This window comes from Rhizobium sp. 01T437, assembly GCF_056398505.1.
Map to the genome: position 1 here is coordinate 1 of NZ_JBFTPM010000004.1, position 56800 is coordinate 56800.

The 56800-nt window shown below is 60.4% G+C and carries 53 protein-coding genes and 1 tRNA gene (1 of these 54 cut by a window edge); 29 read left to right on the forward strand and 25 right to left on the reverse strand.

From position 1 onward, the window contains the following. The first annotated feature begins 445 nt into the window (after positions 1–445). From AC1DM5_RS08615 to AC1DM5_RS08695, 17 genes are all read left to right on the forward strand, one after another. Complete coding sequence (locus AC1DM5_RS08615) at positions 446–784, forward strand: hypothetical protein (protein WP_007815384.1); 339 nt, start codon at positions 446–448, stop codon at positions 782–784. 135 nt (positions 785–919) lie between these two features. Further along, positions 920–1126 (forward strand): hypothetical protein, encoded by a 207-nt coding sequence (locus tag AC1DM5_RS08620; protein ID WP_183829869.1) that lies wholly within the window; start codon positions 920–922, stop codon positions 1124–1126. A gap of 164 nt (positions 1127–1290) precedes the next feature. Next, positions 1291–2097 (forward strand): pseudouridine synthase, encoded by an 807-nt coding sequence (locus AC1DM5_RS08625; RefSeq protein WP_477818388.1) that lies wholly within the window; start codon positions 1291–1293, stop codon positions 2095–2097. 11 nt (positions 2098–2108) lie between these two features. Next, on the forward strand, positions 2109–2792 hold the full coding sequence (locus tag AC1DM5_RS08630) for a phosphoribosyltransferase (protein WP_477818400.1): 684 nt from the start codon (positions 2109–2111) through the stop codon (positions 2790–2792). Positions 2793–2900: 108 nt separating this feature from the next. Then, complete coding sequence (locus AC1DM5_RS08635) at positions 2901–4643, forward strand: SLC13 family permease (protein ID WP_477818387.1); 1743 nt, start codon at positions 2901–2903, stop codon at positions 4641–4643. Positions 4644–4721: 78 nt separating this feature from the next. Further along, complete coding sequence (locus AC1DM5_RS08640; RefSeq protein ID WP_477818386.1) at positions 4722–5666, forward strand: phosphoribosylaminoimidazolesuccinocarboxamide synthase; 945 nt, start codon at positions 4722–4724, stop codon at positions 5664–5666. Between the two features lie 98 nt (positions 5667–5764). Next, positions 5765–6367 (forward strand): TetR family transcriptional regulator, encoded by a 603-nt coding sequence (locus AC1DM5_RS08645; protein WP_439016441.1) that lies wholly within the window; start codon positions 5765–5767, stop codon positions 6365–6367. Between the two features lie 150 nt (positions 6368–6517). Beyond that, the gene (locus tag AC1DM5_RS08650) at positions 6518–7735 is read left to right on the forward strand and encodes an efflux RND transporter periplasmic adaptor subunit (RefSeq protein ID WP_477818385.1); all 1218 of its coding nucleotides are present in this window, start codon (positions 6518–6520) and stop codon (positions 7733–7735) included. A 50-nt stretch (positions 7736–7785) separates the two neighbouring features. Further along, the gene (locus tag AC1DM5_RS08655) at positions 7786–10896 is read left to right on the forward strand and encodes an efflux RND transporter permease subunit (RefSeq protein ID WP_477818384.1); all 3111 of its coding nucleotides are present in this window, start codon (positions 7786–7788) and stop codon (positions 10894–10896) included. Between the two features lie 154 nt (positions 10897–11050). Beyond that, positions 11051–12484 (forward strand): efflux transporter outer membrane subunit, encoded by a 1434-nt coding sequence (locus tag AC1DM5_RS08660; RefSeq protein ID WP_477818383.1) that lies wholly within the window; start codon positions 11051–11053, stop codon positions 12482–12484. 170 nt (positions 12485–12654) lie between these two features. Next, positions 12655–13698 (forward strand): LacI family DNA-binding transcriptional regulator, encoded by a 1044-nt coding sequence (locus AC1DM5_RS08665; RefSeq protein ID WP_477818382.1) that lies wholly within the window; start codon positions 12655–12657, stop codon positions 13696–13698. Between the two features lies 1 nt (position 13699). After that, on the forward strand, positions 13700–14722 hold the full coding sequence (locus tag AC1DM5_RS08670; RefSeq protein ID WP_477974866.1) for an ABC transporter substrate-binding protein: 1023 nt from the start codon (positions 13700–13702) through the stop codon (positions 14720–14722). 65 nt (positions 14723–14787) lie between these two features. Then, entirely contained in the window at positions 14788–15615 is an 828-nt protein-coding gene (locus tag AC1DM5_RS08675) for an ABC transporter permease (RefSeq protein WP_477818380.1), read from the forward strand. Beyond that, complete coding sequence (locus tag AC1DM5_RS08680; RefSeq protein ID WP_477818379.1) at positions 15612–16391, forward strand: ABC transporter permease; 780 nt, start codon at positions 15612–15614, stop codon at positions 16389–16391. The genes AC1DM5_RS08675 and AC1DM5_RS08680 overlap by 4 nt, the downstream gene beginning before the upstream one ends. Then, entirely contained in the window at positions 16384–17409 is a 1026-nt protein-coding gene (locus AC1DM5_RS08685; protein WP_477974868.1) for an ABC transporter ATP-binding protein, read from the forward strand. The genes AC1DM5_RS08680 and AC1DM5_RS08685 overlap by 8 nt, the downstream gene beginning before the upstream one ends. A gap of 4 nt (positions 17410–17413) precedes the next feature. Then, entirely contained in the window at positions 17414–18334 is a 921-nt protein-coding gene (locus AC1DM5_RS08690; protein WP_477818377.1) for a nucleoside hydrolase, read from the forward strand. Continuing rightward, the gene (locus AC1DM5_RS08695; protein ID WP_477818376.1) at positions 18331–20118 is read left to right on the forward strand and encodes an adenine deaminase; all 1788 of its coding nucleotides are present in this window, start codon (positions 18331–18333) and stop codon (positions 20116–20118) included. The genes AC1DM5_RS08690 and AC1DM5_RS08695 overlap by 4 nt, the downstream gene beginning before the upstream one ends. Positions 20119–20124: 6 nt before the next feature. Here the strand turns inward: AC1DM5_RS08695 and AC1DM5_RS08700 are convergent, their stop codons facing one another. From AC1DM5_RS08700 to AC1DM5_RS08735, 8 genes are all read right to left on the reverse strand, one after another. After that, positions 20125–21300: a M20 aminoacylase family protein gene (locus AC1DM5_RS08700; RefSeq protein ID WP_477818375.1), complete on the reverse strand. Its 1176-nt coding sequence runs from the start codon at positions 21298–21300 to the stop codon at positions 20125–20127. Positions 21301–21392: 92 nt separating this feature from the next. Then, positions 21393–22898, reverse strand: coding sequence for a tripartite tricarboxylate transporter permease (locus AC1DM5_RS08705; protein ID WP_477818374.1), 1506 nt, complete (start codon positions 22896–22898; stop codon positions 21393–21395). A 9-nt stretch (positions 22899–22907) separates the two neighbouring features. Further along, the gene (locus AC1DM5_RS08710) at positions 22908–23369 is read right to left on the reverse strand and encodes a tripartite tricarboxylate transporter TctB family protein (protein ID WP_007826966.1); all 462 of its coding nucleotides are present in this window, start codon (positions 23367–23369) and stop codon (positions 22908–22910) included. 100 nt (positions 23370–23469) lie between these two features. Further along, positions 23470–24453, reverse strand: coding sequence for a tripartite tricarboxylate transporter substrate-binding protein (locus AC1DM5_RS08715; protein WP_477818373.1), 984 nt, complete (start codon positions 24451–24453; stop codon positions 23470–23472). A gap of 205 nt (positions 24454–24658) precedes the next feature. Then, positions 24659–25105 carry an SRPBCC family protein gene (locus AC1DM5_RS08720; RefSeq protein WP_037103956.1) on the reverse strand — a complete coding sequence of 149 codons (447 nt, stop codon included), beginning with the start codon at positions 25103–25105 and terminating at the stop codon, positions 24659–24661. 57 nt (positions 25106–25162) lie between these two features. Then, positions 25163–25486: an ArsR/SmtB family transcription factor gene (locus tag AC1DM5_RS08725; protein ID WP_477974870.1), complete on the reverse strand. Its 324-nt coding sequence runs from the start codon at positions 25484–25486 to the stop codon at positions 25163–25165. A gap of 123 nt (positions 25487–25609) precedes the next feature. Further along, the gene (locus AC1DM5_RS08730) at positions 25610–26965 is read right to left on the reverse strand and encodes a sigma-54-dependent transcriptional regulator (RefSeq protein ID WP_477818371.1); all 1356 of its coding nucleotides are present in this window, start codon (positions 26963–26965) and stop codon (positions 25610–25612) included. Continuing rightward, positions 26962–28881: a sensor histidine kinase gene (locus AC1DM5_RS08735; RefSeq protein WP_477974872.1), complete on the reverse strand. Its 1920-nt coding sequence runs from the start codon at positions 28879–28881 to the stop codon at positions 26962–26964. Before AC1DM5_RS08735 ends, AC1DM5_RS08730 begins: the two co-directional genes overlap by 4 nt. Before the next feature lie 65 nt (positions 28882–28946). Between AC1DM5_RS08735 and AC1DM5_RS08740 the strand changes: the two genes are divergently transcribed. Further along, on the forward strand, positions 28947–29609 hold the full coding sequence (locus AC1DM5_RS08740; protein ID WP_477818369.1) for a sulfite oxidase-like oxidoreductase: 663 nt from the start codon (positions 28947–28949) through the stop codon (positions 29607–29609). Here the strand turns inward: AC1DM5_RS08740 and AC1DM5_RS08745 are convergent. The 3 genes from AC1DM5_RS08745 to AC1DM5_RS08755 all read right to left on the reverse strand — a co-directional run bounded on the left by AC1DM5_RS08745 (position 29594) and on the right by AC1DM5_RS08755 (position 31347). Next, positions 29594–30202, reverse strand: a complete 609-nt coding sequence (locus AC1DM5_RS08745; protein WP_477818368.1) for a hypothetical protein — start codon at positions 30200–30202, stop codon at positions 29594–29596. The genes AC1DM5_RS08740 and AC1DM5_RS08745 overlap by 16 nt on opposite strands. Before the next feature lie 86 nt (positions 30203–30288). Then, positions 30289–31023, reverse strand: coding sequence for a CbtA family protein (locus AC1DM5_RS08750; RefSeq protein ID WP_477818367.1), 735 nt, complete (start codon positions 31021–31023; stop codon positions 30289–30291). Positions 31024–31137: 114 nt separating this feature from the next. Next, a complete protein-coding gene (locus tag AC1DM5_RS08755; RefSeq protein WP_113508366.1) occupies positions 31138–31347 on the reverse strand; it encodes a CbtB domain-containing protein in 210 nt (69 codons plus the stop codon). A 231-nt stretch (positions 31348–31578) separates the two neighbouring features. Between AC1DM5_RS08755 and AC1DM5_RS08760 the strand changes: the two genes are divergently transcribed. Continuing rightward, positions 31579–32124, forward strand: coding sequence for a histidine phosphatase family protein (locus AC1DM5_RS08760; RefSeq protein WP_477818366.1), 546 nt, complete (start codon positions 31579–31581; stop codon positions 32122–32124). Positions 32125–32533: 409 nt separating this feature from the next. On the opposite strand, the gene AC1DM5_RS08765 is transcribed toward AC1DM5_RS08760, so the two are convergent. After that, positions 32534–32887 carry a hypothetical protein gene (locus tag AC1DM5_RS08765; RefSeq protein ID WP_477818365.1) on the reverse strand — a complete coding sequence of 118 codons (354 nt, stop codon included), beginning with the start codon at positions 32885–32887 and terminating at the stop codon, positions 32534–32536. Positions 32888–33212: 325 nt separating this feature from the next. Here AC1DM5_RS08765 and AC1DM5_RS08770 point away from each other — a divergent pair, with 325 nt between their 5' ends. Continuing rightward, positions 33213–34784 carry a putative bifunctional diguanylate cyclase/phosphodiesterase gene (locus AC1DM5_RS08770; protein WP_477818364.1) on the forward strand — a complete coding sequence of 524 codons (1572 nt, stop codon included), beginning with the start codon at positions 33213–33215 and terminating at the stop codon, positions 34782–34784. 107 nt (positions 34785–34891) lie between these two features. Here the strand turns inward: AC1DM5_RS08770 and AC1DM5_RS08775 are convergent, their stop codons facing one another. Then, the gene (locus tag AC1DM5_RS08775) at positions 34892–36487 is read right to left on the reverse strand and encodes an inorganic phosphate transporter (protein ID WP_477818363.1); all 1596 of its coding nucleotides are present in this window, start codon (positions 36485–36487) and stop codon (positions 34892–34894) included. A gap of 208 nt (positions 36488–36695) precedes the next feature. Here AC1DM5_RS08775 and AC1DM5_RS08780 point away from each other — a divergent pair, with 208 nt between their 5' ends. Together AC1DM5_RS08780 and AC1DM5_RS08785 are read left to right on the forward strand one after the other, a co-directional pair. Beyond that, on the forward strand, positions 36696–37874 hold the full coding sequence (locus AC1DM5_RS08780; RefSeq protein WP_477818362.1) for an acetate/propionate family kinase: 1179 nt from the start codon (positions 36696–36698) through the stop codon (positions 37872–37874). A 69-nt stretch (positions 37875–37943) separates the two neighbouring features. Continuing rightward, positions 37944–40331 (forward strand): phosphoketolase family protein, encoded by a 2388-nt coding sequence (locus AC1DM5_RS08785; protein ID WP_477818361.1) that lies wholly within the window; start codon positions 37944–37946, stop codon positions 40329–40331. A 70-nt stretch (positions 40332–40401) separates the two neighbouring features. Here the strand turns inward: AC1DM5_RS08785 and AC1DM5_RS08790 are convergent, their stop codons facing one another. Further along, positions 40402–40788, reverse strand: a complete 387-nt coding sequence (locus AC1DM5_RS08790; protein ID WP_477818360.1) for a hypothetical protein — start codon at positions 40786–40788, stop codon at positions 40402–40404. A 158-nt stretch (positions 40789–40946) separates the two neighbouring features. Between AC1DM5_RS08790 and AC1DM5_RS08795 the strand changes: the two genes are divergently transcribed. Beyond that, positions 40947–41849: a LysR family transcriptional regulator gene (locus AC1DM5_RS08795; protein WP_477974874.1), complete on the forward strand. Its 903-nt coding sequence runs from the start codon at positions 40947–40949 to the stop codon at positions 41847–41849. 104 nt (positions 41850–41953) lie between these two features. Next, positions 41954–42142, forward strand: coding sequence for a hypothetical protein (locus AC1DM5_RS08800; protein ID WP_477818358.1), 189 nt, complete (start codon positions 41954–41956; stop codon positions 42140–42142). 5 nt (positions 42143–42147) lie between these two features. On the opposite strand, the gene AC1DM5_RS08805 is transcribed toward AC1DM5_RS08800, so the two are convergent. The 5 genes from AC1DM5_RS08805 to AC1DM5_RS08825 all read right to left on the reverse strand — a co-directional run bounded on the left by AC1DM5_RS08805 (position 42148) and on the right by AC1DM5_RS08825 (position 44627). Continuing rightward, a complete protein-coding gene (locus AC1DM5_RS08805; protein WP_477818357.1) occupies positions 42148–42585 on the reverse strand; it encodes a universal stress protein in 438 nt (145 codons plus the stop codon). Positions 42586–42691: 106 nt separating this feature from the next. Further along, the gene (locus tag AC1DM5_RS08810) at positions 42692–42946 is read right to left on the reverse strand and encodes a hypothetical protein (protein WP_477818356.1); all 255 of its coding nucleotides are present in this window, start codon (positions 42944–42946) and stop codon (positions 42692–42694) included. A gap of 90 nt (positions 42947–43036) precedes the next feature. Further along, positions 43037–43113, reverse strand: a tRNA-Met gene (locus AC1DM5_RS08815). A gap of 130 nt (positions 43114–43243) precedes the next feature. Next, entirely contained in the window at positions 43244–44443 is a 1200-nt protein-coding gene (gene mnmA, locus AC1DM5_RS08820; protein WP_477818355.1) for a tRNA 2-thiouridine(34) synthase MnmA, read from the reverse strand. A gap of 40 nt (positions 44444–44483) precedes the next feature. After that, a complete protein-coding gene (locus tag AC1DM5_RS08825) occupies positions 44484–44627 on the reverse strand; it encodes a hypothetical protein (protein WP_477818354.1) in 144 nt (47 codons plus the stop codon). An 82-nt stretch (positions 44628–44709) separates the two neighbouring features. Here AC1DM5_RS08825 and AC1DM5_RS08830 point away from each other — a divergent pair, with 82 nt between their 5' ends. Further along, on the forward strand, positions 44710–45666 hold the full coding sequence (locus AC1DM5_RS08830; RefSeq protein ID WP_477818353.1) for a DMT family transporter: 957 nt from the start codon (positions 44710–44712) through the stop codon (positions 45664–45666). Between the two features lie 351 nt (positions 45667–46017). Here the strand turns inward: AC1DM5_RS08830 and AC1DM5_RS08835 are convergent, their stop codons facing one another. Beyond that, complete coding sequence (locus AC1DM5_RS08835) at positions 46018–47142, reverse strand: TDT family transporter (RefSeq protein ID WP_477818352.1); 1125 nt, start codon at positions 47140–47142, stop codon at positions 46018–46020. Positions 47143–47249: 107 nt separating this feature from the next. Here AC1DM5_RS08835 and AC1DM5_RS08840 point away from each other — a divergent pair, with 107 nt between their 5' ends. Then, entirely contained in the window at positions 47250–48128 is an 879-nt protein-coding gene (locus AC1DM5_RS08840; protein WP_477818351.1) for a LysR substrate-binding domain-containing protein, read from the forward strand. Here AC1DM5_RS08840 and AC1DM5_RS08845 read toward each other — a convergent pair. After that, on the reverse strand, positions 48120–50201 hold the full coding sequence (locus AC1DM5_RS08845) for a putative bifunctional diguanylate cyclase/phosphodiesterase (protein ID WP_477818350.1): 2082 nt from the start codon (positions 50199–50201) through the stop codon (positions 48120–48122). The two genes, AC1DM5_RS08840 and AC1DM5_RS08845, sit on opposite strands and share 9 nt — an antisense overlap. Before the next feature lie 271 nt (positions 50202–50472). Between AC1DM5_RS08845 and AC1DM5_RS08850 the strand changes: the two genes are divergently transcribed. Next, positions 50473–50691 (forward strand): hypothetical protein, encoded by a 219-nt coding sequence (locus tag AC1DM5_RS08850; protein ID WP_477818349.1) that lies wholly within the window; start codon positions 50473–50475, stop codon positions 50689–50691. 91 nt (positions 50692–50782) lie between these two features. On the opposite strand, the gene serA is transcribed toward AC1DM5_RS08850, so the two are convergent. The 3 genes from serA to AC1DM5_RS08865 all read right to left on the reverse strand — a co-directional run bounded on the left by serA (position 50783) and on the right by AC1DM5_RS08865 (position 54393). Then, the gene (gene serA / locus AC1DM5_RS08855) at positions 50783–52378 is read right to left on the reverse strand and encodes a phosphoglycerate dehydrogenase (RefSeq protein ID WP_007827029.1); all 1596 of its coding nucleotides are present in this window, start codon (positions 52376–52378) and stop codon (positions 50783–50785) included. Between the two features lie 82 nt (positions 52379–52460). Then, the gene (locus AC1DM5_RS08860; RefSeq protein WP_477818348.1) at positions 52461–53639 is read right to left on the reverse strand and encodes a phosphoserine transaminase; all 1179 of its coding nucleotides are present in this window, start codon (positions 53637–53639) and stop codon (positions 52461–52463) included. Positions 53640–53778: 139 nt separating this feature from the next. Further along, positions 53779–54393, reverse strand: a complete 615-nt coding sequence (locus AC1DM5_RS08865) for an NAD(P)H-dependent oxidoreductase (protein ID WP_477818347.1) — start codon at positions 54391–54393, stop codon at positions 53779–53781. A gap of 93 nt (positions 54394–54486) precedes the next feature. On the opposite strand from AC1DM5_RS08865, the gene AC1DM5_RS08870 reads away from it, so the two are divergent. Next, entirely contained in the window at positions 54487–55107 is a 621-nt protein-coding gene (locus AC1DM5_RS08870; protein WP_477818346.1) for a TetR/AcrR family transcriptional regulator, read from the forward strand. A gap of 53 nt (positions 55108–55160) precedes the next feature. On the opposite strand, the gene AC1DM5_RS08875 is transcribed toward AC1DM5_RS08870, so the two are convergent. Then, complete coding sequence (locus AC1DM5_RS08875) at positions 55161–56006, reverse strand: outer membrane protein (protein WP_477818345.1); 846 nt, start codon at positions 56004–56006, stop codon at positions 55161–55163. A gap of 322 nt (positions 56007–56328) precedes the next feature. Between AC1DM5_RS08875 and AC1DM5_RS08880 the strand changes: the two genes are divergently transcribed. Continuing rightward, positions 56329–56800: the 5' portion of a class I SAM-dependent DNA methyltransferase gene (locus AC1DM5_RS08880; RefSeq protein ID WP_477818344.1), read on the forward strand. The gene runs 143 nt beyond the window's last position; only the first 472 of its 615 coding nucleotides appear in the window; it begins with the start codon at positions 56329–56331; its stop codon lies beyond the right edge, outside the window.

A 56800-nucleotide genomic window follows, 5' to 3' on the forward strand; every position in this document is an offset into this window, starting at 1 on the left:
GCCAATCCGCTTGAGGCCAATCCGCTTGAGTTTCTTTAGAACGAAAGACTTCGTCGCCAGCAGCGCCGCCGCCCTCGTTCAGTGAGTGGGCTTATAATCCCCTCACATCGAAACAGTCAACACCACCCAACCAACTTTTTTGACATTTTTGTAACATGTTGATTCGACAAGGGATTTTCTGATGGAAAGTTATCCACAGCCCGCCCTTTGGGACAAAATCCCCGAACAATCTTTTACCAGACGATAAAAAATCATCCGGAACCCCTCCAAAAAACGCGGAAAGGCCACGAAAAAACAGTGCCTTGGCCAATTTTATGGTTAACGCGGAATAAACCCCGGTCTCATCACCACTGTCAAACAACCGTCATATTGGATTGTGGCGAAAGGTTCGGAACTTAACGCGGTTTTTCGTGTTTCCCTCCCCATTGAAGGAAAGGAGACAGACATGGCCGCCAATACCGATGATCTCAGAACTTCCGTCAGCAAGGATATCGCCGCTCTGCAGCAGGAGGTCTCCCGCCTGCAGAAGATGATTTCAGCGCAGGGCGCCGAAGCCTATTATGAAGTGCGCGACCGCGCCGGCAAGGCATACGAAGACGCGCTTCCCCGCGCAAAGAGCGCTGTCGCCCAGATCCGGGCCGAAGGTGCGGCAGTCGCCGGCACGGCCCGCGAACACCCGGCAGCGACCACAACGGCGCTTCTGGTTGCCGGCGCGATCGGCTTCCTGGCTGGTTATATGTTGTCAGGCGCCTCGCAGCCCGAGCCGCGTCACTGGTGGCGTTGAACTGCCAAGCTCCAGATCCCGCATTTTTTACGCATCCTGCAGATCCATTTTTTGCAGGATGCGTAAACACTTATGTCTTAGAAAAACCAATTTTTAATGCGACTGATAGGAACATAAAAATGAAGGGAGGACATTATGGACAATAAGAGAGAGAAGCTGATCGTTGAAGTCAGCGTCGACGCCAGCGATGGACGTCGCGCAGTCGGCATTATGAACATGCGCCAGGCGCTCGATCTGCCCGAAATGCCGAGCCTCTCCTATACACATCCGGACCCGGCCAAGGCCGCAGCCGGCATTATGATGAACCGGCAGGAACTCGCCGGTTTCATGGCCTGCCCTTGAGGCAGTAGAAAAACTCTTCTTGCCCACTGCGCTTTGCCTAAAGCGTCGATGATTTCTTTCGGCATCCGAAATCCCCTACTCCCCAGAATTTCGAGTACACTTGCTGGCATCCGTGCGTCGTTCATGCAAAGAACGGCTTTCGCAATCGCATCAGGGATGGCGAAGTGAAAGGCCGGCGATCACCGCAGAAAACACACGAACGCAACAGACCCCAGGCCGAACCGGCCGGCAAGCGGGTCACGCTTCCACGTGCGCTCTCCAAGCTTGGCTATTGTTCCCGCACGCAGGCCGAACGGTTGATCGCTGAGGGCCGGGTCGCGGTCGGTGATCGCATTGTCACAGATCCCTCGGCATGGGTCGATCTTTCGACCGCCGTTATTAAGGTCGATGACGAAGAGATCGTCGCGGAGGCCAGGATTTACCTGATGCTCAACAAGCCACGCGGCCTTGTGACTACGCGTCATGATCCGGAAGGTCGCCCGACCGTCTATGACTGTCTGGCCGATTTTGATGTCCCGCACCTCTCTCCTGTCGGTCGGCTCGACAAGGCGAGCGAGGGGCTGCTGCTCTTTACCAACGATACGGAATTCGCCCAGACGCTGCTCGATCCAATCACCCACGTCTCGAAATCCTACCATGTGCAGATCGATCGGATCGCCGATGACGACATGCTGGCGGCGATGATGTCAGGTCTTCGGCATGACGGCGAACTGCTGCGCGCCACCGCTGCCCGCAAGCTGCGCGCGGGCGACCGCAATTCCTGGATCGAAGTGGAATTGCAGGAGGGCCGCAACCGGCAGATCCGCCGGATGCTGGAGGCGCTCGATATCGCCTGCCTGCGGCTCGTGCGTGTCGCGATCGGTGGGCTGGAGCTTGGCGACCTGCCGAAGGGATCGGTCAGGGCGCTGACTGAAACTGAACTGAAAGACCTTCGCCGGAAGGTCGGTACCGGCAAGGCAATACGGGATTGAGAATGAACGAGATGAAGCCGCATGATTTCTGGCAGGAGATCCATCCGCCGGGCAGTTTCGAAACGGGCGACGATTTCACCTCCTTCTTTATAGCGGAACTGGAAGATGGCAGGCAGTTGCGGCTGCCGATCCGGGTACTTTCGGATGGTGAGCATGCGCTGGCCTCGCTGATCGTCAATCAGGCAAGCTTTGCGGTGCTGGATGTGCTCGCCGAAAACCTTGCGGCAAAGATGGAACCATCAGGCATCGATGTCGTCGCCGGCCTGCCGACACTCGGCCTGACGCTTGCGGCGGCCGTTGCCCAGAAGCTCGGCCACAGCCGTTATGTGCCGCTCGGCACCTCCCGCAAATTCTGGTATCGCGACGAACTGTCGGTCGCCCTCTCATCGATCACCACGCCGGAACAACAGAAGCGGCTCTATGTCGATCCGCGCATGCTACCCCTCCTGGAAGGACGCCGTGTCGCGCTGATCGATGACGTCATATCGAGCGGGACGTCGATCATCGCAGGTCTCGATCTGCTCGCAAGCTGCGGCACAGAACCCGTCATCATTGGCGCGGCCATGCTGCAATCGGACCGCTGGCGCGCCAAACTCGACGCCGCAGGTCCTCAATGGCAGGCACGCACGAAAGGCGTTTTTGCCACGCCCATCCTAGAGCGGACAGCCGAAGGAAAATGGCGCAGACCTGCCTGAGCGACATCAAGATCACATGTGAGGACCGATCATTTTTTCGTCTGAACAGGCTATACAGTGCTGGACGAAGAGCTACATTCGGCGTGTGATCGAAGACAGGAACCACCGATGACGCTTGAGCAAGCAGCCCTCCTGATCCTGCTGGTGGCGATGCTCTTCCTGTTCTCCCTCGACCGCCTGCGCATGGAAGTTGTCTCGATCGGCGGATTGCTTGCGGGCTATCTGCTCGGCCTCTATCCCGCCGATAGCATCTTTGCCGGCTTCGCGAGCCCTGTCGTCGTCACCGTGGTCGAAATCCTGCTGACTGTCCAAGTACTGGCGCGCACCAAACTCTTTGACAGCCTCGCCGAGCGCTTCGTGGCATCGGGTCTCTCGCATTTCCGGGTCGTAACAGGCGTCTCCGCCCTGACCGGTTTCATCTCGATCTTCATGAACAATATCGGTGCCTTTGCGATCAGCTTGCCGCTGGCGTTGCGGCTGAGCACGCTCATGAGCATTCCGCGACGGCAGCTCGTGATGCCGATCTCCTTCGCCGCTCTTCTCGGCGGTCTCGCCTCACTGATCGGTACGCCCGCCAATCTTCTCGTCAGCGATGCGCTTGAAAAAACCACCGGCAAAGGTTTCCGCTTCTTCGACTTCGCTTATGTTGGGCTTCCGGTCGCCATAACAGGCATCCTGCTGATCGCGCTGATCGTGCAGCGATTGTTTTCGGAGCCGGATGAGGCCGCGGAAGTGCCAACTCCGCCGGCCCGCCGCATCGTCGTGGAGCGCAGCATTCCCGAGCATTCGCCGCTCGTCGGCGTAACACTTGCCCAATGTCCCGAGCGTTTCGGCATCCAGCCGCATGCCCTGATCCGCGACAGGGGTTTCGTCTTTGGCCCGCTCGAACAATCGGTCATTCAGCCGGGCGATATTCTGCTGGCGCAGGGCGCGGATTCGGTCTTCGCGGATCTGGCCACCTCGCAAGCGCTGGTGCCAGACGCCCATCCGCACGGACTGCAGCCGGATTTCGTCAGCATCGAAGCCGTCGTCATGCCGGAAAGCACGGTCGTCGGCTCCCGCATCGCCTCACTCGAGGTCTTCCGCAATCGCGGGGTCACGATCTCGGCACTGTCGATGCGTTCTCCCCGCATAGAAGGACGCTTTGCGGATCTGCAGCTTTCGATCGGCGACATATTGGTGCTGGAAGGCCCGAAAGCGGCGATAGCTGAGGCGTTGGAAGAGTGTGAATGCCTGCCGCTTGCCTCCGCAGCCCCCTCCTCCGGATCGTCGGCTTCATGGCAGCCTTTTGCAATCTTTGCCTGCGGCGTTGTCGCTTCCGCCTTCGGCCTACGCCCCGATATTGCTCTTGCCTTCGTGGTGCTGGCGCTTGCACTGCCCGGCTATCTCAACATTCGCCATGCAATGGCGGATCTCAACTGGCCAATCATCATCATGCTCGCCGCAATGATCCCGATCGGCCAGGCGGTCGCAACAACGGGCACGGCCGAGACCATCGCAGCATGGCTGAGCCTGGCCTTCCCGATCAGCCATCCTCTGTGGGGCATTGCACTCGTTCTGTTTCTCGCCATGGCGCTGACGCCCTTCGTCAACAACGCGACGGTCGCAATCGTGCTTGCGCCGATTGCACTGGAATTTGCAAGAGCCGGCCAGCAGCCGCCGCAGGCCTATCTAATCGCGGTAGCCGCAGGCGCCTCGCAGGATTTCCTGACCCCCTTCGGCCATCACAACAATACCCTGTCGATGAGCATCGGCAGCTACCGCTTCGGCGATTTCCTGCGCGCCGGCTGGCCGCTGACGCTCACCGGCTATATAGTCACGCTCATTCTCATCGCCCTCTTCTGGCTTTGAATGAGCCCTTGCTTGACTTCCCCGGCAATGAAACTAGAGCAGGGACAGTCTAAGCCGATAGAAGGACAGCCAGCCACCGTGCGTATTCTCTCCGAAGCCCATTTCCCGGAATTGCCGAACTACTACCGTGGCAAGGTGCGCGAGAATTACGATCTTCCGGATGGGCGGCGCATCATCATCAGCACCGACAGGCTAAGCGCCTTCGACCGCATCCTGACCTGCATTCCCTACAAGGGACAGGTGCTGACTGAGACGGCCCGCTACTGGTTCGAGGCAACGAAGGACATTTGCCCCAATCACGTTCTCGACTATCCCGATCCGAACGTCGTCATCGGCAAGCGGCTCGACATTCTTCCGGTCGAGATCGTCGTGCGTGGTTATCTAGCCGGCACGACAGGCACCTCGATCCTGACGCTCTACAAGAAGGGTGAGCGCGAGATGTACGGCATGCGCCTGCCCGACGGCATGCGCGACAACCAGATTCTTCCCGAGCCGGTCATCACGCCGACCAGCAAGGAATTCGACGGCGGCCACGACGAGCCGCTGACGCCGGCCGAAATCATCAGCCGCGGACTGCTGACGAAAGAGCAGTGGGAAACGCTTTCCAAATATGCCCTGGCGCTTTTCGCCCGCGGCCAGGAAATGGCGGCAAAACGCGGCCTGATCCTTGTCGACACCAAATATGAATTCGGCACGGACGAGAATGGCAACATCATTCTCGCCGACGAAATCCATACGCCCGACAGCAGCCGATACTGGGTGGCGGAAACCTATCCCGCTGCCTTCGAAGCCGGAAAGCGGCCGGACAGCTTCGACAAGGACTTCGTGCGCGCCTGGGTGGTCGAGCGCTGCGACCCCTACAAGGATGAAATTCCGGAAATTCCGGTCGAGCTGATCGAGCAGACCTCGGCCGTCTATATCAAAGCCTATGAATGGATCACCGGTGAACGCTTTGTACCCGACGACCGCGGCGAAACGCCAGCGGCGCGTGTCCGGGCAAATCTCACGCCCTATTTTTCCTGAACCGTTGAAGACAAAGCTGCGAGCCTGCTTGCAGCCTTTCAACCAATCGCGCTAGCATCGGAAAAAAGGGGTGCCGGGCCGAGCCCGGCGGGGGACAGATGGCACGCAGGCCCAGACGCAAGGCCGAAGAGACCAGGGAGGATATCCTCTCGATGGCGGAGACACTGTTTCGCCAGCGCGGCTTCGTCGCAGTTTCCATCGCCGATATCGCCTCGTCGCTGCACATGTCGCCGGCCAATGTTTTCAAGCATTTTCAATCAAAGGCGGTGCTTGTCGATGCGATTGCCGAGCGCCATCTAGGCAATGCCACGGAGCGCTTCGCGGCCGTCGACACCAGCCTGCCGCCTAAGGAGCAGCTGCTGAGCTTCGTCCTGCGCCTGCTCGACAGTCATCTGCAGGACATCCAGCAGAACCCCTACATTTTCGAAATGGTGATCTCAACGATCGACGCCAAGCTTGACGCCGGTCATCGCTATCGCGAACGGATAGAGCAGAAGCTCGGCGAGATCATTCGCGAAGGCGTGGCCGAAGGCAATTACCATTGCGACAATACGGACGTGGCAGCCCGCACCGTTGCAGACGTTCTGGCCTGTGTTCTGCATCCCATTCTCATTGCCAAGGACGACAAAAACACACTTGTTCACCGTGCGGAAAAAATCGTGTGTTTCGTGGATGCCGCACTGCAAAATAACCCTTGCTAAGTGACGATTGCTGAATTACGTCACTTCGTAAAGCTTTTCTTAATATCGGATAACGGCATCTGTTTCCGGATCAATCATCACTCTTATATAGAGCGGCGCCTCATAGGGCCGGCGATTGAACCGCTACTGCCAACCGCACAGGAATTCAGCATGACCAGGCGTGCCCTCATCGTCTCCTCGGCCCTCTTGCTGGTTATGGGCCTCGCCGCCTGCAACGAGAGCGGCAGCAAGCCCGCCGGCAATGCAGGCGCAGGCGGCGCTGCCCAGCAGGCTGCCCCGGTCGGTGTGGTCACGCTGAAGAAGGGTACCTATCCGATCACCACGATCCTGCCCGGCCGCGCCGAAGCCTTCCAGGTGGCCGATATCCGCCCGCAGGTAAACGGCATCATCCGTGAAATCGCGTTCAAGGAAGGCGGCGAAGTCAAGAAGGGCGACCTGCTCTATCAAATCGACGATGCCGCCTACCGCGCAGCAGTCGAGCAGGCCCAGGCTACGATTTCCAAAGCTCAGGCAAGTGTGCCGAGCGCCCAGAGCAATTTCGATCGCTACCAGCGTCTGGTCGGCAGCGGCGCAACGCAGATCGAATTCGAAACCGCCCGCACGGCCCTTGCCCAGGCAAATGCAGAGGTCGAATCCGCAAAGGCGGCATTGACCGCGGCGCAGATCGACCTCGATCACACGAAGATCACGGCCCCTTTCGACGGCATCATCGACCAGACGGCTTACAACATCGGCAACGTCGTTGCGGCCAACCAGTCGACCGCACTGACCACCGTCCGCCAGCTCGATCCGATCTACATTTCGCTGACGGAATCGAGCACCAACCTGCTGAAATTGCGCGATGCGATCGCTGCCGGCGAGGTCAAGGGCGAGGACAACAACATCGCGTTCCGGCTGATCCTTGAAGACGGCCGTGAATATAATCAGAAGGGCAAGCTCGACATGTCGAAGCAGGTCGTCAGCGAAACGACCGGCACCTTCATCATTCGCGTGGTTTTCCCAAATCCGGACCGCGTCGTCCTGCCGGGCATGTATGTCCGCGCCACAGTCGAGCTCGGTGCTGAAGCCGGATATTCCCTGCCGCAGCTTGCAACAACTCGCGATGCCAACGGCCGCCTGACCGCACAGTTCATTTCCGCCGAGGGCAAGGTCGAGACCCGTGTCTTCGAAAATGCCACACCCTCCAACAATTCCTGGCTGGTGACGCAAGGCGTGAAGGACGGCGATCAGCTGATCGTCAGCGGCCTGCAGTCGATTGTATCAGGCATGCCGGTAAAGCCGGCTCCAATGAAGATCAACGACAACGGAGTGGTTGTCCCTGCCGATCAGCCCGTGGCCGGAGGCGAACAGAAGCCCGCAGCAAAGTGATGCGCAGGCACTTTCGTATCGTCACCGTCCCAGCCGTACAGGAATAACCGATGGCCAAGTTTTTCATCCGACGACCGATCTTCGCCTGGGTCATTGCGATCACTATCATGCTCGCAGGTCTGCTCGCCATCTTCACGCTGTCGATCTCGCAATATCCGGACATTGCGCCGACCACGGTCCGCATCAACACCAGCTATCGCGGCGCAAGCGCCGAGACGGTCGAAAAATCGGTGACCACCATCATCGAAGACGGCATGACCGGTCTCGATGACCTGACCTACATGACCTCGACCTCATCGACAGGCTCAGCCAGCATCTCTCTGACCTTCGGGACCAGCATCAATCCTGACATCGCGCAGGTGCAGGTGCAGAACAAGCTGCAGCTCGTCCAGTCGCAGCTCCCAGGCGATGTCATCGATGCCGGCATCAGCGTCACGCGCTCCACCTCGAGCATTCTTCTCGTCGGCTCGCTGGTCTCGACGGACGGCAAGCGCACCTCCGTCGACCTCGGCAACATCATGTCGACCTCGATCGAGGACCAGATCCAGCGCTTGGAAGGCGTGGGCAGCATCAATGTGTTTGGCTCCGGCTACGCCATGCGCGTCTGGCTGGATCCGTTCAAGCTGCAGAAATACCAGCTTACCCCCGGCGACGTGACCTCGGCCATCCAGGCACAGAACACCCAGGTCTCCGTCGGCTCGCTCGGCGCCCAGCCGGCTGTCCCGGGCCAGCAGATCAACGTGACCATCACCGCACAGAGCCAGCTCACCACCGTCGCGGATTTCGAGCACATCATCCTGAAGGTGGAAAAGGACGGTTCGACCGTCCGCCTCAGCGATGTCGCCCGTGTCGAGATCGGTCAGGAAAGCTATGGTGGCAGTTCGCGCTATAATGGCCTGCCATCATCAGGTTTCGCCATCAACCTTGCGATTGGCGCAAACGCCATCGATACCGCCGCCCGTGTCCGCACCGCCCTTGAAACAATCGGCCGTGGCCTGCCGGAAGGCGTCGAGATCACCTATCCCTACGACACGACCCCCTTCGTCGAACTGTCGATCGAGAAGGTCGTGCATACGCTGATCGAGGCGATCGTGCTCGTCTTCGTGGTCCTGCTCATCTTCCTGCAGAATCTGCGCGCGACATTGATCCCGACCATCGCCGTTCCCGTCGTGCTTCTCGGCACCTTCGGCGTCCTTGCGGCAACAGGCTATTCGATCAATACGCTGACGATGTTTGCCATGGTGCTGGCGATCGGCCTTCTTGTCGACGACGCCATCGTCGTCGTGGAAAATGTCGAACGCATCATGTCGGAGGAAAAGCTCTCGCCGCTTGAAGCGACCGAGAAGTCGATGGGTGAAATCACCGGTGCCATCGTCGGCATCGCTCTCGTGCTGACCGCCGTTTTCATTCCCATGGCCTTCTTCGGCGGCTCGACCGGCATCATCTATCGCCAGTTCTCCATCACCATCGTTTCGGCCATGCTACTGTCCGCACTCGTCGCCATCGTGCTGACGCCTGCGCTCTGCGCCACGATGCTGAAGCCGGTCAACGAGCATAAGAAGCATCGCATCGGCGACTGGTTCAACCGCAACTTCACCCGCTCGACCAACGGCTATGTCGGCACCATCGGCTACCTCTTGAAGCGGCCGGTCCGCGTCATGCTGGTGTTCCTGCTGGTCGGCGTCGGTTGCGCCTATCTCTTCTCGCGCCTGCCGAGTTCGTTCCTGCCGCAGGAAGACCAGGGCGTGCTCTTGACCATCGTCACCACGCCGCCGGGCTCCACCACGCAGCAGACGCAGGCCGTCGTTGAAAAGGTCGAAAAATACTTCCGTGAAAACGAGAAGGATGCGGTGGATTCCGTCTTCGGCGCGCTCGGCTTCGGCTTCAACGGTTCGGGCCAGAACAGCGCCATCGTCTTCACCAAGCTCAAGGACTTCTCGCTGCGCACCGATCCCAATCTCAGTGCGCAGTCGGTGGTCAACCGGGCTCTCAAGAACTTCTTCACGATCCGCGAGGCGCAGGTCTTTGCGCTGCTGCCGCCCGCGATCCAGGGTCTCGGCGTGTCGAGCGGCTTCTCCATGTATCTGGTGGATACCGGTGGTCATGGCAATCAAGCCCTGACGGCCGCTTCCAAGCGGCTGATCCAGATGGCTGGCGCCACCGGCAAGGTCGTGGCACTTCGTTCGAATAACAAGGAAGTCGAGCCGCAGATGAAGATCCTGATCGATCAGGAGAAGATCGGCGCCATGGGTGTCGACCTCGCCTCGGTCAACTCCATGCTGTCGATCATCTTCACCGGCCGCGACGTCAACGATTTCACGCTGAACGGTGAGATCAAGCCAGTTTACGTGCAGGGCGACGCACCCTTCCGCATGCAGCCGACCGATCTGAACCACTGGTATGCCCGCAACAACGCGGGCGAGATGGTGCCCTTCTCCGCCTTCACGACAACCCAATGGGTTGATGGTGCGCCGTCGCTCGCTCGCTTCAACGCCGTCAGTGCTATCCCGCTCGACGGAGCGGCAGCTCCTGGCGTCTCCTCGGGTGAAGCCATGAACGAGATGGAAGCCCTGACCGAACAGCTCGGCGGCGGCTACACGGTCGCCTGGCAGGGCATCTCCTATCAGGAGCGGCTCTCCGGCTCGCAGGCACCGATGCTTTACGCGATTTCGGTTCTCGTCGTCTTCCTCTGCCTGGCTGCGCTTTACGAGAGCTGGTCGATCCCGTTCTCGGTCATCATGGCCGTGCCGGTCGGCGTGCTCGGCGCGCTTGCCGCAGCAACGCTCTTCGGGCAGGCGAACGACGTCTATTTCAAGGTGGGCCTGCTCACGACCATCGGCCTTGCCGCGAAGAACGCGATCCTGATCGTGGAATTCGCAAAAGATCGAATGGAGACGGGCATGGGGCTTTTCGAGGCAACGCTGGAAGCAGCAAGGCTGCGCCTGCGCCCGATCATCATGACCTCTCTGGCTTTCATTCTCGGCGTCGTGCCTTTGGCCATCGCAACGGGCGCGGGTTCCGCTGCCCAGAATGCGATCGGCATCGGCGTGCTCGGGGGCATGCTTTCGGCGACGGCGCTCGGCATTTTCTTCGTGCCGTCCTTCTTCGTCGTGATCCGCCGCATCTTTGCCACACGGCAAAAAAATGAGGCGGGAGTGTGATATAAATGCACTGTGAGAAAGCTTTCCGGATTGCTACATTGCGCACGGACTGCTTCGGCATGTGTTTAGCGTAAGGAACGAGGCGCGTCAGGCCGATAGTGAAGCATGACGCTTCGGACAAGAATTGACTTGCTCGAGTTACAGGATGAAATGCATGGTATCTCTTCGTTATGCCACACCGGCGCTATTGTTATTGCTGTCGGGCTGTGTAGTAGGCCCTGATCACGTACCTCCTGAAATGGCGCTTCCTGGAAAATTCAGTGAAGGTGGCAAAAAGAACATCGGCGATGTCGCTACCACGGCCTGGTGGACTGCCTATAATGACCGCAAGCTAGACAGCCTTGTCCAGACCGGACTTAGCCAGAACCTGACGATTCAACAAGCGATCGAGCGTATCAATTCCGCATCCGCCAACGTGACCATCGCCGGCGCCGGTGCCTTGCCCGCCCTCGATGTTGGCGCTTCCCACACGGTCAGCGGCCAGACCGGCGAGCTGCGCGACCAGTTTAACACCCGCAACACCAGCGCTGGACAGCTTTCCCTGTCCTGGCTGCTCGATCTGTTCGGGCTCTACAGGCGCAGCAAGGAAAGCGCCCTCGCCTCGCTTGATTCCGCTTACGCGGGTGCCGACATCGCCAAGCTGTCCTACATCCAGGACCTTGTCTCAACCTACATTGATCTGCGCTTCTTCCAGCAGCGTCTGACGCTTTCGAAGGCTAACCTGAAGTCCCGTCAGGAAACCTACGACCTCACCAAGTTCCAGCTTGATGCAGGCGCGGCATCCCGCCTCGACGTCGTGCAGGCTGAGGGTCTTGTCCAGTCGACGCTCGCAGAAATCCCCGGCCTCGAAACCAACATCCGCGTTTCGGCCCATCATATCGCCACCCTCCTCGGCCAGCCGGCCGGTTCGATGGTTGATGAACTGTTGCGTGGCTCCGGCCAGCCGACTTTCCGCGGCGGCATCAATTCCGGCATTCCGGCCGACCTGATCCGCAACCGTCCAGATATTCGCCAGGCCGAGCGCAACCTCGCCGCCGCTACTGCCCAGATCGGTGTCGCAGAGGCTCAGCTCTACCCGTCGATCTCGCTGTCCGGTTCGATCTCGCCGAGCTACATCAACCAGCGCGGCATACACGGTGGCCTGTCGGCATGGTCCTTCGGCCCGACGCTGAACCTGCCGATCCTCGATGGTGGGCGTCTGCGCGCGAATGTCGACGTTTCCAAGTCCGACGCAGTCGCATCCTATCTCGCCTGGAAACAGACCGTCTTGACGGCAATCCAGCAGGTCGAGGATGCCCTTTCGGCCGTTCGCCGTGATGCCCAGACGGTTGATGCGTTGCGCGCCCAGGTCCGGACGACGCAGGAAACCCTCGAGCTTTCGACGGCATCCTACAAGGACGGCGCTTCCTCGCTGCTCGACGTTCTCGACGCCCAGCGTCAGGTCTCTCTCGCTCAGGCAAGCCTTGCCGCCGCTGTTCAGCAGATGGCGAAGGATTACGCTGCGCTCAACATCGCAACCGGTGGCGGCTTCGCTCCGGGCGGCAAGACCACCGGTCCGGGACCGGTCAAGGTTACCAAGGGCAGCTAAGCTCCTCGCATAGTGTTATTCCGAAGCCCCGCGGTTTTCCGCGGGGCTTTTTCTTTGCGTGAATATCTGCCGGGATAGATAATATGCGCATGGAAGGAATTTGGATTCGACAAGCCGCAATCGCTACGCTATGCAGTTGATTAAACGATTAAGCGCAGCACTTCGAAACAATGGCTTCACAACGCCCGGGACCCAACCTCAGCAGGATAGCGACGTCGCTCGGCGTCTCTGTTGCCACGGTCTCGAATGCGCTCTCCGGCAAGGGCCGGGTTTCCGACGCCCTGATTGAAAGAATTCGCACGCATGCTGCTGAACTCGGTTATGTGCCGAGCCAGGCCGGCCGGGCGCTGCGCACCGGCCGCAGCGGCGTGCTCGGCCTTGTCCTGCCCGACATTGCCAATCCTCTCTTTCCGAAGATCGCCCAGGCCATCGAATATGCTGCATCCGCTGCAGGCTACGGCGTGCTGATCGCCGACTCCCGCGGCGATATCACGGCGCAGACCGAGGCGATCAACCGGCTGGTGGAGCGTGGCGTTGACGGCATGGTGGTCGTACCGCGCCGCGCCACCCGCATTTCCGCCGCAAGCTGCCCGGTCGCGGTCATCGATACCGCCTCCACACCCGGCAATACGGTCGCCGCCGACCACTGGCAGGGCGGCAAGGAAATCGCCGCCCATCTCGCCGGTCTCGGCCACAAGCAGATCCTGATCATCGGCAACAATCACGAATCCAATGTCCAGAACGACAGAGCCGGCGGCATCAGGGCCGGCCTGCAGCCCGGCATGCGCTCCGAAACGCTCTGGATCGAGCGGTTGGAGAACGAGACGGGCGCCGGTTGCCGGCTGGGCCTTGCGGAAAGGGCGCGTCAGGGCTTCACCGCCTTTGCCGCCCTCTCCGACCTGCAGGCGCTGCGCGCGCTGACCGAACTGCAGCAGGAGGGGATCAGCGTGCCCGCTGATGTCAGCGTCACCGGCTTCGATGATCTCATCTGGTCGCCTGTCGTCACCCCTTCGCTGACGACAGTGAGAATGGACATGGATACCATCGCCGAAATCGCCGTCTCGGCACTGGTCGACAGAATAAACGAAAGCGGCACACGAGACGGCGTGCTGGTTACGGCGGAGACCGAACGCGTGCCCATGCAGCTCATCATCCGCCAGTCATCCGGGCTCGCGAACCCGGCACCAAAAACCTCAGAGATGGAGAACTTATAGAATGAAGAAAGCTCTTATTGCATCGGTGGCGCTCGCCGCACTGTCCCCCCTCGGCGCCGCGGCACAGGAACGCACGCTCACGATTTCCGTCTACGCCTTCGCCCAGGATGACTACAAGACGATCGTCTACGATCCCTTCGAAGCCAAGTGCGGCTGCAAGCTCGTTGTCGAAACCGGCAACAGCGTCGAGCGCATCGCCAAGATGGAAGCCAACAAAGCCAATCCGGTGGTCGATCTCGCCGCTGTCTCCATGGCTGACGGCCTTGCCGCTTCCCGCGCCGGCCTGATCGACAAGGTCGATACGTCCAAGCTCGAAAACTTCTCCAAGCTCTATGATGTCGCCAAGGATCCGAACGGCGACGGCATGAGCGTCGGCTACACCTTTTACGCCACCTCGATCGCCTATCGCGCGGACAAGATGAAGATCGAGTCCTGGGCTGACCTCTTGAAGCCCGAATATGTCGGTCACGTCGCCTTCCCGAACGTCACGACCAACCAGGGGCCGCCGGCGCTCTATATGCTTAGCCTCGCGCTCGGCAAGGACACGCCGGACCTGAAGGCACCGATCGAAGCGCTCGGCGAAAAAAAGGACGAGATCGTCACCTTCTATGAAAAGTCCTCCCAGCTCGTGCAGCTCATGCAGCAGGAAGAAATCTGGGCAGCACCGATCGGCCGCTTCTCCTGGGCAGGCTTTACCAAACTCAACGTTCCCGTTGCCTGGGCAACGCCGAAGGAAGGCCAGACCGGCGGCATGAATGTGCTGGTGCTGACCAAGGGTTCGAAGAACCRGGATCTTGCCCTGCAGTTCATGGATTTCTGGCTCTCGACCGAAGTCCAGACCAAGCTCGCGGAAAAGCTGATCGACAGCCCGGCGAACAAGGAGGTCAAGGTCTCCGACAAGGTCGCCAACAACATCACCTACGGCGAAGACACCGCCAAGAGCCTGAAGCTGATCCCCTCCGCAGCCGCCCTCGACAACCGCAATGGCTGGCTGAAGGAATGGAACGAAAAGGTCGGCCAGTAAGCCGCTGCTGAAATCGGTCCCGGCATCGGTCGGGACCGACCCCTCCTCCGCTCGAAAGGCGTCTCATGTTTCAGAACCGCGCAGAAGCCCTGGCGCTTGCCCTGCCGGCCGCGATCTTCGCCGCCGTGGTCTTTCTGCTGCCTGTAGCGATCCTGCTCTCAGAAGGTTTTCGCATCGGCGGCGCCTGGACGCTTGCCGCCTATACGGATTTCTTCTCGCAAACGCTGAACCGCACCGTCTTCTTCCGCACCTTCCGTCTGGGGCTTGAGGTGACGGCGGTGTCGGCCATCATCGGCTATGCCGCCGCTTTTGCGATCGTCAATCTTCCTCCGAAGGGCAAGGGGCGCATGATCGGCCTCATCACCCTGCCGCTGATGATTTCGCCGGTTGCGCGCACCTATGCCTGGATCGTCATTCTCGGCCGCACCGGCATCGTCAATGAAGCCATCACCGGCCTCGGTCTCAGTCCGGAGCCGCTGCGCCTGCTCTTCACCGAAACCGCCGTCTTCATCGGCCTGCTGCAGCTTTTCCTGCCGCTGATGATCCTGTCGCTGATCAGCGCGCTCGAGAACATGCCGAAGGATGCCATTCCAGCTGCCCGCGTGCTCGGTGCGAACTGGTTCCAGGTCTTCTGGAAAGTCATCCTGCCGCTCACCAAGGAAGGCCTCGTCGTCGGCGGCACGCTGGTCTTCACCGGCTCGCTGACGGCCTATATCACGCCGGCCATCCTCGGCGGCTCCAAGGTACTGATGCTGGAAACGCTGCTGTACCAGCAGGTCTCCGTCGCCAATAATTTCGTCTCGGCGAGCGTCATCGCCTTCATCTTGATCGTCATGAGCTTTGCCGCCAATATCCTGTTGAAACGCCTTGCCACCGCGAGGAACCGCCGATGAGTATCCGCCTCTTCTCACCGGTCGTGCTGTTCCTGCTGCTGGTCTTCCTGATCGGCCCTTTCCTGATCATCATCGCCGCTTCGCTTTCGGCCGGCGATACGTTGGCTTTCCCGCCGCAGGGTCTGTCGCTGCGCTGGGTCGCCAAGGTCTTCACCATCGATAGCTTCCGCGACAGCTTCGCCATGTCGATGTTCCTTGCGGTCTTCGGCACGCTGGCAGCCCTTATCCTCGGCATTCCCGCCGCCTATGCGCTGTCGCGCTACCGGCTACCGGGCGCCGAGACGGTGAGAACCATCGTCTCGCTGCCGATCATCGTGCCCGGCATCATCGTCGGCCTGGCACTGCTGCGCTATCTCGTCGTGCCCTTCGGCTTCAATATCACGCTTGCTCTCTTCTTCGCCCATACGGCGCTGGTGCTGCCCTATGCGGTGCGCGTGGTGTCCGCAAGCCTCGGCAACCTGCGCTCGGACATCGAGGAAGCCGCGGTCTTGCTCGGCTCCTCACGGCTCGCCGCCTTCTTCCGCGTGGTCATGCCGAATATCCGTGGCGGCATTCTCGCCGCCTTCATCCTCGGTTTCGTCACCAGCTTCAACCAGGTGCCGGTCTCGCTCTTCCTCTCCGGCCCCGGCGTACGCACGCTTCCGATCGACATGCTGGGCTATATGGAGACAACCTACGACCCGTCCGTTGCCGCGCTTTCGGCGCTGCTCGCCTTCCTTTCGATCGGTATCGTCTTCCTTGCCGAACGCTTCCTGGGATTCTCCCGTTATGTCTGATGCCTACCTTCGACTCGACAAGCTGACGCTCGCCTATGGCGATACGGTCGCGGTGAAGGACCTCGACCTGTCGATTGCCAAAGGCGAGCTGGTGGCGCTTCTCGGCCCCTCCGGCTGCGGCAAGACGACGACCATGCGCGCCATTGCCGGCCTGCTGAACCCTGCTTCCGGCCGCATCAATCTCGATGGCACCGAGATCACCCGCGTCTCCGCAAACAAGCGCGCGGTCGGCCTCGTCTTCCAGTCCTACGCGCTTTTCCCGCATCTGACTGTTTATGAAAACGTCGCCTTTGGCCTGCGCCTGAAGGGCCTTCGCGGCGAGCATCTGGATGGCAAGGTCAATGCCGGCCTCAAGTCCGTCGGCCTTGCGAAGTTTTCCGGCCGTAAGCCAGGGGAACTTTCGGGCGGCCAGCAGCAGCGCGTGGCGCTCGCCCGCTCCATGGTCATGGAGCCGAAAGTGCTGTTGCTCGACGAGCCGCTTTCCAACCTCGACGCCCGCCTTCGCCTTGAAATGCGTGCCGAGCTGCAGCGCGTCCAGAAGGAAACTGGCGTGACGATGATCTTCGTCACCCACGACCAGGCAGAAGCGCTTGCTCTTGCCGACCGCATCATCGTCATGCTGAACGGCGGTATCGAGCAGATCGGCACGCCCGAGGACATCTACAACAAGCCTGTTTCTTCCTTCGTCGCCGATTTCGTCGGTTTCGAAAACATCTTTGCGCTGAAGGACGGAAAGCTTGCGACGCCGAACGGCCATGTCGCGCTTTCCGCCGAAGCGCCTGACGGTGCGGCGGGCCTGGCCTGGCGGCCGCGTGCGGTGATCCTTGGTTCTGGCCCTTTCCAGGGCACCGTGCGTGGCACATCCTTTGCCGGCAACAGCCGCGAATATCTGCTGGACAGCGCGCTTGGCCCTATCAAAGCGGAAGTCGACGCCGCCCTGCCGCAACACGAACTCGGCAGTGCGATCTCCTTCGACCTGCCGGTCGCAGTTTCCGCAAGCCTCAAGCGTTTCGGGTGAAATCATGGGCGTCTGGATCGACACAGACATGGGCTTCGACGACATCGCCGCCATAATGGTGGTGACGAACGCAGAACTCGACATCGACGGCGTCTCGCTGGTTTTCGGCAATGCGCCGCTGCCGCAGGTGCGCACCAATGCGGCGGGCGCTGCCAAGGCCTTCGGCTGGAAATTTCCGATCCATACCGGCCGCGACCTGCCCGTCCTCGGCAAGCTAGAGACTGCCCAGGCGATCCTCGGCGAAAGCGGCATTCCGACGACCGGTAAACATCTGCCGCCGGCCCCGATCCTGCCGGATAGCGATGCCTTCGTCGCGCTTTGCCGCTGGCTGGAACTGGAAGGCCCTCACCGCATTCTGGCACTTGGACCGCTGACGAACATCGCCGCACTCGCGCTCGCCCGGCCCGATCTTGCCGCCCGCATCACCGAACTCGTCTGGATGGGCGGCGGTGTCACCTCTGGCAATCATACGGCCTCCGCAGAATTCAATGCGCTCGCCGATCCAGAGGCGCTCGCAATCATCATCGCCCACGAGCTGCCACTGCGCATGGTCGATCTCGATCTCTGCCGCAAGGTTCTTGCGAAACCCGAGGATGCCGATCCGGTCCGCGCTGCCGGCGGCACCAATGCCGAGCTGATCGCCGATATGTTTGCCGGTTATATTCGCATTGGCACGAACCGCGGTCGTCCCGCCATGGCGATCTATGATCCTTCGGCTGCCGTCGCCTTCGTTGCTCCGCAAGTGGTGACCTTCCGCCCTGCCCGCATCGACGTGGAATTGCAGGGGCAGCATACGCGCGGGCGCACGGTCGTTGAAACCCGCGCCACTCACGCAACGTTCAATGCACAGTTCGCCGCCGACATCGATGCCGACATGGCGCGTGTCATCATTCTCGCCGCCCTGGTCAACGAGGCCCGCAAATGACTGCAACTCCGCGCCAGGAACCCGCCGATCTCAACGAGCCCGCCTTACGCACCCGCGCTGTTGCCGCCGCCCGCGGCGATGCTCCCTTCGATGTGCTTGTGACCGGCGGCCGTATCCTTGATGCGGTCACCGGCCTGATCCGCGAGGCCGATATCGGCCTAGTCGGCGCTTTGATCGCAAGTGTTCACGCTCGGGCGAGCCGCACGGACGCTGCCAAGGTAATCGACGCAGCCGGTAGCATCATCTCTCCCGGCCTGATCGATACACACATGCATATTGAAAGCTCGATGGTGACGCCGGCTGAATATGCTGAAGCCGTGTTGCCTCGCGGCGTGACGACGATCGTCTGGGATCCGCACGAATTCGGCAATGTCCATGGTCTCGATGGCGTACGCTGGGCAATCGAAGCCTCGCGCAATCTGCCGCTGCGCATGATCCTGCTTGCCCCTTCCTGCGTCCCTTCCGCCCCCGGCCTGGAACTCGCCGGTGCGGATTTCGACGCCAGTGTTATCGCCGAGCTGCTGCGCTCGCCGGCGATCGGTGGCGTGGCGGAAGTCATGAACATGCGCGGCGTCATCGATGGCGATCCGCGCATGACCGATATCGTCAATGCCGGCCTCACCTCCGGCAAGCTCGTCTGCGGTCATGCCCGCGGACTGGAGGGTGCTGACCTCAACGCCTTCATGGCCGCTGGCATCACCTCCGACCATGAGCTCACCTCGGGCGCCGATCTGCTGCAGAAGCTGGCGGCCGGAATGACGATCGAGCTGCGCGGCTCGCACGATCATCTGCTGAAGGAATTTGTCGATGCATTGAACGGCATCGGCCACCTTCCGCCGATCGTCACGCTCTGCACGGATGATGTCTTCCCCGATGAACTTTATCAGAATGGCGGCCTCGACGACGTCGTGCGTCGCCTCGTGCGCTACGGCATGCGCCCGGAATGGGCATTGCGCGCCGCGACCTTCAATGCCGCGCAACGCCTGAAGCGTTCCGACCTCGGGCTCATCGCGCCCGGTCGCCGCGCCGATCTCGTGCTGTTCGAGGACATGAGTGAATTCAAGACCCGCGCCGTCATCGCCAACGGCCGCCTAATCGCCGAAAATGGCATGGTCAGGGATCGCCTTCCGTCATTCGACGCCGGGCCGCTCATGCAATCGGTCAAGCTTGCACCGCTTGTCGAAGACGATTTCCGCATTCCCGCCAACGGCACGAAGGTGCGCCTCGCAACAATCGACCGTCCGCGCTTCACCCAGTGGGGAGAAACCGAAGCGGATGTCCGCGACGGCTTCGTCGTACCGCCGGCTGGCAGCGCCATGATAGCGGTTGCACATCGCCATGGACTGGCGGATGGCAAGCCGCGCATCGGCTTTCTGACCGGCTGGGGTGAGTGGCGCGGCGCCTTCTGTACCACCGTTTCACATGACAGCCACAACCTCACTGTGTTCGGAGGAAATATCGGTGACATGGCGCTTGCCGCTAATGCCGTCATCGACGCCGGCGGCGGCATGGCCGTGGCAAAGGACGGGCGCATCGAAGCCCTGTTGCCCCTGCCACTCTCCGGCCTCGTGACGGATGCATCCCTGCACGAAACCGCCGATGGCTTTGCTGCCATCCGCAAGGCAATGGAAAAGCTCGTCGACTGGAAACCGCCCTATCTGGTCTTCAAAGCCTGCTTCGGCGCGACACTTGCCTGCAATATCGGCCCACATCAGACCGACCGCGGCATTGCCGACGTCATTACCGGCAAGGTGCTGGAAAGCCCCGTACTGGAAACGTTTTGAGGCGCTTTACGCCTCAGCCTTGAGCTCCCGCTCCACCAGCGCCACCCAATAGGCCGCTCCATATCCGAGCGCCTCATCATTGAAGTCGTAGGCTGTATTATGATGCAGCGCTCCATCGACCGCCGGGCCGTTGCCGAGCCAGACATAACAGCCGGGCGCATTTTGCCCGAAGAAGGCGAAATCGTCGCCGGCGGTCGACGGTGGAAAGCTCGTACGCGCCTTTTCACCGAACACCGCCTGTGCGGCGCCCAGCGCCCGCGCAGCCGCATCCGCGTCATTGACGACGGGCGGAATGCGGCGTTCAAATTCATAATCTACCGAAATGCCGAACATGGCGGCGGTTCCCTGTGCCAGACGGCCGATTTCGGCCTCAAGCTGATCGCGCACCTCAGGCGAATAGGCCCGCGCCGTTCCGCCGATCTCGACAATATCGGGGATGACGTTCAATGCCTTCGGATTGCCGGCCTGGAGTGAACAGGCGCTGACGACTGCCGGCTGAAGGGGATCGACGACGCGCCCGACGATCGTCTGCAGAGACGAAAGGAAAGTGGCAGCAGCTGTGATGGGATCGCGGCCGAGATGTGGCTTTGCGCCATGCGTACCAACACCCCGGAAGATGATCCGCCAGCTATCCGAAGAAGCAAGCTGCGGCCCCTTGACGACCGCGATCTCATCCACAGCAAGCCCGGGCATATTGTGCAACCCATAGACGGCATCACAGGGAAACTGCTTGAACAGTCCCTCCTCCACCATGCGCTTCGCACCGCCACGACCCTCTTCGGCCGGCTGGAAGATGAAATGCACAGTGCCGGAAAAACCGCGCGTTTCAGCCAGATACCGTGCCGCGCCGAGCAACATCGTCGTATGCCCGTCATGGCCGCAAGCATGCATCTTGCCCGGCACGGTCGACTTGTAAGGGCGATCCGCCGTTTCCGGCATGGCGAGCGCGTCCATATCTGCCCTCAGCCCGATCTTGCGCGTACCATTGCCGATCTGCAGCGTCCCGACAACACCGGTGCCGCCAAGGCCACGGTGCACCTGGATACCCGCCTCTTCCAGAAATTTCACGACGATATCGCTGGTACGCTCCTCCTCGAAGCCGAGTTCGGGATGGGCATGCAGATCGCGGCGGAGATTGGTGAGAAAAGGCAGATCGTTGCTGATCCGGGCGGGAATGCTCATGAGCCTGGATATCCTGTAAAGCGAAACGGGCGCCCGACGGCGCCCGCATCAGATCGTTCTTTTTTCAACAAACAGGCCGGGAGTGCAAGCCCTTAGGCCTCTTCGACGAAGACCTCTTCGCGTTTGCGCTTAACGCTCGGCAGGAAGACGATGATCAGCACCGCCACGGCGATCGTCAGCAGGATGGCGCTGATCGGCCGCGTGACGAAGGTGGTCGCATCGCCGCGCGACAGGATCATGGCCCGTCGCAGGTTTTCCTCCAGCAACGGTCCGAGCACGAACCCGAGCAGCAGCGGCGCCGGCTCGCAGCGCAGTTTCGCCAGCACGTAGCCGATGAAGCCAAAGAAGGCGACGGCATAGAGGTCATAGACGTTGGAATTGACGCTGTAGACCCCGATCGAACAGAAGGCCATGATCACGGGGAAGAGCACGTAATAAGGCACCGTCAGCAGTTTCACCCACAGGCCGATCAGCGGCAGGTTGAGGATGACGAGCATCAGGTTGCCGATCCACATTGAAGCGATAATGCCCCAGAACAGCGCGGGCTGCTCTGTCGCCACGTTCGGCCCCGGCACGATACCCTGGATGATCATCGCGCCGACCATCAGCGCCATGACAGGGTTTGCCGGAATACCGAGCGTCAAGAGCGGAATGAACGAAGTTTGCGCACCGGCATTATTGGCCGATTCCGGCCCGGCAACGCCGGCAACTGCGCCATGGCCGAACTCTTCCGGCTTCTTCGAGACGCGCTTTTCCACCGTGTAGGAGGCGAAGGAAGCAAGGATCGCCCCACCGCCCGGCAGAATACCGAGCGCCGAACCAATGACCGTCCCGCGAATGACCGGCGCGATCATCTCCTTGAATTCCTCCTTCGACGGCAACAGCCCTGAGACTTTTGCCATCAGCACGGTGCGGGTCTTCTCGCCTTCCAGATTGCGCAGGATTTCCGCAATGCCGAAGACGCCAACAGCAAGCGCCACGAAGTTCAGCCCATCGGCATATTCGCGGATGCCGAGCGTGAAGCGCGGCGTACCGGTATAGATGTCCGTGCCCACAAGACCGAGCAGCAGCCCAAGCGCCACCATCGCCAATGCCTTGACGACCGAGCCATGGGCCAGTGCGATCGAGGACACGAGGCCGACGATCATCAGTGAGAAATATTCGGCCGAACCGAATTGCAGTGCAATCGCCGTCAGTGGCGGAGCAAAGACAGCCACGAGGAAGGTCGATACTGTGCCGGCGAAGAAGGAGCCGAGCGCGGCAATCGCGAGCGCCGCGCCGGCCCTGCCCTTCCGCGCCATCTGATAGCCGTCGATGGCTGTAACGGCCGAGGAAGATTCACCCGGCATATTGATGAGGATCGCCGTCGTCGAGCCGCCATATTGCGCGCCGTAATAGATGCCGGCGAGCATGATCAGCGAGGAGACTGGCTCGAGCTGGAAGGTGATCGGCAGCAACATGGCGATCGTTGCCGTGGCGCCGATGCCGGGCAGCACGCCGATCAGCGTGCCAAGCAGCACGCCGATAAGGCAGAAGAACAGGTTTTCCGGGCTTGCCGCCGTATAGAAACCGAGTGCGAGATTGCTGAAGAGTTCCATACCCGCCTCCTAGAACCGGACCCAGGGACCGAAACGTTCGAACGGCAGCCCGAGCGCGTAGCTGAAGACCCCAACCGAAAAGACCGTCAGCAGCAGCGAAAGAACCAGCGCGAACAGCACATTCATGCGACTGGATGCAAAGCAGGCGATGAAGGCCGTCAGGAAGATCGCCGGCGCAAAACCGAGCCCGCGCACAGTCAATCCGAAAAAGACCGGTGCGGGCAGGATGAAGAGCATGCCGCGCCAGGCGAAGGGATCGATCGGCTCGCCTTGCACCCGTACCGCCTGCACGAGAATGATCAGGCCGAGCAGGACGAGGATGCCGGACAGGACCAGTGGAAAATACCCGGGTCCCATGCGTAGCGCCGTACCGATATCGAGGTTCAGCGACTGATAGGCAAAGAAGGCACCGGTCGCGGCAAGCAAGGCGCCGCAGATGACATTGGTGGTGTCGAAACTGAGAGATTTCATGATGTCTCCTGGGGTTGGAGATGAAGCGTCGCGACGGATACGAGGCTGCGCAAACACCCTCCTCCCGATCGGGAGGAGGGTGGCGAGACGGCAGTCAGGCTCAGTCCGCGTATTCGCCGGCTGCTTCGATGACCGACTTCCAGCGGGTGATTTCGCTCGCGAGCTTCGCCTTCAGCGCCGCCGGCGTCGCATCAGCGTCCGACGAAGGAGCGGTGCCGAGTTCGGCAAAGCGGGCGCCAACATTCGGGTCCTTTAGTGCGACCTGCAGCGACTTCGACAAGCGCTCATTGATTTCGGCCGGTGTGCCCTTCGGCGTGTAAATACCGTGCCAGATACCGACTTCGAAGCCCGGCAGGCCGGCTTCGACCGCCGTCGGAATGTCCTTGAGCACATCGAGGCGGGCCGGCGACGTCACGGCATAGGCCTTGATCGTACCGCCCTTGATCTGCTTCGTCGTATTAGTCGTCTGGTCGCACATGATATCGACCTGTCCGCCGAGAAGGTCGGTCATGGCCGGGCCGGTTCCCTTGTAGGGAACAGTCGTCAGCGGCGTCTGGATGGCGCTCATGAACATCATGCCGCAAAGGTGGGATGCGGCACCGATACCGGCATTGGCGACGGTGACCTTGTCCTTGTTGGCCTTCACATAGTCGATCAGGCCCTTCAGATCGGCCGGTTCGAAATCCTTGCGGGCAACGATCGTCATCGGAACATCGGTAACGAGACCGACATATTCGAAGGCGTTCAGCGTGTCATAGGCGAGCTTGCGGTAAAGCGTGGCGCTGGTCGCCATGCCGATATGGTGCAGCAGGATCGTGTAGCCATCCGGATCGGCATCGGCAACACGGCCGGCGCCGAGTGTTCCGCCGGCACCGCCGACATTTTCGACGACGATCTGCTGGCCGAGATCCTTCGACATGGATTCCGCGACGAGACGCGCGACGGTATCGGTCGGTCCACCGGCGGCGAAAGGCACGACCATGGTGATGGTGCGTTCGGGATAGGTCTGAGCCGAAGCGGCATGGGCGAGCAGCGAAACGGCAGCGGCGGCGGTCACGCCGAGCATGGCCTTCAGGATTTTCATCGTTTTCCTCCCTGATGAAAATGGGTCGTCCCGCCGGCGCATCCTCCGCACCGGCTTGGATGGCCCATTTGCAGGCCAGGGACTGACAGCCGCAATCGCGACGCGAGGAGAGGAATGACGATTTTGCGAGAGTGCGCCGCAGCATGGGTCGATTTGGAAACAAATGGTTAAAGCGATGGGTGGAAATCCACCCATCGCTTGTCCCTCACCGGTTGGGCGGCAGAACGACCTCACCCGTTTCCAGCAGCGATTTGAGGTTGGAGAGAATTTGCGGCCACCCGCCGGAGACAGCGCCAATGAACTTGGAACCTTCTATCGGCATCGAATGCGCCAGCGTCAGCTTGACCGCCTCGCCGACCGGCTCAAGCTCTATCACGCACTGGGAAAACCCTTCGGCCTTGAGCTCCGGCCTGAACTCATTATGCCACTTCAGGACAAGCCGCCTGGGCGGATCGAATTCGAGGATTTCGCCTGTATCGGTGACGGTTCCGTCGGAATAACGCATCTGCCAGGCAGAGCCGACTTTCCAATCGGTTTCGAATTGCACCCCGAGCCAGAATTTCTTCATGAATTCCGTCGTCGTAAGCGCCGACCAGAGCTGTTCCGGTGTGGTCCGGATATAGGTGACGTAATTGAATGCGCTGCCAGCCATGATGATACTCCCTTTTGGCCAAGGCTTGGTCACACCCTCGCCGGCAGGCGGGACGATTCATTCGTCTTTGGTGCCCTCGAGGCTCTTCTTGAGATCGGAGAGCGCCTCTAATGCACGGCGCTCGAATTTGCTGATCCACCGGTCCGCGATCTCGTTGATCGGAACCGGATTGATGTAATGCAGCTTTTCGCGCCCTCGCCGGCGCGTGGAAACGAGGTTCGCTTCTTCGAGAATGCCGAGATGCTTCGTCACCGCCTGACGCGTCATCTCCAGTCCTTCACACAATTCGCCGAGCGTCTGGCCGCTACGCGCATGCAGGCGATCCAGCAGGCGTCGCCGGCTGCCATCCGCCAGTGCTCGAAAAATCRCATCTTCATCCATGCCAAATATGGAACCATTTGGTTGCCTGTCGTGATCTTATAGGTAACTAAATGGTTGCCTGTCAAGATATGCATCGAGGACGCCCCACAAACAGGCGCGATCGAGATCAAATTCGAAAGAGGATCAAAGCTCGCGGCGCATCTCACCGGCCATGTCATTGGCCAGCAGCTTCTTGTCGAGACCGTATTTCTGCATTTTCTCGTAAAGCGTCTTGCGCGAGATGCCGAGCGATTCATAGACCGGCTTCAGGCTGCCACTATGGGCGACAAGTGCACTCGCAATCACGCCACGTTCGAATTCCGCGACACGCTCGGCCAGACCCGCAGCCTCGGCCTGCCGTCCACCGCCGTCGAGACCGAGCACGAAACGGTCGGCAGCATTGCGCAATTCTCGGACATTGCCCGGCCAGTCGCGCTGCGCGATGTCGGAAATCGCATCCGGCGACACGGCCATGTCGTCTTTGCCGTAACGAGCGGCAGCCTCCCTGACGAGTTGCATAAAGAGCAGCGGAACATCGGCCCGGCGCTGTGAGAGCGACGGCACATGAATGGTCGCGACGTTCAGGCGGTAGAGGAGGTCGGCGCGGAATCGGCCGCCAGCGACTTCCGCTTCCAGATCGACCTTGCTCGTGGCGATGAACCGCACGTCGAGCGGCACGGTCTCATTCGATCCGAGGCGGGAAATCGTTCTCTCCTGCAGCACCCGCAGGAACTTCGCCTGCAGATCAAACGGCATGGAGCCGATCTCGTCGAGCAGGATGGTGCCGCCACGTCCATGCTCGAACTTGCCGTAACGCGGCCGCACGGCCCCCGGAAAAGCGCCGGCCTCATGCCCGAAAAGCTCGCTCTCGATCAGGTTTGCCGGAAGTGCTGCGCAATTGATGGCAATGAAGGGCCGACTTGCCCGCGCGCTGATATCGTGCATCGCCCGCGCCACCACTTCCTTGCCGGCACCGGTATCACCGACCACAAGTGTATCAGCATCGCTCGCCCCGATCGCACGGATGCGATAGCGCAGGTCGACCATGATCTGCGTGCGTCCCGGCAAGCGCGCCTCGATATCGTCGCGCTTGCCCGCCACCGCCTTCAGCAGCCGGTTTTCCAAGACGAGGCTGCGCCGCTCCATGGCGCGGCGGATGACGCCGGCGAGCATCTGTGGCGTAAACGGCTTCTCGATGAAGTCATAGGCGCCCTCGCGCATCGCCTTGACGGCAAGCTGTACATCGCCGTGGCCGGTGACGAGAATAACCGGCACTTCAGTATCGAGTTCGCGGATCTTCTGCATCAGCGTCATGCCGTCCATGCCAGGCATGCGGATATCGGTGACAACGACGCCGGGAAAGCTATAGCCGATCAGTTCCAGCACGTGGTCGGCATTGGAAAAGGTCTCGACGCTGAAGCCGGAGAGTTCCAGTGCCTGCGCCGTCGAGCGGCGCAGTTCCTCTTCGTCATCGACGAGCAATATCTTCTGTTCGTTCATTCCGCCGCCTCCGGCATCATGCCAGCCGCCGCAGAAAGCTCTATGCGGAACACGGCTCCACCCTCCGGATGGTTGGAGACGGTCAGGCTGCCGCCAAAATCCTTGATGATGTTGTAGGAGATGGAAAGCCCCAGCCCGAGCCCCTTGCCCACCCCTTTGGTGGTGAAGAAGGGATCGAAGATGCGCTCGGCAATCGCCGCCGGCACACCAGGCCCATGATCACGCACTGTCAGGATTACCCTGCCGGCCTCTTCGGACGCCGAAACCTCGATGCGCCGGTCCTCTAGCCCCTCGACGGCATCAGCCGCATTCGAGATCACATTGACCAGCACCTGCTGCAGTCGCACCGAGCCCGCCTTGACCACCGGCGGCCGCGCGCCAAGATGCAGCCGGAGATCAGCATCCGCAGCCTTGAGACGCCAGGCGATGATCTCCAGCGTATCGCGGATCGCCTCGTCGAGCGGCACGGGGCCTAGCTTCTCATTGGGCTTGCGCGCGAAATTGCGCAGGTGCCGACTGATGGAAGCCATGCGATCTATCAACCCGCCGATGCGCTGGATGTTGTCCTGCGCTTCGGCCGTACGGCCGCGTTCGAGCAGGACAGAGGCGCTGTCCGTATAGGTCTTGGCGGCGGCAAGGGGCTGGTTAAACTCGTGCGAGAGCGCTGCCGACATCTGACCGAGACCGGCAAGCTTGCCTGCCTGGATGAGATCGGCCTGTGTCTGGCGTAGCTGCTGCTCGGTCAGGCGCCGCTCGGCAATCTCCTCCTCGATCCGGCTGTTGACGCGGGCAAGATCGGCCGTGCGCTCATCAACCCGCCGCTCCAGCTCGTTCCACGCCTCGGCCTGCAACTGCAGGCGCTCAGAAAGCCGCATGCGTCGTTGTCGAAGAATGGCAAATGTCAGAGCGGCAATGCAGAGAATGAGGAAGACGACGACCAGCGCGGTACGGGCTTGCACCCGGATGGAGCTCGTGTCCATCAGCACGTTCACCGTCCAGTCCTCGGCCGGCATGTAGTGCGAGAGCACGAGATATTCACCTTGCCCGCGATCGCCGGCGAGCGTCATCAGGTCATGATCTTCGAAGCGATGGCGGATGACCGGCAGTTCGACCAGTTTCGCATTGGCATAACGTCGCGATGCCTCGGTGCGCGCCACCCGATCCAAACTCAGCGGCAGGATCGCCCCATAGAGCCAGTCCGGACTGTCGGACATGAAGATGATGCCTTCAGGGTCGGAGACGAAGATACGGTACTCGCCACCGCTCCAGGAAGATTCAATCACATCGATATCGACCTTGAAGACGATGACGCCACGGATTTCGCCATCCACCCAGATCGGCGAGGAGAAATAATAGCCACGCTTCAGCGAGGTCGTACCGAGGGCGTAGAAGCGGGCCTGATGCCCGCCGATCGCCTCCTGGAAATAGGGGCGATAGCTGAAGTTCTCACCGATGAAGCTGCTAGGGCCGTCATAATTGCTGGCGGCGATCGTCTCGCCATCCGGACGCACGACATAAATATCGGACGATTTCAGCAGCCCGTTGATTTCCTTGAGGTAGAGATTGGCATTGTCGCGCAGCGATCGATCGTCAGGCTGGGTCACGAGATCCTTGATATCGTCGTGATCGGCGATCAGCGCCGGCAAGGCCTCGTAGCGGCTGAGATGGCCGCTGAGTGCGGAAACGGCAAGCCTGAGCGCCGTGCCCGCCTGTGCCGAAGCCTCGCCCATATAGGCGCGCGTGGCAACCGCACTCCCGTAATAGAAGAAAGCGAAAATCAACAAGGGTGCGGCGCAAAGCGCCGCAATGACACGATAGCGCGAAGACAGAGTCTCGCTCCTCCCTTTCCGCCTCCGCTCCCCGTGGAGGCATAACCCGACGGCTTCAAGTGTAATGAGCGCGATGGAGATTTCCAAGAGGCGCCGAAACTTGACACCTGTCAGGCGCGGATGTCTGATTGCTGCACCGCAAGGAGACCGCGATGAGCAACGACGAGATCCCCGAAGACAGCAAACTCACGACGTCCAAACGCCGCTGGGCCACCGAAGGAAAGTTCCTGACCGGCCGCATCAGCCGCCCGGAAACTGAGCGCCTGCCGCCGGGCCAGCATCTTGTGAAGAACTGGCCGGTGCTCGACCTCGGCCAGCAGCCGGTCATTTCTATCGAGAGCTGGAAGCTGGAAGTTCGAGGCCTCGTCGAAACACCATTGGATCTCAATTGGGCAGCTTTTCAGGCGCTGGAACAGAGCGCCATGGTCAGCGACATTCATTGCGTGACGACATGGTCACGCTACGACAACAAGTGGAAGGGTGTTTCGACCCGCGACCTGCTTGATCTCGCCATGCCGAAAGGGGAAGCCGGTTACGCCATGCTGACAAGCTATGACGGCTACACGACCAATCTGCCGCTTTCCGATTTCGCCGCCGAAGACGCGATCCTCGCCACCTCGTGGGAGGGCCTGCCGCTCACCCGCGATCATGGCGGACCGATGCGTCTCGTCGTACCGCATCTCTATTTCTGGAAAAGCGCCAAATGGCTGCGCCGCATCGATCTGCTGCCTGCCGACAAGGCCGGCTTTTGGGAAAAGAACGGCTACCATATGTATGGTGATCCGTGGCGCGAGCAGCGCTATTCCGAGGACTGAATCTGAAGAAGCCGCCTGAGAACAAAGAACCCTGCGGCGAGGATCGCCGCAAAGCCGGTAAGCGAGGCCATGCTCGCCGGATGCAGCGGAATTTCGCTCCAGCGCGGGCGCACGATATCGGCCGTGTTGAAACCCTCGCCACTGAAGCGGCAGGTCACCAGCGAGAGCCCGCGCCTGACCATATCGACATCGACAGCCGATGCGATTTCACCGGCCACCACCGCCTCCTGCGGCATGTCGCGCATGGCGAGCAGCACCGCCTTGGTCGCGGCGAGATAGGCATGGGCGCATTCGTTGAACGGGCTTTCCTCATCCGTCACGCTGCCGGGCATCCGGCCCCAAAGACAGTAGGAATACTGGATTTCGGCATAGTTCAGGACACGCCGGAAAGGCTCGTTCGTATCAACCGCGCCTGCCGCAAGATCCATGATGCGACCGCGATAATCGGCAATCACAGCCATTTCCCCGTGAGATATTTCGGGCACCGGCAGGCCAGCACGGCTGCCCTGGCCCCCACCGCCTCCATGCGCGGATGCGCTACCCGCGATCAGCAGGGCAAGGCCGAAACAAAGCAGATCGAATCCGTTTTTCACAATAAGTCCAACGTCTCGACGCAGCCGCCCAAGAGCCTACAGGCTTCGCGAGGAAAGAGGGAGCGGCAAGCCCCCTCTCCCGCTCCTTATCGATAGGCCGGGCGCAACCCACTCTTCGCCCCGAGGCGCTTCTCCGCCAGCGCGCCGAAAGCGAGACCAAGCACCAACCAGAGGATCATATGCATGCCGAGCGTGGTCGTGCGGAAGCGCCATAGCACCATCGCCGAGAAATTCTCCGGCACTTCATTGATCGGAGGCAGCAGATATTCCACCAGACCGATGAAGACGGCGAAGAGAACACCCGCAACGATCGCCGCGTTCCATAAGCCGTAGCGCGCTGTCAGGTTGCGGGCAATTCCGACGGCCGCGATCAGCGAAGCAATCGAGACGACAATCATCAGGAAGAACAGCTCGGTGCGCACGCCGATCGTATCCGAGTTGCCGACAGCCGGCGGATTGGCCGGATATTTGATAGCCGGAACGATGACGATGGCGACGAAAGCGGCGACCGCGATAACGGCCGAGGTGCCGCGTGCCGAAAGGCTGCTGAAGCGGCCATGCACGAAGGCGAAGACAAGCGCAAACAGCCCGCCAATGGCAACGCTATAGGCCATGACGCCGATAAAGAGCCCAGGCCCCGCCTGGGTGGCGCGGCTGACGATTTCAGGCTCGGCGACCTCGCCGGCAGCCTGCGCCGCCGCCTCTTCGAAGGCGATGGCCGCATCGACGAGCGGTTCGCCGAAGAAGCGCGCAAAGGCAAAAACCAGGATGCCTGCAATCACGCCCGCGATCATGCCGCGAAGCAGAAGATTTCCAACCATGTGAGACACTCCCCTAAAGCACGTCGCACAAAAGCGTTCAGCGGTTTTGCGATGACGACATGCAAAAACAAAAACTAAAACGTATCGAGCGGATCTGGAAGATCGCGCCGCGCTTTAGTGGCAGGGGAAGCCGAGGAGGTGGCGGGCGTCATGCACGAATTCGTGCACATACATGCCGTTGAAGAGCGCCATCGCGCCTTCTTCGGTGCCGACGAAATAGATGGCGAAAAGCATCAGCAGGCCGCCGAAGATCGCCCAGGGCAGGATCTGGCCGAGCGGAATCGGTGCGGGTGCTGCGACGGGCGCAAAAGTGGTGTCAGACATGTATTCCTCCTGGAATGACGCGTTCAGTCGAGAATCTTGCGTGCAGTTAGGTCTGACTTCCAACGCGAAGAATTTCTACACGCTGGTCACAGTGGCGCGACCGCGCCGGACTTTCACCGGCTTCCAAACCCGCAACGTCACGGTTATATCTGCACGCCAAAGACACTGTCAACGAAACTTCATATGCGGGCGGCGGCCGTCCCGCCCTATCTCCGGAGGGTGCCGAGAAACGTGACCACCCACCTCACTTGGATAAATCACGGCGCCACGGCGGCAAATCGCACCGCCACCTTTCCGGCGGACGAACCGCTGGAGGAAAAGGTGCTGAGCGATGTCGCGCTACCCGCGCCGGGACGGGCGGACAGGGTTTTCACAAGCCCGGCCCTACGCGCCCGACAGACCGCCGAAATGCTGGGCTTCGACGCGACCGTTGCCCCGTCGCTCAGGGACTGCGACTATGGCCGCTGGGTTGGCAAACCACTGGTCAACCTCCACGCCGAAGAGCCTGAAAATCTTGCGCTCTGGATGTCCGATCCCGAAGCAACCCCGCATGAGGGCGAGAGCCTGCAACAGCTTGGCAAACGCATTGCCGGCTGGATGAACGAGGAGATGCCGCTCGGCGGCCATATCGTCGCTGTCACTCACGCAACCGTCATCCGCGCCGCGATCCTGAATGTGCTGAAAGCACCGCCCGCCGCCTTCTGGACCATCGATGTCCAGCCACTCGGTATGGTGCGCATGACCCATGACGGCCGCCGCTGGTCGCTGCGCTTCTGAATAGTCCTCGTAAATTAGTCCAGCCTTACACAAGCAAACGCAGTCATACGTATTGGACCCGGAATCCCGGGCTCTACGTCCTTCCCCGAGGAGACGAAAAATGACCTATGACTGGAGTGGGGAGCGCACGCGGCGTATTCGCATCGTGCGTGTCACAACTGTTGTCGCCGTTCTCGTCGGCGTCATGATCAGCCTGCCATTGCTGATCAACGTCGCCTGAACTGTCAGAGTACGTCAAAGGCGAGCGTGCTACGGCTGCTCGCCTTTCTCTTTGCCGATCTATTGCGGAATGTGGATGACCGCAAAGAACAGGTCGAGGGTCAGCAGGAGCACAGGTGACCCAAAATGCACTGCGATCAAGCCGGTGATCGCGGTGCGCTTTCGGGCATAGTGCCCATGAAAGGGTAGATCAGTGTTTGCTACCCTTGGGTATTGCGGTGTTGGTGATCGAGACCGGGTCGCTGGCTGGGAAAGTGCCTTCCAGTCCCTCGTCCAGTTGTTCTTCCATCGCCTCTTCGTCACCCCGCGAACGAGCATTCCTTGACGCAGCTGGTTGCTTGTTATCGCCCTCGCGGATTGGCGCCGTGGCAAAGCGCCTCATCACTTCCTTCGCCTTTTCCACCGCATTCAGCCGGCTCAATTGCTGGCCGCGATCATTCTTGATCTGCACGGAGACGACTTCACCGCCGTCGCCCACAAACTCGACCGTAAAACCGCTTTTGTCGCCATAGGCGGGGATGACCTGGGTGCCGACAAGTTGCATGAGATTGTCCTCTCTCGTGAATGGTCCCGGAAAACGGCTTGAGCGCAACATTGGTTCCGCTTCAGGACGACCGGGTGTAGTCAACTTTCAGCTCCAGCCACAGCCGTACACGCGGAGAGACATCTGCCTGCATCCGTTGCGAAAGCATAAAGCGGCAAGCGGCCAAAGGTTTCAAATCGCGAGTAAAATTCGGTATTGCGCACACTCGCTTCCGATGAAAGTGCTACCGAATGCGTGGCATAGTCTCCAACAATTCGCCTTCAGGTTTCAATAAACATTTCAGACTTTCATGATATTTCCGCCCCGGGTGGAGATGGAGAAGCTCATGCCGGAATTCTTCAGGAGCAGGGCGGGAAGGCAATGCCTGTCGATCATGGCGCTCGGTGCAGCGCTGTGGATTTCAGCCACCCTGCTGGATGTCGATAGCTGGCTCGTTTCCTTCATGAGCAACTTCGAGAACTACGGTGCCGATAAATTCGTGCTGGCCCTCGGCATCGCCGGCGCGATGAGTTTCATCTATTCCGTGTTGCGCATTGCCGACCTTCGCAAGGAAATGCAGCTGCGCGACGCCGCCCAGGCGCGCGCCGACTGGACCGCCACCCACGATCATCTGACCAAGCTTCCGAACCGCTACGCCTTCGAACGCAAAATCCTGCCCAAGCCCGCCGATAAGGGGGGCAATATCCCCGAAGAGGCAAAGAGCAACGTCACGATCTTCTCCGTCGATCTCGACGGCTTCAAGAAAGTCAACGACCTCGTCGGCCACAAGGGCGGCGACGTTCTGCTGGTGGAAGTGGCCAAGCGCATCTGCGCGCTGGGCAATGCCGATTGCGTCTACCGTTTCGGCGGGGATGAATTCATCATCATCGCCCTCGGCATGACCGCGGCCCGGGAGGAATGGTTTGCCAAAGTGCTCATTCAGGCGGTTACTCGCCCCATCCTGATCGACGGCTTTGCCGTCGAGGTCGGCGCCAGCGTGGGCTACGACCGCTGGAGCGAAGGCGCAGAGCCGCTGGAGGATGCTGCTCACCGCGCCGACCTTGCCATGTACGAGGCGAAATCGCGCGGGCCCAATCATCAACTGATTTTCGAACCGTCCATGCAGGACAAGGTGACGGAACGCGCATCGCTCGAGACCAAGCTGCGCGGTGCTATTCAGAACAAGGCGATCAAGACCTACTATCAGCCGCTGATCGATCTCAGGAGCGGCAGGCTCTGCGGCTTCGAGGCGCTGGCCAGATGGACCGACGAAGACGGGATGAACATTCCGCCTCCGGTCTTCATCGGCATCGCCGAAGAAACCGGCATGATCACCGAACTGTTCGAAAACCTCCTCACCCAGGCCTGCAGCGATGCCCTCGCCTGGCCTGACGATGTAAGGCTTTCCTTCAACGTGTCACCCGTGCAGATGGAGGATAAACTCCTTCCCTCGCGCATCTTCAAAGTGCTCGCCGCAAGCCGCCTGCCTGCCAGGCGGCTGGAAGTTGAAATCACCGAAAACGCGCTGGTCCAGGACCCGGCGATCGCAGCCCATATTCTCGATGAGTTGCATAAGGCGGGCGTACAGATCGCGCTCGATGATTTCGGCACGGGCTATTCGAGCCTTGCTCAGCTCGCCCGTTATCGCTTCGACAAAATCAAGATCGACAAGAGTTTCATCGCCACCTGTCGGGAAGACGAGAAGCAGGAAAAGATCGTCCGCGCCATGCTCGCTCTCGGAAGAAGCCTCAACATCAAGACGACGGCTGAAGGCGTCGAGGAACACGCCCAGCTCGCCTATCTGCTGCAGCTTGGCTGCGACATCGGTCAGGGCTATCTCTTCGGCAAGGCGATGCCCGCCGCGGAGGCGGGCATCTTCATCGAAAGTCAGAATACCAGTCTGGCCTCTACGGCCTGAATAAAGCAATTCCAGCAAAAGTGTGAAGCGGTTTTGCGTCCGGAATTGCGTGAAAACAAAGAGATAAAGCATTTCCGTGTTTCGAAGAAAAACGGAAATGCTTTAAACTAGAAGACCTGCCGCAGGATCACGAACAGCAGGAAGGCGATCGCGATCGAGGCCGGCAGCGTCAGCACCCAGGCCATGAGCATATTGCGCACGGTGGACCATTGCAGGCCCGAGCCGTTCGCAGCCATCGTGCCCGCCACACCTGATGACAGAACGTGCGTGGTCGAAACCGGCAGGCCGAGATGGTCGGCCGAGGCGATCGTCACCATGGCGACGACTTCCGCGGCGGCACCCTGGCCGTAGGTCAGGTGCGTTTTGCCGATCTTCTCACCAACCGTCACGACGATGCGCTTCCAGCCGACCATCGTACCGAGGCCGAGCGCCAGCGCAACGGCGACCTTCACCCATAACGGAATGAACTTCGTCGCATTGTCCACCGCCGCATGATAGCCGGTGACGGCCTTGAGATCACTGGCGTCCATCGGCAGCAGCTTCTGCTTGTCGATGAGCTTCAGCGCCTCGCCGATCAGGTAGATATCGTTGCGAACGTTGCTGACGAGATTTGTCGGAACGGCTTCCAGTGTCGGGAAAGCGGCGACTTCGGCGCTCGTCTGATGGATATACTGCTGCAACGCCGGGGTGGTCGCGTCCGTCCAGACCTTGTTCTTGACGGCATTGCTGACTTCCGCCTTGTAGTCGGTTACGGTCACGCCCGGCTTTACATATTTGCCGAGTGCGGTTTCCACCTGCGCCGAAGCCGACTTGTAGGCTTCGAGATAGTTGACGTCAGGCGTGCGGTTCAGCGCAAAGGCTGTCGGCACCAGACCGATCAGGATGAGCATGATGAGACCCATGCCCTTCTGGCCGTCATTCGAGCCGTGGGCGAAGCTGACGCCCGTGCAGGTGAAGATCAGGATGGCGCGGATCCATAACGGCGGCGGTTGGTTGCCCTTCGGCTCCTGATAGAGCTCGGGTTTGCGCACCAGGAACTTCATAACGACGAGCAGGATGGCCGAAAGGCCGAAACCGATAATTGGCGAAATCAAGAGCGACAGGCCAATGTTGGTTGCCTGCGACCAGTCCACACCGCTGGTGGCCGAGCCTGCCGGCGCAAGGAATTGGTTGGCGAGGCCGACACCGATGATCGAGCCGACCAGCGTATGCGAGCTCGATGACGGCAGACCGAGATACCAGGTACCAAGGTTCCAGACGATCGCTGCGATCAATAGAGCGAAGACCATGGCCAGGCCCGAGCCAGAGCCGACCTGCAGGATGAGCTCGACCGGCAACAAGGCCAGGATGCCGAAGGCGACGGCGCCCGTCGACGTCAAGACGCCGAGAAAATTGAAGAAGCCCGACCAGATGACGGCAAATTCCGCCGGCATGGAGCGCGTATAGATAACGGTCGCCACGGCATTGGCCGTATCGTGGAAACCGTTGACGAACTCGAAGCCGAGCGCGATCAGCAGCGCAAGGCCGAGAAGCAGCCAGGGAACGGCAACTGCGGCGGTCAAATCACGGGCGAGGGCATAGCCGACATATCCAAGACCGCAGACCACAACGAGCCCGAACACCGGCAGGAACCACTTGCCGGCGGAGTTCGAATGATGCAGCGGATGGGAAGCGTCGCTATGGCTGGGGGCAATGTCGGCCATGGCATAGTTCCTTGTTCCAATTGCAAATTGCCATTTGTTAATAAATCCCTAGCGTGAAGCTCTCATGACGCGGCCATTCGCGCGCCATCCCGGAACCGGGACCGAAATCAGCAACCAAAAATTGCCTGCCGGGACGCAAAAGACTTCCCACCCGGCACGATGACGCTAAGTTCGTCATCGTCACGCTTGCCGGGGAGCATCAAGCAAAATGCCGTCGACCGACCTTCTCCTGACCTTCAATGCCGGCTCGTCGACGGTGAAGATCGGCATCTTCGCAATCGAGAATGCAAAGGTGCGCCGCATCGGCAAGGGCGTGATCGACTTCCGCTCCAAACCGCTTACCTTCAAGCTGACGGAAGGTCCGCAGACATTTGATGCACCGCTGAAGGCGGAGCTTACCGACGATCTGCACGCCGTCATCGACGAAACGTTCAAACTACTCTCGGAGCATTTCGACATCGGTGACGTCCGCGCTGCCGGCCACCGCGTCGTCCATGGCGGCGACCGTTTTACCGCGGCAGCCGTGCTCGATGATGCCGCAATCGCGGCGATCGACGCGCTCACGCCGCTCGCCCCCCTTCACCAGCCGCAGGCGCTTCGCTTCATCCGCGCCCTGAAACACCTGAAGCCGCAGCTTGCCCAGACGGCTTCCTTCGACACAGCCTTTCATGCCACGCAGGCCGATCTCGTCCGCCGCTTCGCCATCCCCCGCGCGCTTCATGACGAGGGCATCAAGCGCTACGGCTTTCATGGCCTTTCCTACAAATTCATCGCCGGTGAGGTGAGCCGCAGGCTGTCGAATAAAGCGAACATCGTCGCCGCCCATCTCGGTAGCGGCGCAAGCCTCTGCGCTCTGGAAAACGGCATCAGTCGCGATTGCAGCATGGGCTTTTCCACGCTTGACGGCATTCCCATGGCCACAAGGCCCGGCTGGCTCGATCCCGGCGTGATCCTGCATCTGCTGCAGCAAAAGAAGCAGTCCGCCGATCAGGTGGAAGATCTACTCTACCATCGCTCCGGCCTGCTCGGCGTCTCCGGCATCAACGCCGATACCCGCGATCTTCTCGAGGATGGCCGCGCAGAAGCCCAGGAGGCGCTCGACCTCTTCACATTGCGCATCGCAGGCGAGATCGGCCGCATGTCGGTGACGCTCGGCGGGCTCGACGCCATTGTCTTCACGGCCGGCATCGGCGAGCATCAGCCGCAGATTCGCGCAGCAGTCCTCCAGCGCTTGAGCTGGCTCGGCCTTGCCGTCGATGAAAAGGCGAATGCTGCCAACGGCTTCACAATCACGACACCCGCAAGCCGCATAACGGCGCATGTCACTGCGACCGACGAAGAACAGATTATCGCGCAGGAAGCGCTCTCTATTCTTCGCTCCGGCTGATCCAGATCAAATGCATGCCGGGGCCATCAGCTAGAATTGACGTTGAACAAGTTTAAACGGGAGAAATCCATGGAAAAGCATGTCTCGACTCCAGCAGTTCTGTCAGACGCCGAACTCACACTCATCGACCGCTACTGGCGTGCCGCCAATTATCTCTCGGTCGGGCAGATCTATCTCCTGTCCAATCCTCTCCTGCGCCAGCCCCTGAAACCCGAACATATCAAGCCTCGCCTGCTCGGTCATTGGGGCACAACGCCCGGCCTCAACTTCATCTATGCGCATCTGAATCGCGTCATCCGTGCCCGCGATCTCGACGTCATCTATATGTGCGGCCCCGGCCATGGCGGACCGGGCATGGTCGCGAATACCTATCTCGAAGGCATCTACAGCGAGATCTATCCCGACATCGCCGAGACCGAGGACGGCATGCGCAAGCTCTTCCGCCAGTTCTCCTTCCCCGGCGGCATCCCGAGCCATGCAGCGCCGGAAACGCCCGGCTCCATCCATGAGGGCGGCGAACTCGGCTACGCGCTCGTCCACGCCTATGGCGCAGCCTTCGACAATCCCGATCTGATCGTCGCCTGCGTCATCGGCGATGGCGAAGCCGAGACCGGGCCGCTGGCGGCAAGCTGGCATTCCAACAAGTTCCTGAACCCCGCCCGCGACGGCGCCGTCCTGCCGATCCTGCATCTCAACGGTTACAAGATCGCCAATCCAACCATCCTCGGCCGGGCGAGCGACGAAGATCTGACGCATTTGTTCGAAGGCTATGGTTATGAGCCCTTCTTCGTCGAAGGCCACGAGCCGGCAAAGATGCATCAGCAGATGGCGGCCACCTTCGACAAGATCTTTGACCGCATTCGGGCAATTCAGAAAGAGGCACGCGACGGCAAGGCGCCGCAGGCATGCCCGCGCTGGCCGATGATCGTGCTGCGCAGCCCCAAGGGCTGGACCGGCCCAAAAGAAGTGGACGGCAAAAAGGTCGAAGGTTTCTGGCGCGCCCATCAGGTGCCGGTTTCCAATTGCCGGGAGAACGACGGACACCGGAAAATCCTCGAAGACTGGATGCGCGGTTACGATCCCGAAGACCTCTTCGATGCCTCGGGCACGCTGAAGCCGGAACTACGGGCGCTGGCCCCCTCAGGCAAACGCCGCATGGGTGCCAATCCGCACGCCAATGGCGGTCTGCTGCGCAAGGAGCTGATTGCGCCCGATATCCGCACCTATGAGGTAAAGGTGGAAAAACGCGGGGCTGAGATGGTGCAATCCACCGAAATCCTCGGCCACTACCTGCGCGATACGCTGAAGCTCAACGACGCCAACGCGAACTTTCGCATTTTCGGCCCCGACGAAACGGAATCAAACCGTCTCGGCAGCGTCTTTGAAGTCACCGATCGCGTCTGGATGGAGAAGATCGAACCCTATGACGTGAGCCTCGCCAGCGACGGTCGCGTCATGGAAGTGCTGAGCGAACATCTTTGCCAAGGATGGCTGGAAGGCTACCTGTTGACCGGCCGACATGGCCTGTTTTCCTGCTACGAGGCCTTCATCCACATCATCGATTCCATGTTCAACCAGCACGCCAAGTGGCTGAAGGTCACCCGCGAACTGGAGTGGAGGAAGCCGATCTCCTCGCTCAACTATCTCTTGACCTCACATGTCTGGCGGCAGGACCATAATGGCTTCTCGCATCAGGACCCCGGCTTCGTCGATCTCGTCGCCAACAAGAAGGCCGATATCGTCCGCATTTACCTGCCGCCTGACGCCAACACCCTCCTCTGGGTCGGCGATCATTGCCTGAAGACCTACGACCGCATCAACGTCATCGTCGCCGGCAAGCAGCCGGAGCCGCAATGGCTGACCATGGACGAGGCGGTGAAACATTGCGAGACCGGCATCGGCATTTGGAACTGGGCGAGCCACGAGGACGATACGGTCGCGCCCGATGTCGTCATGGCCTGCGCCGGCGACGTGCCGACCATGGAGACGCTCGCTGCCGTCGATCTGCTGCATCGGCATATTCCGGAGCTGAAGATCCGCACTGTCAACGTGGTCGACCTTCTCGCCCTGCAATCGCAGGATCAGCATCCGCACGGCCTGACGGACGAGGCCTTCGACGCGATCTTCACGAAGGACAGGCCGGTGATCTTCGCCTATCACGGCTATCCCTACCTCATCCACCGGCTGACCTATAAGCGCACCAACCACCGCAACATCCATGTGCGCGGCTTCATCGAAGAGGGCACGACAACCACGCCCTTCGACATGACAGTGCTCAACGAGCTCGACCGCTTTCACCTCGCCATCGAGGCGATCGAGCGCATTCCGGGCCTGAAGGAGAAAGTGCCTGAAGTGCTGGAAAGCCTGAGGGCCAAGCTCGTCGAGCATCATGCCTATGTCCGCGAATATGGCGAGGACATGCCGGATGTGCGCAACTGGAAATGGCCCGCAGCCTGAAAAGGCTGCCACTAAATATGAAAAGGGCCGCACGGAAACCGCGCGGCCCTTCCCCAGCCGTAATGCGAAGTTACTGGCCGTTCTGCGTGCCGCTTGGTGCGGTCGCACCCGTCGGCGCGTTGCCGACAGGCGCCGGGTTGCGATCTGTCGGTTCCAGCGGCTTGATGGAGCCAGTTGCCGGATTGTTGTCTAAAGTACCGGCACCCGAAGGCTGCCCGGTGATCGCATTGGGCGTTGTGGATGCGGTCGAAGCCGGTTCTGTGGTCGTGCCCGGCCAGATGGCAAAGCTCGCCGCAGCGATCAGAATGACCAGAATGCCGGCTGCGAGCACACCCCAGAGCGAGACGCTACGCCGCTCATCGGCCAGCACTTTCTCCTCTTTATAGGATGCCTGCCCGAGTGGCATGCCGGTATTCTCATCCACGATTCGGTTCTTGTCGTCACCATATTGGGTCATCGCTTGATCCTCCAATCTGTGCGGTAGAAACCAAATTAGCGGGAAGATGTTCCATCGAGCCGGTTTTTGGATCCAAACGGACAGTGATAAGGTGCCGACGTTGTTGACTAGGCCGCACTTCCTTAACATCATCAATGACATCAAATCAGGAGTGATCCATGGCATTCGACGGCCGCCTGCTTTCCGGTGTCAGCACGCTTGCCGCGGTGGTCGAAAGCGGCAGCTTCGTCAGAGCGGCTGATGCGCTTGGCCTTTCAGCCTCCGGCGTCAGCCGCGCCATATCGAGACTGGAGGCCCGTGTCGGCGTGCGCCTGCTCGACCGCACCACCCGCTCGGTACGGCTGACGGACGAAGACGCCCGTTTCTACGAACAGGTCGCTCCGCATCTCGATGGCATAGAGGAGGCCGCGACGCTTGCATCAGGTGCGTCTCTGACCGTGCGCGGCCGCCTGCGCGTCGATGTCGATCCGATCTTTTCCCGCATGGTGCTGGCGCCGCATCTGAAGCACTTCATGACCCGCTATCCGGCGCTGGAACTCGAACTGATAACCCGCGACCTGATGAGTGATCTCGTCGCCGACGGCATCGATATCGCCATCCGCTTCGGCCAGCAACCGAGCTCGTCGCGCATCGCCCGCAAGCTGATGGAAACCCGCGTCCTCACGGTCGCCACACCTGCCTATCTCGCCGAGCACGGCACGCCGAGGACACCTGCCGAAATCGCCAGCCACTCCTGCATCCAGTTCCGCGATCCGCTGACAGGCCAGACTTTCGAATGGGAACTGCACAGGGGCAACAAGATCGTGCCGCTCGACGCCCGTGGACCGCTTCTGATGAGCGACCCCGGCACCATGCTCGATGCCTGCCTTACCGGAGCCGGCATCGCCCAGGTGCTTGCCCTTAGCGTCAAGGACCTGCTTGCCGACGGACGCCTTGTAGAGCTCTATCCGGACTGGCCGGGCGAAACTTTCCCCCTCTACGCTGTCCACCCTTCCCGGCATCATGTACCGGCCAAGGTCAACGCCTTTATCGAGTTCTGCGTGGAGCTTATCCGCGACTAAATGCCGATCTTCGAAAGTTGGTGACAACCTCGCGGTCCTTGTTCCGGACCGGCCTGAACGTAGGCTATGAAATTTCACAACTGGAAACACCGCCGAGGAAAGCCATGAAGGGTTTCGCCACCAGCCTCACCGCTTCCCGCCTGGAGGAAATGCTGGCCTTCTATATGACACCGGCGGCGGGTAGCCCTGACGAAGCCGACGACGGCCGCGAGGAAAGCGGAGCGGTGCCCACCAAGACGGCAGATCACACCGCCGAGCGCACGGCGTTCCTCGCCGCCCTGACGGAAAACTAAGCCGCCTACTTTACCACCAGGACCGGGATAGCCGCCTCGGAAAGGACCTCGGACGTCTGGCTGCCGAGCATGAGTCGCGAGATCCCGCGGCGGCCATGCGAGGAAATAACGATCAGGCCGCAGCCCCGCTCTGCTGCCGTTTCCAGAATGGCGACTGCCGGCGAAAGATGCACCTTGCTGACGAAGTCGGCGACGACACCGGCGCTCTTCGCTTTTTCCCCGATGATCTTTTCCAGATCCTCGATCTCCTTCCGGCGGCCCTCATTATAGCTGTCCATCGCCTCAGCCTGCACGATCCCTTGCAGCGCAAAACCGGTCAGGGGCACGATGACGCTGATAACGGTCACGGGAAGGTTGAGCGCCTTGGCAAGCGCAAGACCATGATCGACACCCCGAGCGGCAAGTTCCGAACCGTCGGTGGGCAGCAATATGCGATTGTACATGGGAGATCCGTTCTGCTGGCTGAATTCAAATAAGAAGGGAATTCACCAGTGATCGTAATCCCGCGCCTTGACGCAGGTCAACATCAGGCGAAGTCGACGCCACTCTTCAGTCCCAGAGGAAATCTTTGCTTTCAATGCGGGAGGCAAGCTTGAGCGTGCCGTCAGGCTGAACGACATACCGTTCGAACTGCCGATAGCCAAATTCGCCAAGGAACGTGTGCTTTATCACAGTGCCGGGCCTATAGGGCGAACGGATAACCTTGCCGCCATAGGTCAGGCTGCCCGGTATGGGCTGGTCTTCCGTCGCTGTCGTGCTGCAGCCGGCGGCGAGAAGAAGAATTGCAACACAAGCGTATTTCATTGCTAATCCCCGGGCAACGATATGCCGTCGGGCAGAATTATACCGGTTGCGCTGCTAGCGTGCATCGACTGTTTTAGTTTTGGGAAAGAATGGTAGCGGGGGGCGGAATTGAACCGCCGACCTCAGGGTTATGAATCCTGCGCTCTCACCAACTGAGCTACCCAGCCACTGTTCAAACGAGCCTTTAGCGAAGCGCTCAGCCCGTCGGATGAGCGGCTTATTAAGAGCGTAGCGGCTTTGTGTCAAGCATATGATGGAGAAAAAGGCCGTGCCGCCGCATCGCCTTTCCCAGGAATTTTACGCGGCCACCGGCTGGCTCAAAAGCGCCTTCAGGGAGGCTTCTGCCGCCGGCTCGCGCTCGGAACGCTCGATGAAGCCACCGCCGAAGACGCGGGCGTTGTCGCCGGGTGCCGAATAAAGCGCACAGGCCTGGCCGGGTGCAATGCCGGCTTCGCCGACCGTCAGGTCGACATAGGTGCCGCTTGCATCGACATGCAGCACGGCAGGCGCCGGTGCGCGAGTGGAGCGCACCTTGGCATAGCAGGCAAAGCCCTCGCCTGATGCTGCGACCTGAAGCGTCTCGTCGCCCAGCCAGTTGACGTCGCGCAGATAGACGCGGTGTGTTTCCAGCGCTTCCTTGGGGCCGACGATGACGCGGCGCGAGCGGGCGTCGAGGAAGACGACATAGAGCGGCTCGCCGGTGGCGATGCCGATGCCGCGGCGCTGGCCGATCGTGTAATGCAGGATGCCTTCATGCTGGCCGAGGATGCGGCCGTCGAGATGCACGATATCGCCGGCGAGAGCCGAATTCGGCTTCAGCTTGGTGATGATATCGGAATACTTGCCCTGCGGCACGAAACAGATGTCCTGGCTGTCTGCCTTCTTGGCAACGACGAGACCCATCTCTTCGGCCAGCCGACGGGTCTCCGCCTTTGGCAGGCCACCAAGCGGGAAGCGCAGATAGTCGATCTGCTCCTGCGTCGTGGCGAAGAGGAAATAGCTCTGGTCACGATCGGCATCGGCAGGGCGATAGAGCGCGCGGCGGCCGGGATTACAGGACGATGGATTTGGACGCGAGCGGATATAATGGCCGGTCGCCAGCGCATCGGCGCCGAGTTCCTTGGCTGTCGCCAGAAGATCGGCGAACTTGACCGTCTGGTTGCAGGCAACGCAGGGGATCGGCGTCTCGCCGGCGACGTAGCTCTCGGCAAAGGGATTGATGACGGTTTCGCGGAACCGCTTCTCGTAGTCGAGCACGTAATGCGGAATACCGAGCGTCTCGCAGACACGGCGCGCATCGTCGATATCCTGGCCCGCGCAGCAGGAGCCGGCACGGTGGACCGCAGCGCCATGATCGTAAAGCTGCAGCGTGATGCCTAGCACATCGTAGCCCTGGCGTTTGAGAAGCCCGGCCACGACGGAGCTGTCAACGCCGCCAGACATGGCGACGACGACACGGGTGTCTTCCGGCTTCTTGTCAAAATCCAGTGTGTTCACGGGTACTGCCAAATTCTGTGCTGTTTCGATCCGCCTTTTCTCACGTCGGAATGTGGCGGATTTCCTGTGTTCCGGCGGGATCGTCCGCCAGCTTGCATGGGCGACGGATATAGAAACTATTGCGCGCCTGCGCAAGGCCCGGCGATTCGGGCCTCTCCGGCAGCGTCATGCGCGGGTCACGCATTGCAGCTATTCGCAATCGACCTTTGATAGGCCGCATTTCATCACGTACATGAAATGACCCACCTTTTAGAAGATTCGGATAAATGACAGCCGCCTCCACCACGCTTCGTGGCGTCCTTGTCGCATTTGCGGCCTATGCCGTCTTTGCCTTCAGCGATGCGTCCATCAAGGCCCTGCACGGCACGGTTCCTTCCTTCCAGGTCGCCTTTACGGGTGCGATCCTCAGCCTGGCAGCCCTGCCCTTCATCAAGGGGCCAGGCGATTCATGGCTGGACATTTTCAGGACGACGAACCGACCGCTCTGGCTAGCGCGCTTTGCCGCCGGCGCAACCGGCGCAATCGCCTCCATCATCACTTTCACCAAGTTGCCGATGGCAGAGGCCTTCTGCCTGCTCTTCCTGCTGCCCTCCTTCGTCACGATCCTCTCGGTAATCTTCCTGAAGGAAGATGTGCGCTGGCAGCGCTGGGCCGCCGTCATCGTCGGCTTCCTCGGGGTGCTCGTGGTTCTGAGGCCGGGTTTCCGCGAACTGTCCGTCGGCCATCTGGCTGCGACCATCGGTGCGATCTCGGCGGCCATCGCCATCGTCATCTTGCGCAAGCTCGGCCCGGCCGAAAAGCGCCTCTCGCTTTATGGTGCCTCGCTGCTTGGCACGCTCATCGTCAGCGGCCTGCTCATGCTGTCGCAAGTGGTTATGCCAACGCCGCAGCAATGGTTGTTTCTCGCAAGCTACGGCCTGCTGGGCGCTGCCGGCAACGTCATGCTGATGACGGCAGCCCGCCTCGCCCCGGCAACGCTGGTCGCGACACCGCAATATAGCCAGATGATCTGGGCAATCGCCTTCGGCTATCTGTTCTTCAACGACAGCGTCGATCTGCCGATGGCCCTCGGGATCGTGCTCATCATCTGCTCGGGCCTGCTGACGCTGATCCGTGAACGCAAACGTCAGGTGCCCCTGCCGGCAGCCGTTGCCTCCGGCGACGCACAATCGCAGATCGCCACGACACCGGCGGAAGGCGACGTGGACGCCCCGACGCGATAGGCCTATTCCGCCGCCTCGCGCCGGATGCTGCGCGGGCGGCTCGCGCGTCATTAGCCGCATGCGCTGCTTTGCGATGCAGCACGGGAAAGGGAAAGCCATCAAAAAGACGCAGCCGAAGCTGCGCCTTCAGACAAGAGGTGGGCAGTATCGGCTCAGGTGCCGATCAGTTTGTTGCAGGCAAGTGCGATGCCCGGATTGGCGATGATGGCAGTCACGAGCGCCAGACCGACCATCGACAGCGTGTAGCGTTTCATGTGCATCCTCCTTTTTCAGCCCCGCCGAGATTATGCAGTGCTGACTGGCATTCTCAAAATAACGAATGATTGAGGCAGCTGCGTAGGCGCCAGGCGATCAGCTCTCCAGGCTGGGATCGACGAAGAGCGAACCATTATAGGCGCCGCAGCTCGTGCGGATGGCGACGATGACCCAAATCGCGGCAAGGGCTGCGACCAGAACCTCTCCGAACCCTGTCAGTGCCGGCAACGGAAAGATACTGGAAAGCCGCAGCGTCGCAACGGCATAGACGCCGATCGGGAAGGTGTACCCCCACCAGCCGAGATTGAAAGGCAAGCCCTGCCGCAGGTGGCTGATGGTGATGGCAACCGCCAGACCAAGCCACCAGAGGCCATAGCCCCACAGCAGGACAGCACCAAGCAAAGCCGCACCCGAAATCGCCGGAGCCAACGCACCAAGGCCGCCGGCTGCAAGAGCTTGCCCACCATTGACGGAAAACAGAGCAAGGCCGAGTGCGCCGGTACCAACGGGACCGAGGGCAAGGAAGCTCGTCGCTGCCATGCTGGCGTGCGGCAGCTTGTGCAGAGCCAGGCGCAGGAAGAGGATGACGAGAATGCCGAGCGCCAGCGGCACCGAGCAGGACCAGAGCACGAAGCTCGCAAAAAGCACCGGAAGCTGCGCGCCTTCGGCAAGATGCGGCACCAATAATCCGCCGCTTGCAGCTGCGACCTCAGAGGCCACGATCGGCAACAGCCAAACGGCGCTCATATGCTCGATTGCATGCTGCTGCCGCGTGAACATGACCAGTGGAATGGCAAGACCCGCCAGAACCGCCAGCGCTGCATCCAACCACCACAACTCCGCCGCGATAGAGACGCTCGCCTCACCTAAAAGGCCCGGTCCGAAGATCAAGAAACCATTGACGATGGTCGCAAGGCCCATAGGAATGCAGCCGAAGAACATCGAAACGACGGGATGGTCGAATGCCCTCAGTGCAGCGCCGGGATACAGCAGCCACTTTCCAGCATAGATGCAGGTCAGCACTGCAAACAGGCCGATATTCGCGAGCCACAGTATCTCGCCTGCCGCGTGGACTGTCGGCAAATCCGGAAACTGGCCGAAGCAGACGGCAAGGATGCCGGTCCCCATTGTCGTCGCAAACCAGTTCGGCGTGAAGTGGCGCAGGACATGCGTCCGCAAGCGAACAATCGGGACAGAAGGAGATAGATGCAGCGCGGTCATGGCGAATTCCTTTCGTTGACCGCTTTCATACCGGCACCAAATAATCGCTTCCAACGATTTATCTTTGTCATTCCGTTCGATAAAATCGAATGATCAATGGAGGCGGCATGACACTGGAGCAGCTTAGAATATTCGTAGAGGTGGCAGCGCGTCAGCACATCACGAAGGCGGCGGCGCACCTGAACATGACCCAGTCGGCCGTCAGCGCCGCAATCACCGCACTGGAGACACGACACGGCGTCACCCTCTTCGACCGCGTTGGCCGTTCGATCGTGCTGAACCGGACCGGCCAACTGTTCCTGAAGGAAGCACAGGCCGTACTGACCAGCGCGAAGGCGGCGGAGGCCGCCCTGATGGACCTCTCCGGCCTCATGCATGGAGAACTCACGATCATGGCGAGCCAGACGATCGGCGGCTATTGGCTGTCGCCGCGGCTTGCTGCGTTCCGCCGAAATTATCCGGGCATCGAATTGGCAATCCGCATCGGCAACACCGCCGAAGTGTCTGACGCCGTTGCCAATGGCGAGGTGGAAGTGGGCCTTATCGAGTGGCCGAGCGACAGGCGCGGCGTTTCGGCAAGGCAGGTCGCCCTGGACGAGATGATCGTCGTCGTTGCTTCCAATCACCCGTGGGCGGACGGCAAATCACGCGGCCCGACCGATTTTCCTCAGACGCAATGGGTCCTGCGCGAACAAGGGTCCGGCACCCGCCTCGCCTTCGAAAGCCTTCTGCGAAGAGCCGGCCTCGATATCGATGCGCTTGATGTTGCGATGGTGCTGCCGGAGAACGAGCCGCTCGTCGGCGTCGTCGAAGCTGGCATTGGCGCGACGCTGATGTCGCGGAGCGTGGTTTCCATGAAGCTGCGCAACGGTCTTCTCACCGAGGTGAATGTGCCGCCCCTGCCCCGTCCCTTCTTCCTGCTGCGCCATGAGGAGCGCTATCGCAGCAAGGCGGCCGATGCTTTCGATGCGATGATCTCAGGCTGATGCCTGCTTGAGATGGCGTCCGTAGATCAGTGCTTCGGCCTCATGCTGCGGCATGGGTCTGCCGAGAAGATAGCCCTGCACCTCGCCAAACCCTTCGGCCCGCAGCTTCTGCAACTGCTCCTCGGTCTCGATGCCTTCGGCGAGCGTGACGGCATTGAAGCCGGAACCGATGCCGGCCACGGCCCGCACGATGGCCAGATTGCCGGGATCGGTCTCGATGCCGGACACGAAGCTGCGGTCGAGCTTGATCTTGTCGAAAGTGAAGGCGCGCAGATAGCTGAGCGACGAATAGCCCGTGCCGAAGTCGTCGATCGCAATGCGCACGCCAAGTTCCTTCAGCGCCCGAAGCAGCGGCAGGCTCTGCGCCACATCGGCCAGGAAGACGGATTCGGTGATTTCGATTTCCAGCCGTTCGGGGCGCAGACCCGCCTCATCGAGCGCGCCAACAACGCTGGAAAGCAGGCTTGCATGGCGAAACTGGCTGACGGAAAGATTGACCGCGATCTTCAGGTGGCCCGGCCAGGAAGCGGCAGCGCGGCAGGCCTCCCGCAAAACCCAATCACCGATCGGAATGATGAGCCCTGTCTCCTCCGCCAGCGGAATGAATTCCATCGGCGCCACGAGGCCGCGCACCGGATGCCGCCAGCGGATCAGCGCCTCGAAACCACCGATGCCGTCGTTTTCGAGCTGCACGATGGGCTGGTAGTAAAGCTCGAATTGCCCGTGTTCCAGCGCATCGCGCAATTCGCCGGTCAGATGATGCCGGCGCTCGGCCTCAAGCCGCATCGCCGGCTCATAGAAACGATAGGTCGAGCGTCCGCTTTCCTTGGCGGCGTAGAGCGCGAGGTCGGCATGGCGCATCAGCACATCAGCCTCTCCGGCATCGACAGGCGCCAGCGCAATGCCGATGCTGCAGGTGACATGCTCCCGCGTGCCATCGAGATCAAAAGCTCTGGCAAGCGATTTGAGCAGCAGATCGGCAAAACGCTCTGCCCGGTCGGGCTCGGCTAGCTGCAGCACGACTGCGAATTCATCACCGCCGAGACGTGCCACGAGGTCGCCCTCATCGGCAAGCGCCAGCAAGCGCTCCGCCACCTGGCAGAGAAGCGCATCGCCGGCGGCGTGGCCCTTGCTGTCATTGATCGTCTTGAAGTGGTCGACGTCGATATAGAGCAGCGCCATCGGCTTTTCGATCGAAGCGGTAATGGCCTGCTTGCGGATATGCTTGGAGAAGGCGGCGCGGTTCGGCAGGCGCGTCAGCGAGTCATGCATGGCAAGATGCGCAAGCCTCGCCTCCACTGCGCGCTCTTCCGTCACGTCGTGAGAGATGCCCAGCAGATAGCGCGGCTCCTTCCCTTCGGGCGCCGGCAAGGCACGCTTGACGGTGCGAAGGATCCGCTGGCCGCCGTCGGCCCGCTCCATTGTCTCCTCGAAGCTGATCGTCGCACCGGCGACGAACGCCTCGTGATCCTGTTCGCGAAAGATGTCGGTCTGCTCAGAGGGGAAGAAGTCCCGGTCCGTCCTTCCAACTACGTCGCCGGTATGAAAGCCCATGATCTCGCCGCACGCCTCGTTCAGCAGGATGTAGCGGCCATCCTCTTCCATATCCTTCACGAAGACGCCGACGGGCAGGTTGTCGACGATGCTGTCCAGCAGCGAACGTGTATCGGTGATCTGGCGCTGCGCGGCATTCACTTCGGTACGGTCCTGCACGATCGCCAGGATCGCAGCCCTTCCTTCGAAGCGCACTTCGCGGCCGTATGTCAGAACCTCGATGGCCTCGCCATCGGCCTTCAGATGCGTCCAGCGCTCGGCCTTCTCCATATCGGTGCGGTCATGAACGGCGCTGAGCATCCGCTCCCGCTCGGCGGCTGGGCGGATATCGAGGACGGTCATGCCCTGATAGTCCTCTGCGCTGTATCCATAGAGCATGAGCGCCGCATCATTGACGATCAGGAAGCGTAGCGTATCCGGATCGTAGACCCACATTGGAGAGGGATGCGTCGTAAACAGCGAACGGAAATCATCAACAAGAGCTTCGGACTGTCCGGATATCGTCTGAAACGAGGCCATTGAGAAATTCACGCAAAATTGGAACCAATATTGAAAGTGGTATAGCCGAGAAAGCTAAATAAAATCACAATCATAAGGGGCTTAAACTTTGAGCGAACGCCCTTAAAATAAGCAGTGCGAGTTTCTCAAACCAGCCACTTCGCGCTTCAGTTGAAAATTTCAGCGGTCGGCCAATCCAAGGGCTCGGCCACGAGGCTGATTGTGGGGCGGAACCAAATCATTTCCAAAGAGTTATTTCCGATTGAAAATACAACCCATCGGCAGGGAGGCTATGATGGGCACACCCGCAATGACAGATCATGATAAGATCCGGGAATGGATCGAAGCACGCGGCGGCCATCCCGCCCGGATGAAAAGCGGCCTGGTCGGCGTTGATTTCGGCAGGCAGGAAAGCTCTGTCGAGAACATTTCCTGGGACGAGTTCTTCAGGGTTTTCGACGCGAGTAGAGACACTTTTTTGCATCACGACGCCAACGCCACCCGCCACTGATCGCAGGTCACTACCGACATGCGCTGAACCATGTAAAAAACCGGCACGGAGACCGGGCCGGTTTTTTCATGTCTTTCCTTGCGAGGAAAACTCAGTCGACGTTGAAGGCCAGCAGCTTTGCCTGGCGGATCGCGGAATTGGCCGTCAGCTTGCCCAGAACGACATCGTCAACCGCGGCGTCAACATAGAGCAGAGCAATGGCGTCGCCCCCCTGTTTGTCGCGGCCGAGCTGGAAGTTGGCGATATTGACGCCGGCAGCGCCAAGCGTCGTTCCGATGAAGCCGATCATGCCGGGAACGTCGGTATTGGCGATGTAGATCATGTGGCTGCCGACATCGGCGTCGAGGTTGATGCCCTTGATCTGGATGAAGCGCGGCTTGCCGTCGGAGAAGACCGTGCCGGCAATCGAGCGCGTCATGGATTCAGTGGTCACCGTCAGCTTGATGTAGCCGTCGAAGACGCCCGACTTGTCGCGCTTGACCTCGGAAAGGATAACACCCTTTTCCTTGATCATGATCGGTGCCGAAACCATGTTGACGTCGGCCACCTGCGAACGGATCAGGCCGGCGAGAACCGCCGAAGTCAGTGCACGGGTGTTCATGTTGGCCGTGACGCCATCATAAAGGATTTCGATTTCCTTGATCGGTTCTTCCGTAACCTGGCCGACGAAGGCGCCGAGAACATCGGCAAGCTTGATGAACGGCTTCAGGATCGGCGCTTCCTCAGCGGTGATCGACGGCATGTTGATGGCGTTTGAAACCGCACCCTTGACGAGGTAGTCCGCCATCTGCTCGGCAACCTGCAGAGCAACGTTTTCCTGCGCTTCGGTGGTCGAGGCGCCGAGATGCGGCGTGCAGACGACGTTCGGCAGGCCGAAGAGCGGGCTTTCCTTGGCGGGCTCAACTTCGAAGACGTCGAAGGCCGCACCAGCAACATGGCCGGACTTGATGGCTTCGGCAAGCGCTGCCTCATCGACGAGACCGCCGCGAGCGCAGTTGATGATGCGAACGCCGGGCTTGGTCTTGGCAAGCGCTTCCTTGTTCAGGATGCCGCGCGTCCTGTCGGTCATCGGTACATGCAGCGTGATGAAATCCGCATGGGCCAACAGTTCGTCGAGCTCGACCTTGGTGACGCCCATCTCCTCGGCGCGCTCCTTGGAGAGGAACGGGTCATAGGCGATGACATGCATCTTCAGGCCGATGGCGCGAGCACAGACGATGGAGCCGATGTTGCCGGCGCCGATGACACCGAGCGTCTTGCCGGTGATTTCGACACCCATGAACTTCGACTTTTCCCACTTGCCGGCCTGTGTGGACGTATCGGCAGCCGGAAGCTGGCGGGCAACGGCAAACATCAGGGCGATCGCATGTTCAGCCGTCGTGATCGAGTTGCCGAAGGGCGTGTTCATGACGATGATACCGCGGCGCGATGCGGCCGGGATATCGACATTATCGACGCCGATACCGGCACGGCCGACGACCTTGAGGTTCTTGGCCGCTTCGATGATCTTCTCCGTCACCTTCGTGGCGGAACGGATGGCGAGACCATCATAGTTGCCGATGACTTCGAACAACTTGTCCTTGTCCTTGCCGAGCTGCGGCTGGAAATCGACTTCGACGCCGCGATCGCGAAAGATCTGGACGGCGGTTTCCGACAGTTCGTCGGATACGAGAACGCGAGGTGCCATAAGGGCCTCCTTCAAAGAGTTCAGCGATGAATGAATTCGGAATGCGGGGCTCCGCCATCAGGCGGAGCCGGATGCGATCACGTCAGGCAGCAGCCTGGGAAAGCGTTGCTTTCTGGGTTTTAAAGGCCCAGGAAAGCCAAGGCATCAGCTTCTGCATGTCGGCGGTTTCGATCGTGGCACCAGCCCAGATGCGTAGGCCGGACGGAGCGTCACGGTAAGCGCCGATGTCGTAAGCGACGCCTTCCTTTTCGAGGAGAGCGACGAGGCCTTTGGCGAAATTCGCCTGGCCATCGGCATCGAGAGCAGCCACATCCTTGTCGACGATCTTCAGGCAGATCGACGTATTGGATTCGATCTCCGGCTTGACGGCCAGATTGGCGATCCAGTCGTTTGCAGCTACAAAATCGGCAATGGCCTTGGCATTGGCGTCGGCGCGGCCGATCAGAGCCTTGAGGCCTCCGAGCTGCTTGGCCCAGAGAAGCGCATCGATATAGTCCTCGACGCAGAGCATCGACGGCGTGTTGATTGTCTCGCCCTGGAAGATACCTTCGATCAGCTTGCCACCCGAAGTCAGGCGGAAGATCTTCGGCAGCGGCCATGCCGGCTGATAGGAGACTAGCCGTTCGACGGCACGCGGCGACAGGATGAGGATGCCATGCGCACCCTCGCCGCCCAGAACCTTCTGCCAGGAGAAGGTGACAACATCGAGCTTGGCGAAATCGAGGTTCTGCGCGAAGGCGGCCGAGGTCGCATCGCAGATCGTCAGGCCCTTGCGATCAGCCGGAATGAAATCGGCGTTGGGAACGCGGACGCCCGAGGTTGTGCCGTTCCAGGTGAAGACCACGTCACGGTCGAAATCGACGGTGGAAAGGTCGGGAAGTTCGCCGTAACCGGCTTCGATCTTGCGCACGTCCTTGAGCTTCAGCTGCTTGACGACATCGGTAACCCAGCCGGCGCCGAAGCTTTCCCAGGCGACCATATCGACGCCACGCTCGCCGAGCAGCGACCAGAGCGCCATCTCTACGGCGCCGGTGTCGGAAGCCGGTACGATGCCGATGCGGTAATCCGCAGGCACTTCCAGAATTTCGCGGGTGAGATCGATCGCCTTCTTCAGCTTGGCCTTGCCGACTTTCGCGCGGTGCGAACGGCCAAGGGCCGCATGGGAAAGAGCTTCGAGCGTCCAACCAGGACGTTTCGCGCAGGGGCCAGAAGAAAAATGAGTGTTTTGCGGACGCACGTCCGGCTTTGCGGTATTTGCCATATTGCTACCCTTCCAGATAGATGGCTCCTCGTTGGGGAGGAGTGTCCCGCCGCTGTGTTTATGGGCGAAGCCCGTCATAGTCAAGCGGGAGATGTCGTTTCTGGAGGCTATTTTGCCGCAGCGGCGATCACATCTTGGGTTAAACCGCGCCGCTGGCGGCGCGATCGCCTGCGTTGAAGATATCGCTGCCAATGCGGCGCGCCATCTCGATATGCGCGGCACCATTTCCTGCATCCGAGTCGAGAAGCAGTTCCGACGTCACCACAGGAGCACCGCAATAGTCGAAAATGCCATGATCGATCTGCGTCTTGATGGCGTTGAAATAGCCATGCCGCTCATAGGTGCGGGCATCCGCACCGCCGATGCCGACGAGATGGACGGGCAGATGCCTAAGCTTTTTCACAACCTTGCCGGACGTGTCGTCATAGGCCCAGCCATTAGCAAAGACGCGATCGATCCAGCCTTTCATCAATGCCGGCATGGACCACCAATAGACGGGATAGACCAAAACGAGCCCATCGGCGCGATCGATCCTTGCCTGCTCGGCGGCGACATCGGCAGGTGCCGCGGCTTTCCGGCGATGAGCAGCAATATCGGCCTCGTTAAATCTGGGATCGAAAGCCTCTTCCGTCAGGTCTGCGATCTCGAAGGAGTTGGCGGCATCGGAAGCCGTTATACCTTCGGCAATCCCCGCGGTGACGCCATGACTGAGCGAGTTGGAATCGGGATGAGCGAGAACAATGAGTGCATGCATGGCGAAACCTCCTGATCGGCGATTGCGAGCAAAGCCGATCGCTTATATACTTTTCGTAAGCTACCTTTAGTAAGTTACTTTTCATAGGTTACGATGTCAAGCACCGGCAAAGACCACACCGACGCTCTTCCCCGCCCCCGTCGCCGGCTGTCGAGAGAAGAACGCCATCGCCAGCTCCTGGATGTCTCGTGGCAATTGATCAGGGAGGAAGGAACGGATGCGCTGACGCTGGGACGCCTCGCCGAACAAGCCGGCGTGGCAAAGCCTGTCGTCTATGATCATTTCGGCACGCGGCCGGGATTGCTTGCGGAACTCTACCGCGAATTCGACGATCGGCAGACGGCGCTGATGGAAACTGCGCTTCGCGAAAGCGGACCGGCACTGAACGACAAGGCCAAGGTCATGGCGGTCTCCTATATTGATTGCGTTCTCACGCAGGGGCGTGAAATTCCTGACGTCATCGCCGCTTTGGCAAGTTCTCCGGAGCTGGAAAAGGTCAAGCACAAGTGTCAGGTGGTTTTCATGGACCAGTGCAGATCCGTGCTTACTCCCTTCGTTGGTGCAGGGACGATCGCGTCAGCCGGCCTTTGGGCAATGCTCGGCGCTGCCGAAACTCTCTCCTATGCTGCGGCAACCGGCGAGATTACTGCCAGGCAGGCTGAAAGCGAACTTTTCGAAATCATTCTGGCAATGGTCGCCAGAAACACCCGCTGAAACGAAAAAGCCGCCCTTGCGGACGGCTTTCGACAATTCTTGAAACTTTGGTCTTACTTGTAGACCGGCTGCTGCAGCGGAATTGCCGGCGGTTCGTAAGCGACTGGCTGGGCGCAGCCCCCGAAGAGGTAACGGGCGCCGACACGGGCTTCGTGGACGTTGACGCCACGGTCGCGACCCGGGCCGCCGTTTTCGTTGTAACCGAACATGTTGCCGCCATCGATATGCAGGTAGCGGTAACCGACATCGGCCTTGACGTTGCAGGTCACGTCGATCGAGGCGCCGGCCATGAGGGCGTAGCTGAAGCGCCAGCCGCCGCGGCCGCCATGGACGACTTCATCATCGCAACCGCTGCCGTCATCGGCGCAGGCGACGTTGTGGAGGTCCTTCCACTTGACGTAGGAACCACCGATACCAGCGCCGACATAAGGCGTGAAGTAGGCGTAGGTGCCGAGATCCACATAAGCGTTGGCGAGCAGCGTGTAGGCCGTCATCGACGATACGTCTCTCGACGTACATGCGATCACGCAGGCGCCGAAGTCAGCGCCGCCGCCGACCGTCGAACCACGGAAGTCGGACTTGGTGAGATAGTCGAAGGTCAGGTCGGTGCGCAGATAGCTGTTGATCTGGTAACCGACACCGCCGCCGACCGTCCATGCATCTTCAAGGTCCGCATCGTCGAAATCGGCTTCGAGAGCATTGCTGCCCTGGAAGAACTTCGCGCCACGCAGGTCGGTGAAGGCGTAGCCGACATCACCGCGCAGATACCAGCCGGTCGATTCGCTGACGGCGACTTCCGGCGGCTGTTCCGGGATGGGTTCGACCGGAGCAAGATCGGCAGAATAGGCATTCGACGCGATCAACAGCGCGGCGAAGATACCGGACAAAGTTCGTTTCATGGATTCACTCCAGTCGGTTGCGTCGGCGCGTTGCAGGCCGCCAAAACGGATATGCTTTTTATGGATAATGAATCGGAAACGTTAAAAGCTGCTTAACCATAAGAAGTAATGCGAATATTCACGGCAGAACATGTTTCGAAAAGTAATCTGCCGGTCTCGACTTCCCGAATCGGGAAGACGACGAATAAAAGGCCCGGCGAACTTTCACGCTTGCGAACGACGGATGAGCAAGGACGGGTAAACCGCATCACCCCACATGCTCCTCCGGGATCGAACCGCTTAAGACAAATCGAAGATTTTTCCACAGAGGATCAGACAGCGTATGCAGAACCGCAACAGGCAGGCCGCCGATACCATTACCGATCTCTACGAACGGCATGCCAAAGTCTGGGATACAAGCCGCGGCAAGACCCTTTTTGAACGGAGCTGGCTGGATCGCTTCACCGCACTGATCCCGCAAGGCGGGTCAATCCTCGATATCGGCTGCGGCTCCGGCGAACCTCTCGCGCGTCATTTCATCGAAAGCGGCCACGCAGTGACCGGCATCGATTCCTCGCCCAGCCTGATCGACATGTGCCGGACGCGCTTTCCAAACTCCGATTGGCAGGTCGCAGATATGCGCTGCCTGTCGCTCGGCAGAAGTTTCGATGGGCTGATTGCCTGGGACAGTTTCTTCCACCTGCCCTTCGAGGACCAGCGGCGCGTGTTCCCGCTGTTTCGCACGCATTCGAAGCCGGGAACGGCGCTGATGTTCACCAGCGGCCCCGCGCATGGCGAAGCTATGGGCGTTTTCG

Bases quoted from the DNA above. Each gene is read 5' to 3' on its own strand.
- AC1DM5_RS08615 (WP_007815384.1), top strand. From the start codon at position 446: ATGGCCGCCAATACCGATGATCTCAGAACTTCCGTCAGCAAGGATATC.
- AC1DM5_RS08620 (WP_183829869.1), top strand. From the start codon at position 920: ATGGACAATAAGAGAGAGAAGCTGATCGTTGAAGTCAGCGTCGACGCC.
- AC1DM5_RS08630 (WP_477818400.1), top strand. From the start codon at position 2,109: ATGAAGCCGCATGATTTCTGGCAGGAGATCCATCCGCCGGGCAGTTTC.
- AC1DM5_RS08635 (WP_477818387.1), top strand. From the start codon at position 2,901: ATGACGCTTGAGCAAGCAGCCCTCCTGATCCTGCTGGTGGCGATGCTC.
- AC1DM5_RS08645 (WP_439016441.1), top strand. From the start codon at position 5,765: ATGGCACGCAGGCCCAGACGCAAGGCCGAAGAGACCAGGGAGGATATC.
- AC1DM5_RS08650 (WP_477818385.1), top strand. From the start codon at position 6,518: ATGACCAGGCGTGCCCTCATCGTCTCCTCGGCCCTCTTGCTGGTTATG.
- AC1DM5_RS08655 (WP_477818384.1), top strand. From the start codon at position 7,786: ATGGCCAAGTTTTTCATCCGACGACCGATCTTCGCCTGGGTCATTGCG.
- AC1DM5_RS08660 (WP_477818383.1), top strand. From the start codon at position 11,051: ATGGTATCTCTTCGTTATGCCACACCGGCGCTATTGTTATTGCTGTCG.
- AC1DM5_RS08665 (WP_477818382.1), top strand. From the start codon at position 12,655: ATGGCTTCACAACGCCCGGGACCCAACCTCAGCAGGATAGCGACGTCG.
- AC1DM5_RS08675 (WP_477818380.1), top strand. From the start codon at position 14,788: ATGTTTCAGAACCGCGCAGAAGCCCTGGCGCTTGCCCTGCCGGCCGCG.
- AC1DM5_RS08680 (WP_477818379.1), top strand. From the start codon at position 15,612: ATGAGTATCCGCCTCTTCTCACCGGTCGTGCTGTTCCTGCTGCTGGTC.
- AC1DM5_RS08685 (WP_477974868.1), top strand. From the start codon at position 16,384: ATGTCTGATGCCTACCTTCGACTCGACAAGCTGACGCTCGCCTATGGC.
- AC1DM5_RS08690 (WP_477818377.1), top strand. From the start codon at position 17,414: ATGGGCGTCTGGATCGACACAGACATGGGCTTCGACGACATCGCCGCC.
- AC1DM5_RS08695 (WP_477818376.1), top strand. From the start codon at position 18,331: ATGACTGCAACTCCGCGCCAGGAACCCGCCGATCTCAACGAGCCCGCC.
- AC1DM5_RS08700 (WP_477818375.1), bottom strand. From the start codon at position 21,300: ATGAGCATTCCCGCCCGGATCAGCAACGATCTGCCTTTTCTCACCAAT.
- AC1DM5_RS08705 (WP_477818374.1), bottom strand. From the start codon at position 22,898: ATGGAACTCTTCAGCAATCTCGCACTCGGTTTCTATACGGCGGCAAGC.
- AC1DM5_RS08710 (WP_007826966.1), bottom strand. From the start codon at position 23,369: ATGAAATCTCTCAGTTTCGACACCACCAATGTCATCTGCGGCGCCTTG.
- AC1DM5_RS08715 (WP_477818373.1), bottom strand. From the start codon at position 24,453: ATGAAAATCCTGAAGGCCATGCTCGGCGTGACCGCCGCCGCTGCCGTT.
- AC1DM5_RS08720 (WP_037103956.1), bottom strand. From the start codon at position 25,105: ATGGCTGGCAGCGCATTCAATTACGTCACCTATATCCGGACCACACCG.
- AC1DM5_RS08730 (WP_477818371.1), bottom strand. From the start codon at position 26,965: ATGAACGAACAGAAGATATTGCTCGTCGATGACGAAGAGGAACTGCGC.
- AC1DM5_RS08740 (WP_477818369.1), top strand. From the start codon at position 28,947: ATGAGCAACGACGAGATCCCCGAAGACAGCAAACTCACGACGTCCAAA.
- AC1DM5_RS08750 (WP_477818367.1), bottom strand. From the start codon at position 31,023: ATGGTTGGAAATCTTCTGCTTCGCGGCATGATCGCGGGCGTGATTGCA.
- AC1DM5_RS08755 (WP_113508366.1), bottom strand. From the start codon at position 31,347: ATGTCTGACACCACTTTTGCGCCCGTCGCAGCACCCGCACCGATTCCG.
- AC1DM5_RS08765 (WP_477818365.1), bottom strand. From the start codon at position 32,887: ATGCAACTTGTCGGCACCCAGGTCATCCCCGCCTATGGCGACAAAAGC.
- AC1DM5_RS08770 (WP_477818364.1), top strand. From the start codon at position 33,213: ATGCCGGAATTCTTCAGGAGCAGGGCGGGAAGGCAATGCCTGTCGATC.
- AC1DM5_RS08775 (WP_477818363.1), bottom strand. From the start codon at position 36,487: ATGGCCGACATTGCCCCCAGCCATAGCGACGCTTCCCATCCGCTGCAT.
- AC1DM5_RS08780 (WP_477818362.1), top strand. From the start codon at position 36,696: ATGCCGTCGACCGACCTTCTCCTGACCTTCAATGCCGGCTCGTCGACG.
- AC1DM5_RS08785 (WP_477818361.1), top strand. From the start codon at position 37,944: ATGGAAAAGCATGTCTCGACTCCAGCAGTTCTGTCAGACGCCGAACTC.
- AC1DM5_RS08790 (WP_477818360.1), bottom strand. From the start codon at position 40,788: ATGACCCAATATGGTGACGACAAGAACCGAATCGTGGATGAGAATACC.
- AC1DM5_RS08795 (WP_477974874.1), top strand. From the start codon at position 40,947: ATGGCATTCGACGGCCGCCTGCTTTCCGGTGTCAGCACGCTTGCCGCG.
- AC1DM5_RS08800 (WP_477818358.1), top strand. From the start codon at position 41,954: ATGAAGGGTTTCGCCACCAGCCTCACCGCTTCCCGCCTGGAGGAAATG.
- AC1DM5_RS08805 (WP_477818357.1), bottom strand. From the start codon at position 42,585: ATGTACAATCGCATATTGCTGCCCACCGACGGTTCGGAACTTGCCGCT.
- AC1DM5_RS08810 (WP_477818356.1), bottom strand. From the start codon at position 42,946: ATGAAATACGCTTGTGTTGCAATTCTTCTTCTCGCCGCCGGCTGCAGC.
- AC1DM5_RS08825 (WP_477818354.1), bottom strand. From the start codon at position 44,627: ATGCGTGACCCGCGCATGACGCTGCCGGAGAGGCCCGAATCGCCGGGC.
- AC1DM5_RS08830 (WP_477818353.1), top strand. From the start codon at position 44,710: ATGACAGCCGCCTCCACCACGCTTCGTGGCGTCCTTGTCGCATTTGCG.
- AC1DM5_RS08835 (WP_477818352.1), bottom strand. From the start codon at position 47,142: ATGACCGCGCTGCATCTATCTCCTTCTGTCCCGATTGTTCGCTTGCGG.
- AC1DM5_RS08840 (WP_477818351.1), top strand. From the start codon at position 47,250: ATGACACTGGAGCAGCTTAGAATATTCGTAGAGGTGGCAGCGCGTCAG.
- AC1DM5_RS08845 (WP_477818350.1), bottom strand. From the start codon at position 50,201: ATGGCCTCGTTTCAGACGATATCCGGACAGTCCGAAGCTCTTGTTGAT.
- AC1DM5_RS08850 (WP_477818349.1), top strand. From the start codon at position 50,473: ATGATGGGCACACCCGCAATGACAGATCATGATAAGATCCGGGAATGG.
- serA (WP_007827029.1), bottom strand. From the start codon at position 52,378: ATGGCACCTCGCGTTCTCGTATCCGACGAACTGTCGGAAACCGCCGTC.
- AC1DM5_RS08860 (WP_477818348.1), bottom strand. From the start codon at position 53,639: ATGGCAAATACCGCAAAGCCGGACGTGCGTCCGCAAAACACTCATTTT.
- AC1DM5_RS08865 (WP_477818347.1), bottom strand. From the start codon at position 54,393: ATGCATGCACTCATTGTTCTCGCTCATCCCGATTCCAACTCGCTCAGT.
- AC1DM5_RS08870 (WP_477818346.1), top strand. From the start codon at position 54,487: ATGTCAAGCACCGGCAAAGACCACACCGACGCTCTTCCCCGCCCCCGT.
- AC1DM5_RS08875 (WP_477818345.1), bottom strand. From the start codon at position 56,006: ATGAAACGAACTTTGTCCGGTATCTTCGCCGCGCTGTTGATCGCGTCG.